Source organism: Nocardia sp. FDAARGOS_372 (genome assembly GCF_002554515.1).
Taxonomy (GTDB): Bacteria; Actinomycetota; Actinomycetes; order Mycobacteriales; family Mycobacteriaceae; genus Nocardia; species Nocardia farcinica.
Window position 1 is genome coordinate 1,559,577 of sequence record NZ_PDDW01000001.1, and the last position, 54,759, is coordinate 1,614,335.

60 protein-coding genes and 1 pseudogene (1 of these 61 cut by a window edge) are annotated in these 54,759 nt (G+C 72.0%); 24 read left to right on the forward strand and 37 right to left on the reverse strand.

Annotated elements, in window-relative coordinates:
* Positions 1-277: 277 nt before the first annotated feature.
* The 7 genes from CRM89_RS32200 to CRM89_RS07825 form a co-directional block, all read right to left on the reverse strand.
* A complete protein-coding gene (locus tag CRM89_RS32200; protein ID WP_076573431.1) occupies positions 278-739 on the reverse strand; it encodes a DUF4158 domain-containing protein in 462 nt (153 codons plus the stop codon).
* 13 nt (positions 740-752) lie between these two features.
* A complete protein-coding gene (locus CRM89_RS31965) occupies positions 753-1,325 on the reverse strand; it encodes a TetR/AcrR family transcriptional regulator (RefSeq protein WP_249355101.1) in 573 nt (190 codons plus the stop codon).
* On the reverse strand, positions 1,325-1,843 hold the full coding sequence (locus tag CRM89_RS07805) for an FBP domain-containing protein (RefSeq protein ID WP_086838761.1): 519 nt from the start codon (positions 1,841-1,843) through the stop codon (positions 1,325-1,327). The genes CRM89_RS31965 and CRM89_RS07805 overlap by 1 nt, the downstream gene beginning before the upstream one ends.
* A gap of 86 nt (positions 1,844-1,929) precedes the next feature.
* Positions 1,930-3,414: a DHA2 family efflux MFS transporter permease subunit gene (locus tag CRM89_RS07810; protein ID WP_098083613.1), complete on the reverse strand. Its 1,485-nt coding sequence runs from the start codon at positions 3,412-3,414 to the stop codon at positions 1,930-1,932.
* Positions 3,411-3,989 (reverse strand): NADPH-dependent FMN reductase, encoded by a 579-nt coding sequence (locus tag CRM89_RS07815; protein WP_098086913.1) that lies wholly within the window; start codon positions 3,987-3,989, stop codon positions 3,411-3,413. Before CRM89_RS07815 ends, CRM89_RS07810 begins: the two co-directional genes overlap by 4 nt.
* Positions 3,990-4,065: 76 nt before the next feature.
* Positions 4,066-4,971, reverse strand: a complete 906-nt coding sequence (locus CRM89_RS07820) for an alpha/beta hydrolase (protein WP_229435026.1) — start codon at positions 4,969-4,971, stop codon at positions 4,066-4,068.
* A 122-nt stretch (positions 4,972-5,093) separates the two neighbouring features.
* Positions 5,094-6,284, reverse strand: a complete 1,191-nt coding sequence (locus CRM89_RS07825; protein WP_098086914.1) for an MFS transporter — start codon at positions 6,282-6,284, stop codon at positions 5,094-5,096.
* Between the two features lie 100 nt (positions 6,285-6,384).
* On the opposite strand from CRM89_RS07825, the gene CRM89_RS07830 reads away from it, so the two are divergent.
* Positions 6,385-7,362: a LysR family transcriptional regulator gene (locus CRM89_RS07830; RefSeq protein WP_098083615.1), complete on the forward strand. Its 978-nt coding sequence runs from the start codon at positions 6,385-6,387 to the stop codon at positions 7,360-7,362.
* Positions 7,363-7,418: 56 nt separating this feature from the next.
* Here the strand turns inward: CRM89_RS07830 and CRM89_RS07835 are convergent, their stop codons facing one another.
* Positions 7,419-8,411: an oxygenase MpaB family protein gene (locus CRM89_RS07835; protein WP_228792018.1), complete on the reverse strand. Its 993-nt coding sequence runs from the start codon at positions 8,409-8,411 to the stop codon at positions 7,419-7,421.
* Between the two features lie 348 nt (positions 8,412-8,759).
* Between CRM89_RS07835 and CRM89_RS07840 the strand changes: the two genes are divergently transcribed.
* Positions 8,760-9,353: a TetR/AcrR family transcriptional regulator gene (locus tag CRM89_RS07840; RefSeq protein WP_041561030.1), complete on the forward strand. Its 594-nt coding sequence runs from the start codon at positions 8,760-8,762 to the stop codon at positions 9,351-9,353.
* A 1-nt stretch (position 9,354) separates the two neighbouring features.
* Here CRM89_RS07840 and CRM89_RS07845 read toward each other — a convergent pair whose 3' ends face one another.
* From CRM89_RS07845 to CRM89_RS07890, 10 genes are read right to left on the reverse strand one after another with little or no spacing between them, the layout of a single operon-like run.
* Positions 9,355-10,350: an oxygenase MpaB family protein gene (locus tag CRM89_RS07845; RefSeq protein ID WP_170986749.1), complete on the reverse strand. Its 996-nt coding sequence runs from the start codon at positions 10,348-10,350 to the stop codon at positions 9,355-9,357.
* A 22-nt stretch (positions 10,351-10,372) separates the two neighbouring features.
* Positions 10,373-11,407, reverse strand: coding sequence for a hypothetical protein (locus CRM89_RS07850; RefSeq protein WP_098083617.1), 1,035 nt, complete (start codon positions 11,405-11,407; stop codon positions 10,373-10,375).
* Complete coding sequence (locus CRM89_RS07855; RefSeq protein WP_098083618.1) at positions 11,404-12,414, reverse strand: MlaD family protein; 1,011 nt, start codon at positions 12,412-12,414, stop codon at positions 11,404-11,406. Before CRM89_RS07855 ends, CRM89_RS07850 begins: the two co-directional genes overlap by 4 nt.
* Positions 12,411-13,451: an MlaD family protein gene (locus CRM89_RS07860; RefSeq protein ID WP_098083619.1), complete on the reverse strand. Its 1,041-nt coding sequence runs from the start codon at positions 13,449-13,451 to the stop codon at positions 12,411-12,413. The genes CRM89_RS07855 and CRM89_RS07860 overlap by 4 nt, the downstream gene beginning before the upstream one ends.
* Complete coding sequence (locus tag CRM89_RS07865) at positions 13,448-14,503, reverse strand: MlaD family protein (RefSeq protein WP_127516100.1); 1,056 nt, start codon at positions 14,501-14,503, stop codon at positions 13,448-13,450. The genes CRM89_RS07860 and CRM89_RS07865 overlap by 4 nt, the downstream gene beginning before the upstream one ends.
* Entirely contained in the window at positions 14,503-15,519 is a 1,017-nt protein-coding gene (locus CRM89_RS07870) for an MlaD family protein (RefSeq protein ID WP_228786459.1), read from the reverse strand. Before CRM89_RS07870 ends, CRM89_RS07865 begins: the two co-directional genes overlap by 1 nt.
* Complete coding sequence (locus tag CRM89_RS07875) at positions 15,519-16,535, reverse strand: MlaD family protein (RefSeq protein ID WP_098083622.1); 1,017 nt, start codon at positions 16,533-16,535, stop codon at positions 15,519-15,521. Before CRM89_RS07875 ends, CRM89_RS07870 begins: the two co-directional genes overlap by 1 nt.
* Positions 16,532-17,557 (reverse strand): Mce family protein, encoded by a 1,026-nt coding sequence (locus CRM89_RS07880; RefSeq protein ID WP_098083623.1) that lies wholly within the window; start codon positions 17,555-17,557, stop codon positions 16,532-16,534. Before CRM89_RS07880 ends, CRM89_RS07875 begins: the two co-directional genes overlap by 4 nt.
* A 7-nt stretch (positions 17,558-17,564) precedes the next feature.
* Positions 17,565-18,452 (reverse strand): ABC transporter permease, encoded by an 888-nt coding sequence (locus CRM89_RS07885; RefSeq protein WP_098083624.1) that lies wholly within the window; start codon positions 18,450-18,452, stop codon positions 17,565-17,567.
* Positions 18,449-19,222, reverse strand: coding sequence for an ABC transporter permease (locus CRM89_RS07890; RefSeq protein ID WP_098086916.1), 774 nt, complete (start codon positions 19,220-19,222; stop codon positions 18,449-18,451). Before CRM89_RS07890 ends, CRM89_RS07885 begins: the two co-directional genes overlap by 4 nt.
* A gap of 558 nt (positions 19,223-19,780) precedes the next feature.
* Here CRM89_RS07890 and CRM89_RS07895 point away from each other — a divergent pair.
* Genes CRM89_RS07895 through CRM89_RS07910 form a run of 4 tightly spaced genes read left to right on the forward strand, consistent with a single transcriptional unit; the run spans position 19,781 to position 23,494 of the window.
* On the forward strand, positions 19,781-21,556 hold the full coding sequence (locus tag CRM89_RS07895) for a hypothetical protein (protein WP_228786525.1): 1,776 nt from the start codon (positions 19,781-19,783) through the stop codon (positions 21,554-21,556).
* Positions 21,553-21,765, forward strand: coding sequence for a hypothetical protein (locus CRM89_RS07900; RefSeq protein WP_011209512.1), 213 nt, complete (start codon positions 21,553-21,555; stop codon positions 21,763-21,765). The genes CRM89_RS07895 and CRM89_RS07900 overlap by 4 nt, the downstream gene beginning before the upstream one ends.
* A complete protein-coding gene (locus CRM89_RS07905; protein ID WP_060590941.1) occupies positions 21,762-22,169 on the forward strand; it encodes a hypothetical protein in 408 nt (135 codons plus the stop codon). Before CRM89_RS07900 ends, CRM89_RS07905 begins: the two co-directional genes overlap by 4 nt.
* Positions 22,166-23,494: a hypothetical protein gene (locus CRM89_RS07910; protein ID WP_086838795.1), complete on the forward strand. Its 1,329-nt coding sequence runs from the start codon at positions 22,166-22,168 to the stop codon at positions 23,492-23,494. The genes CRM89_RS07905 and CRM89_RS07910 overlap by 4 nt, the downstream gene beginning before the upstream one ends.
* Positions 23,495-23,500: 6 nt before the next feature.
* Here CRM89_RS07910 and CRM89_RS07915 read toward each other — a convergent pair whose 3' ends face one another.
* The 4 genes from CRM89_RS07915 to CRM89_RS07930 all read right to left on the reverse strand — a co-directional run bounded on the left by CRM89_RS07915 (position 23,501) and on the right by CRM89_RS07930 (position 27,328).
* Entirely contained in the window at positions 23,501-24,169 is a 669-nt protein-coding gene (locus tag CRM89_RS07915) for a hypothetical protein (protein WP_127516102.1), read from the reverse strand.
* Positions 24,170-24,275: 106 nt separating this feature from the next.
* A complete protein-coding gene (locus tag CRM89_RS07920; RefSeq protein ID WP_011209516.1) occupies positions 24,276-25,904 on the reverse strand; it encodes an MDR family MFS transporter in 1,629 nt (542 codons plus the stop codon).
* Positions 25,897-26,394 carry a MarR family winged helix-turn-helix transcriptional regulator gene (locus CRM89_RS07925; RefSeq protein ID WP_011209517.1) on the reverse strand — a complete coding sequence of 166 codons (498 nt, stop codon included), beginning with the start codon at positions 26,392-26,394 and terminating at the stop codon, positions 25,897-25,899. Before CRM89_RS07925 ends, CRM89_RS07920 begins: the two co-directional genes overlap by 8 nt.
* A gap of 133 nt (positions 26,395-26,527) precedes the next feature.
* On the reverse strand, positions 26,528-27,328 hold the full coding sequence (locus CRM89_RS07930; RefSeq protein ID WP_060590935.1) for a crotonase/enoyl-CoA hydratase family protein: 801 nt from the start codon (positions 27,326-27,328) through the stop codon (positions 26,528-26,530).
* Between the two features lie 271 nt (positions 27,329-27,599).
* Between CRM89_RS07930 and CRM89_RS07940 the strand changes: the two genes are divergently transcribed.
* The gene (locus CRM89_RS07940; protein WP_060590933.1) at positions 27,600-28,778 is read left to right on the forward strand and encodes an MFS transporter; all 1,179 of its coding nucleotides are present in this window, start codon (positions 27,600-27,602) and stop codon (positions 28,776-28,778) included.
* A gap of 377 nt (positions 28,779-29,155) precedes the next feature.
* Here CRM89_RS07940 and CRM89_RS07945 read toward each other — a convergent pair whose 3' ends face one another.
* Entirely contained in the window at positions 29,156-29,965 is an 810-nt protein-coding gene (locus tag CRM89_RS07945; RefSeq protein WP_098083625.1) for an NAD(P)H-binding protein, read from the reverse strand.
* A 74-nt stretch (positions 29,966-30,039) separates the two neighbouring features.
* On the opposite strand from CRM89_RS07945, the gene CRM89_RS07950 reads away from it, so the two are divergent.
* From CRM89_RS07950 to CRM89_RS32205, 4 genes are all read left to right on the forward strand, one after another.
* Entirely contained in the window at positions 30,040-31,026 is a 987-nt protein-coding gene (locus CRM89_RS07950; RefSeq protein WP_086838803.1) for an AraC family transcriptional regulator, read from the forward strand.
* Between the two features lie 181 nt (positions 31,027-31,207).
* Complete coding sequence (locus tag CRM89_RS07955) at positions 31,208-31,510, forward strand: hypothetical protein (protein ID WP_098083626.1); 303 nt, start codon at positions 31,208-31,210, stop codon at positions 31,508-31,510.
* Between the two features lie 304 nt (positions 31,511-31,814).
* Positions 31,815-32,030 carry a hypothetical protein gene (locus CRM89_RS07960; RefSeq protein ID WP_060590925.1) on the forward strand — a complete coding sequence of 72 codons (216 nt, stop codon included), beginning with the start codon at positions 31,815-31,817 and terminating at the stop codon, positions 32,028-32,030.
* Positions 32,031-32,050: 20 nt separating this feature from the next.
* Positions 32,051-32,419, forward strand: coding sequence for a cold-shock protein (locus CRM89_RS32205; RefSeq protein ID WP_098083627.1), 369 nt, complete (start codon positions 32,051-32,053; stop codon positions 32,417-32,419).
* Here the strand turns inward: CRM89_RS32205 and CRM89_RS07970 are convergent.
* The gene (locus CRM89_RS07970; protein WP_060590922.1) at positions 32,398-32,871 is read right to left on the reverse strand and encodes a MarR family winged helix-turn-helix transcriptional regulator; all 474 of its coding nucleotides are present in this window, start codon (positions 32,869-32,871) and stop codon (positions 32,398-32,400) included. The two genes, CRM89_RS32205 and CRM89_RS07970, sit on opposite strands and share 22 nt — an antisense overlap.
* Before the next feature lie 129 nt (positions 32,872-33,000).
* Between CRM89_RS07970 and CRM89_RS07975 the strand changes: the two genes are divergently transcribed.
* The 3 genes from CRM89_RS07975 (at position 33,001) to CRM89_RS07985 (ending at position 36,474) form a co-directional block, all read left to right on the forward strand.
* Positions 33,001-34,440, forward strand: coding sequence for an MFS transporter (locus CRM89_RS07975; RefSeq protein WP_086838805.1), 1,440 nt, complete (start codon positions 33,001-33,003; stop codon positions 34,438-34,440).
* A 112-nt stretch (positions 34,441-34,552) separates the two neighbouring features.
* Positions 34,553-36,070: an aldehyde dehydrogenase gene (gene adh, locus CRM89_RS07980; RefSeq protein ID WP_011209527.1), complete on the forward strand. Its 1,518-nt coding sequence runs from the start codon at positions 34,553-34,555 to the stop codon at positions 36,068-36,070.
* The gene (locus tag CRM89_RS07985; RefSeq protein WP_011209528.1) at positions 36,070-36,474 is read left to right on the forward strand and encodes a DUF779 domain-containing protein; all 405 of its coding nucleotides are present in this window, start codon (positions 36,070-36,072) and stop codon (positions 36,472-36,474) included. The genes adh and CRM89_RS07985 overlap by 1 nt, the downstream gene beginning before the upstream one ends.
* A gap of 77 nt (positions 36,475-36,551) precedes the next feature.
* Here CRM89_RS07985 and CRM89_RS07990 read toward each other — a convergent pair whose 3' ends face one another.
* The gene (locus CRM89_RS07990; RefSeq protein ID WP_098083628.1) at positions 36,552-37,442 is read right to left on the reverse strand and encodes a universal stress protein; all 891 of its coding nucleotides are present in this window, start codon (positions 37,440-37,442) and stop codon (positions 36,552-36,554) included.
* 177 nt (positions 37,443-37,619) lie between these two features.
* Here CRM89_RS07990 and CRM89_RS07995 point away from each other — a divergent pair, with 177 nt between their 5' ends.
* The gene (locus tag CRM89_RS07995) at positions 37,620-38,048 is read left to right on the forward strand and encodes a low affinity iron permease family protein (protein WP_098083629.1); all 429 of its coding nucleotides are present in this window, start codon (positions 37,620-37,622) and stop codon (positions 38,046-38,048) included.
* Between the two features lie 24 nt (positions 38,049-38,072).
* Here the strand turns inward: CRM89_RS07995 and CRM89_RS08000 are convergent, their stop codons facing one another.
* Both CRM89_RS08000 and CRM89_RS08005 read right to left on the reverse strand, forming a co-directional pair.
* Positions 38,073-38,912, reverse strand: a complete 840-nt coding sequence (locus CRM89_RS08000) for a glucose 1-dehydrogenase (RefSeq protein ID WP_011209531.1) — start codon at positions 38,910-38,912, stop codon at positions 38,073-38,075.
* An 87-nt stretch (positions 38,913-38,999) separates the two neighbouring features.
* Complete coding sequence (locus CRM89_RS08005) at positions 39,000-39,509, reverse strand: DUF664 domain-containing protein (RefSeq protein ID WP_098083630.1); 510 nt, start codon at positions 39,507-39,509, stop codon at positions 39,000-39,002.
* Positions 39,510-39,633: 124 nt separating this feature from the next.
* On the opposite strand from CRM89_RS08005, the gene CRM89_RS08010 reads away from it, so the two are divergent.
* Entirely contained in the window at positions 39,634-40,056 is a 423-nt protein-coding gene (locus tag CRM89_RS08010; protein WP_011209533.1) for a hypothetical protein, read from the forward strand.
* 32 nt (positions 40,057-40,088) lie between these two features.
* Here the strand turns inward: CRM89_RS08010 and CRM89_RS30845 are convergent, their stop codons facing one another.
* A complete protein-coding gene (locus CRM89_RS30845; protein WP_170986750.1) occupies positions 40,089-40,250 on the reverse strand; it encodes a hypothetical protein in 162 nt (53 codons plus the stop codon).
* A 228-nt stretch (positions 40,251-40,478) separates the two neighbouring features.
* Between CRM89_RS30845 and CRM89_RS08015 the strand changes: the two genes are divergently transcribed.
* Positions 40,479-41,288, forward strand: coding sequence for a DUF72 domain-containing protein (locus CRM89_RS08015; protein ID WP_098083631.1), 810 nt, complete (start codon positions 40,479-40,481; stop codon positions 41,286-41,288).
* Between the two features lie 115 nt (positions 41,289-41,403).
* Positions 41,404-41,574 (forward strand): annotated as a pseudogene (locus CRM89_RS31600) (dethiobiotin synthetase); the annotation flags it as partial.
* Here the strand turns inward: CRM89_RS31600 and CRM89_RS31605 are convergent.
* Positions 41,506-41,649, reverse strand: coding sequence for a hypothetical protein (locus CRM89_RS31605; RefSeq protein ID WP_253805083.1), 144 nt, complete (start codon positions 41,647-41,649; stop codon positions 41,506-41,508). The pseudogene CRM89_RS31600 and the gene CRM89_RS31605 overlap by 69 nt on opposite strands.
* A gap of 7 nt (positions 41,650-41,656) precedes the next feature.
* Here CRM89_RS31605 and CRM89_RS31610 point away from each other — a divergent pair, with 7 nt between their 5' ends.
* Both CRM89_RS31610 and CRM89_RS08025 read left to right on the forward strand, forming a co-directional pair.
* Positions 41,657-41,950, forward strand: coding sequence for a hypothetical protein (locus tag CRM89_RS31610; protein ID WP_253805084.1), 294 nt, complete (start codon positions 41,657-41,659; stop codon positions 41,948-41,950).
* Positions 41,951-42,167: 217 nt separating this feature from the next.
* Positions 42,168-42,776, forward strand: coding sequence for a nucleoside deaminase (locus CRM89_RS08025; protein WP_216641963.1), 609 nt, complete (start codon positions 42,168-42,170; stop codon positions 42,774-42,776).
* A gap of 36 nt (positions 42,777-42,812) precedes the next feature.
* Here the strand turns inward: CRM89_RS08025 and CRM89_RS08030 are convergent, their stop codons facing one another.
* A complete protein-coding gene (locus CRM89_RS08030; RefSeq protein ID WP_228792081.1) occupies positions 42,813-44,735 on the reverse strand; it encodes an acetolactate synthase large subunit in 1,923 nt (640 codons plus the stop codon).
* Positions 44,736-45,020: 285 nt separating this feature from the next.
* Here CRM89_RS08030 and CRM89_RS08035 point away from each other — a divergent pair, with 285 nt between their 5' ends.
* Entirely contained in the window at positions 45,021-45,803 is a 783-nt protein-coding gene (locus tag CRM89_RS08035) for an SGNH/GDSL hydrolase family protein (RefSeq protein WP_060590913.1), read from the forward strand.
* Positions 45,804-45,812: 9 nt separating this feature from the next.
* On the opposite strand, the gene CRM89_RS08040 is transcribed toward CRM89_RS08035, so the two are convergent.
* The 5 genes from CRM89_RS08040 to CRM89_RS08060 all read right to left on the reverse strand — a co-directional run bounded on the left by CRM89_RS08040 (position 45,813) and on the right by CRM89_RS08060 (position 50,993).
* Positions 45,813-46,166 carry a hypothetical protein gene (locus CRM89_RS08040; protein WP_041560169.1) on the reverse strand — a complete coding sequence of 118 codons (354 nt, stop codon included), beginning with the start codon at positions 46,164-46,166 and terminating at the stop codon, positions 45,813-45,815.
* A gap of 73 nt (positions 46,167-46,239) precedes the next feature.
* Positions 46,240-47,334 carry a PDR/VanB family oxidoreductase gene (locus tag CRM89_RS08045; RefSeq protein WP_098083633.1) on the reverse strand — a complete coding sequence of 365 codons (1,095 nt, stop codon included), beginning with the start codon at positions 47,332-47,334 and terminating at the stop codon, positions 46,240-46,242.
* Positions 47,331-48,233 carry a metal-dependent hydrolase gene (locus CRM89_RS08050; RefSeq protein ID WP_098083634.1) on the reverse strand — a complete coding sequence of 301 codons (903 nt, stop codon included), beginning with the start codon at positions 48,231-48,233 and terminating at the stop codon, positions 47,331-47,333. Before CRM89_RS08050 ends, CRM89_RS08045 begins: the two co-directional genes overlap by 4 nt.
* 102 nt (positions 48,234-48,335) lie before the next feature.
* Positions 48,336-49,376, reverse strand: coding sequence for an LLM class flavin-dependent oxidoreductase (locus tag CRM89_RS08055; RefSeq protein WP_098083635.1), 1,041 nt, complete (start codon positions 49,374-49,376; stop codon positions 48,336-48,338).
* A gap of 99 nt (positions 49,377-49,475) precedes the next feature.
* Entirely contained in the window at positions 49,476-50,993 is a 1,518-nt protein-coding gene (locus CRM89_RS08060; RefSeq protein WP_098083636.1) for an acyl-CoA synthetase, read from the reverse strand.
* A 279-nt stretch (positions 50,994-51,272) separates the two neighbouring features.
* Between CRM89_RS08060 and CRM89_RS08065 the strand changes: the two genes are divergently transcribed.
* Positions 51,273-51,650 carry an RNHCP domain-containing protein gene (locus CRM89_RS08065; RefSeq protein ID WP_041560170.1) on the forward strand — a complete coding sequence of 126 codons (378 nt, stop codon included), beginning with the start codon at positions 51,273-51,275 and terminating at the stop codon, positions 51,648-51,650.
* Positions 51,651-51,659: 9 nt separating this feature from the next.
* Positions 51,660-52,073, forward strand: a complete 414-nt coding sequence (locus tag CRM89_RS08070; protein ID WP_086846518.1) for an RNHCP domain-containing protein — start codon at positions 51,660-51,662, stop codon at positions 52,071-52,073.
* Between the two features lie 84 nt (positions 52,074-52,157).
* On the opposite strand, the gene CRM89_RS08075 is transcribed toward CRM89_RS08070, so the two are convergent.
* Both CRM89_RS08075 and CRM89_RS08080 read right to left on the reverse strand, forming a co-directional pair.
* Positions 52,158-52,865 (reverse strand): hypothetical protein, encoded by a 708-nt coding sequence (locus tag CRM89_RS08075; RefSeq protein ID WP_098083637.1) that lies wholly within the window; start codon positions 52,863-52,865, stop codon positions 52,158-52,160.
* A gap of 71 nt (positions 52,866-52,936) precedes the next feature.
* The gene (locus CRM89_RS08080; RefSeq protein WP_098083638.1) at positions 52,937-53,869 is read right to left on the reverse strand and encodes a PDR/VanB family oxidoreductase; all 933 of its coding nucleotides are present in this window, start codon (positions 53,867-53,869) and stop codon (positions 52,937-52,939) included.
* A gap of 143 nt (positions 53,870-54,012) precedes the next feature.
* On the opposite strand from CRM89_RS08080, the gene CRM89_RS08085 reads away from it, so the two are divergent.
* Positions 54,013-54,759, forward strand: the 5' portion of a protein-coding gene (locus tag CRM89_RS08085) for an acyl-CoA dehydrogenase family protein (RefSeq protein WP_098086918.1). It continues 423 nt past the right edge of the window; the window shows 747 of its 1,170 coding nt (coding positions 1-747); its start codon is at positions 54,013-54,015; its stop codon lies off the right edge, out of view.

The window sequence follows — 54,759 nt, forward strand, 5'->3', positions numbered from 1 at the left end:
GCAACGCTGCCAGCAGCGTCAACTGCACTCGCCGCGGATGATCACGCGGATGCGACGGTGACTCCACCGCCGCGCGTCCGCGCCAGCCGGTCACGACCTTCGGCGCGATATCGGCGAACACCGCCGCCGGGACCCCGACCTCACGGACCGCTTCCAGCTTCGCGATCTCGGTCAGCATCGTATTCAAGCTGACGTTTCCCGGGTCCGACCGATCGACGCCAGCACCGCGCTACGCCCTCCAACTCGCCATCCTCTGAATCAACCGGGGCAACCAGTGTCACCAGCTTCGCGACCACCTCGGTCGGCAACCGCGACGACACCCGGTCGAACAGCAGCTCCTCACCCCGGCTCGACCCGGACCGCACGATCCGGCCCGCCGTAGGGGCTTCAGCTTCCATCGTCGGCACTCGGCCAGGAGATGCTCACGCACTCGTTCCGGACTCCGCTCGGCCTGGGTGACGTGATCGACCAGCCACCATGTCAACGCGTCTGCGTCGGCGACGCTGCACTCCCGAAAACCCAGCGCCCGCCGGATCCGGGCACGGTGGTACTCGATCGTACGGCCCGACCAGTCGGAGAACGCGATGTCGGTCCGCTCCACTCCCACCTGACGCGCCATGTACGCGACCGCGTTGTCCGAGATCTCGGCCCGCCCCCCGGGGGGGGAACGGCCATGCTCAGTGTAGAACCTCAGCAAGATCGCGAACCCCAACCGCGTCGCACCCCGCTTACCGCCCACCAGGTCGAGCTCATCACCGGGTAGTGGTTTCGGCCTGGATGGCCGTGCGCATGACGGTGGCGGCCGGCACGGGTGGCCGGTCGGTGAGGCGGGTGAGTCCGGCCAGGCCGACGCCGAGCATCAGCAGTCGTCCGGCGGCGGCGCGGGCGTGGCCGGGGTCGGGGTGGGTGGCGGCCAGGACGGTGGCGAGGACGTCGGTGAGGCGGGCGAGGGTGTCGAGGTAGGCGGCGGCGACGGCGGGGCGCAGCTGGGCGTGGGCACCTGCTTCGGCCCAGCGGGCCAGGGCGCGGCCGTCGCCGTCGGTGTCCTCGACGAGGTCGGCGAAGAACAGGGTGAGTGCGGCGTGGGTGTCGAGTCCCGCGGCGGCCTGTTCGTAGGACTCGATTTCGGTGGTGGCGTAGTGCCGCCAGCCTTCGGCGGCGAGTTCGTCGGTGGAGGCGAAGTGGTGGTGGATCTGGCCCGGGGAGCCGCCGAGTTCTTCGGCGACGGCGCGGGCGGTGACCGCGCCGAGGCCCGCGCGGGCCACCACCGCGGCCGCGGCGTCCACGATGGAGCGGCGGCGTTGCGCGCGTGTCAGGTATGCCATCACCGTCTCCGGGTCGTGGGTCGGCGGGTGTCGGTGATCGAGCATAGGAAGGCGGCGGTGCGGGCGCGCAGGCCCTCCCGGCGGGCGGCGATGACGTCGGCGGCGGGTGGGTCGTGTGGGCCGGTGGGTGGCGGGGTGGTGACGGTGGTGTGGCAGTCGAGGTCGGTGCACAGGTGCAGGCCGCGGGTGCTGAGTCGGTGGCGTTTGTCCTTGGCGGGGCGGCGCGCGGTGAACAGGGAGACCTCGTTGAAGCGGCGGGTGGCGCGGCACAGGTCGCACATGAGGGCGCGGGAGGCCAGGGCGGGTTGGCTGGGGCATTGGCGCAGCAGTGCGCCGAGTGCGGTGCCGTCGATGTCGGTGACGAGGTAGGCGCGGACGGGGGCGCGGGGGTCGCGCCAGGCCAGGTAGTCGATGCGGTCCCAGGTGACCTCGTCGAACCAGGTGGGCAGGCGCACCCGTTCGCCGGGGTCGGTGTTGGCGATGGCGGCGCGGACCTCGTCTCTGGTCAGGGGGCGCATGGTGGCTCCGATCCGAAGTTGTACATGGATACAATTTGTACCACGGTACAACTTCGGATCGGCCCCACCCCGTGCGCCTTCCGTCCTCAGGCCGGCTCGACGGACGCGAGTGCCTGCCGCTCGCCAGGCACACGGTCGGCATCGATTCGGCGGCGCGGCAACAGCAGGGCGGGCACCAGCGCGAGACCCATCAGCACCGGGGCGAGCAGGTAGGCGTCGTGGAAGGTCTCGGCCAGGGCCGGGGCGAGGGCGGCCCGCGCGGCCGGGTCGAGCCGGTGCAGCGCCTGCAGGCCGCCGTCGATCGGCAGCAGCGCCGACAGCACCACCGACGCCAGCGCCGTGCCGATCGCCATCGCGGTGGTGCTGACCATGTTCACCGTGGTGGTGCCCGAGGACTGCTGCTCGGGCGCGAGGGCACGGGTGGCGGTGGTGAGCGCGGGCATGATCGTGCCTCCCCCACCCGCGCCCATCAACAGCATGGCCGCGCACAGCCCCCAGTAGGAGGCGTCGGCGTCGAGTTGGGCACGGAAGAGCAGGAATCCGGCCACACCCACCCCGATGGAGACCGGCAGGTAGCGGCCCGGCGGTATCCGGTCGATGAGCCTGCCCGCCACCTGCATGGTCAGCCCCGAGGCCAGCGCGAACGGGATACCGAGCGCGCCCGCCATCGTCGCGGTCTCCCCGCGCGCGAGCTGGAAGTACAACGGCTGCAACAGCATCGAGCCGAAGTACCCGGCGGCGAACAACCCGACCAGCGCCGCCGCGGCACCGATGACGGGGTTGCGCAGCACCCGCAGGTCCAGCAGCGGCTCGGGCGCGGTCAGGCCGCGGTGCACGAACGCCGCGACCAGGCCCGCGCCCGCCAGCAGCGGCGTGAGCACCGCGGGCGAGGCGAAGCCACCCCGTTCGGTGGCGGCGGTGACGGCGTAGATCACCAGCGCCAGTCCCGGGGACATCAGCAGCAGCCCGACCACGTCGAGGCGGCGGCGCGGCTCGGGCAGGTCGGCCGGGAACACCCGGCTCGCCAGCACCAGCACCAGCGCGGCCACCGGCACGTTCACCAGGAACATCCACCGCCACGACACCTCGTCGATCAGGTAGCCGCCCAACACCGGCCCGGCGAGCGGGCCGACCAGGATCGCCAGACCCAGCGTGCTCATCAGCCGGCCGAGCCGCTCGGGGGTGGCCGCACGCACGAGGATGGTCATGCCGACGGGCATCAGCAATCCCCCGCCCACCCCCTGCGCGACCCGGAAGGCGATGAGCGAGCCGATGTTCCACGCCAGTCCGGCCAGCAGGGAGCCCAGCGCGAAGGCCACCACCGCGGTCAGGTAGAGGCGTTTGGCGCCGAAGCGGCCCATCGCCCACGCCGAGGCGGGCACCACCGCGCCGAGCGCGAGGGCGTAGCCGGTGGTGACCCACTGCACGGTGGCCAGTGGGACGTCGAAGTCGGCGGAGAGCCGGTTGACGGCGACGTTGACGATGGTCTGGTCCAGGGTGGCCATGATCGAGCCGACCATCAGGACCAGCGCGACCGTCATCGGCGCCCGGGGACGCACCGGCGCGCTCATGCGACGTAGGGGCGGGTCGCGCGGGCGGCGCGCAGCGCTTCGGCCCACCAGACGAGTTGGTCGAGCAGGGTTTTCGCGGCGAGTTCGGCGCCCTCGCCCGCCTGCAGCGCGCCGGTGTCGTCGCGGGCCGTCCACGGGTCGTGGAAGCTCACGGTGTCGCGCACGGTGACGGTGTGCAGTTCGGCGAAGACCGCGCGCAGATGTTCGACGGCCCGCAGCCCGCCGGAGCGTCCGCCGTAGCTGACGAAGGCGACCGGCTTGGCCCGCCAGTGGGCGCTGTGCAGGTCGATGAGGTTCTTCAGCCCACCCGGGTAGCTGTGGTTGTACTCGGGGGTGACGACGACGAAGGCGTCGGCGGCGGCCAGGGTGGCGCCGATGTCGGCCAGCGCCGGTGCGGGGGCGCCGAAGGTGTGCGGCAGGTCGGCGGCGGCGACGTCGACGACGACGGGCGACAGTTCCGGGCGGGTGCGGACGTGGTCGAGGAACCAGTCGGCGACGGTGGGGCCGAAGCGGCCCGCCCTGGTGCTGGCGACGATGACGGCGAGCGTCAACGGGGTGGGATGCGGTGTGGGCACGGTGTCCTCCGGATGTCTCGGCGATCGCCGGCGATCGGCGTCGGAGTCCACCGTGCTTCCTCAACCAATGTTGAGGTCAAGTGGTGGCGGCGACCACCGCTTCGATCGTCTCGCGCAGCACATGCACGCCGGGTTCCTCGAGCGGGAAGTGTCCGCAGTTCGCCAACAGCACCGCACGATGCTCGGCGGCGATCCGGTCGAGGAAGCGCAGGCTGAGTTCGGGCGGGGTCCAGCGGTCGGCGGCCGGATGCACCAGCGTCACCGGGGCGGCGGTGTAGTGCTGCGGGCGGGTGTGTTCGAACGTGAAGTAGTCGGCGAGGAATCCCAGCGGGACGCGGATTCCGCCGCCGCGCGGATCGGTGGCGCAGGCCCGGGAGACGGCGGGATCGGCGCTCATGTTCGCCAGGTCGGCCAGCCAGCGGATCGGCACCCGCAGCCGGGCGGCCGGGCCGAGCGCGCCGAGCAGGGTGGGGGCGGCGGCCCCGGTCCACGACCAGCGGGCCGCGGCGCGGCGGGCGGCCGGGTCGGCGGGGTCGAGGAGGCAGGTCGCCAGCACGTGCGCGACACGGCCGCTGCGCGCGGCCGCCTCGTAGGCGAGCAGGCCGCCGATGCTGGCGCCGAACAGGATCAACGGCCGCGGATCGGCGTCGGTCTCGGCGCGGACCAGGTCGGTGAGCAGGTCGACCCAGTCGCGGTAGCGCACCCCGCGCGGGTCGGGTTCGCGGGTGTCGCCGTAGAGCGGCAGATCGACCGCGGCCGCGTCGATCCCGGCGCGGGCGGCCAGCGCGGCGAATGGCCAGACGAGTCCGGCGTGCCCGCCCGCCCCGTGCACGGCCAGGATCCGGGCGCGTGCCTCGGGGCGGGTGGCGCGGGCGATGTGTACCTGCCTGCCGCGCCAGGGCCACCAGGTGGGTTCGGGAGCGGCGAGTGGTTCCCCGCGCAGGGACGGGGGGAGGAAGGCGGCGTAGGTCGAAAAGTCCACGCCCCGAGCGTGCGGCCGGAATCGGGGCCGCACAACTCGCGTTCCAGGGCGTCCGCTCCCCCGTCCTCACCGGCCGCCACCTGCGCGAACGGTCCCGGGGCCGGGACAGTGCGCCAGGCTGCTCAGAGTTGCGCGGTGCGCGCACGGCCGGTGGCGCTCACCAGTGCCGCCGCGGCCGCCGCCGCGCCACCGATCAGCAGCGACGCGGTGGCCCCGAGCCGGTCGGCGAGGACACCGCCGAGGAAGGCGCCCGCGGCGATGGCACCGTTGAACACCCCGACGAACAGGGCCGAGGACGCCTCCCGGTGGTCGGGAGCGGCGGCGAAGACCCAGTTCTGGGCGGTCACCGACACACCGCCGTAGGCCAGACCCCACACCGCGATCAGGGCGGCGGCCGTCGGCACGGCCGTGCCGAGCAGCGGGGTCAGTGTCGCGGCGGCGGCCAGGATGGCGGCCAGGACCCGCAGGGTCGTGCGCGGGGCCCGCGCCGCCCTGGCGCCGGCGGTGAAATTGCCCGCCACGCCCGCGATGCCGAACAGCAGCAGCACGGTACCGACGGTGGCGGGGCCGGCGCCGGTGAGCTGCTCGAGCGCGGGACGGATGTAGGTGTAGGCGGCGAAATGACCGGTCACCAGCAGCGCCACCGCGATCAGTCCGGTGCGCAGTGCCGGAAGGCGCAGCAGCCCCAGCGACTCGACGAATCCGGTGACGCGGACCGGCGGCAGCGGTGGCAGCAGGATCGCGGCCGCGACCAGGAGCAGCACGCCCACCGCCACGGCCGCCAGGAACGCCGCCCGCCACCCCATCAGCGCGCCCGCGTAGGTGCCCGCGGGGATGCCGAGCACCGAGGCGACCGCGACACCGCTGAACACCAGCGTCGTCGCGCGCGCGGCCTGGGACTCGGGCACCAGCCGCACGGCCGTGCCCGCCGCGATCGACCACACCCCGCCCATCCCGATGCCGACCAGCACCCGCGCGGCCACCATGACCGCGAAGCCGGGCGCCAGCGCCGCGGCGAGATTGCCGACGGTCAGCACCGTCAACAGCACCGCCCACACGGTCTTCCGGTCGACGCGCCCCAGGGCCGGGGTCAGCAGCGGCGCCGCGACCGCGGCCACCAGCCCGGTGATGGTGAGGGTGAGCCCGCCGACGCCCTCGCTGACCCGCAGGTCGGCACTCATCGGCGTCAGCAGGCCGACCGGCAGCATCTCGGAGGTCACGACGGTGAAGGTGGCGCCGGTGACGGCGGCGACGCCGAGCCAGCCGCGGACCGGACGGCCGGTGTCCTGGGGTGTCTGTCGAAGGTCTGTCATGGTGTCCAGCCAAGGCAGCCGCGGGCGCGGGAACAACGACGAAGCTCTCACGGTTCGATGAGCTGAACTCATCGTCGGAGGTCAGGAAGGGGAACGCCCGGTGAGCGGTGTCGAACCACGGGAACTGGAGGCGTTTCTCGCCCTCGCCGACGAACTGCACTTCGGTCGCGCCGCCGCCCGCCTCTACCTGTCCCAGAGCCGGGTGAGCCAGCTGCTGCGCGCGCTCGAGCAGCGTATCGGCGGGCGGCTGGTGGAACGCACCAGCCGCACCGTGCGGCTCACGCCGTTGGGCGCGGAATTCGCCGCGCAGCTGCGGCCCGCCTATGCCGCGCTGCGGTCGGTGCTCGAGGCCGCGCGGGCCGCCGCGGGCGGCGTGGACGGGGTGCTGCGGCTGGGCTTCCAGGGCGCCTCCGACGAGCACCTGATGCGGGCGGTGGAACGGTTCGCGACCCGATACCCGGGCTGCCGGCTGGAATTGACCGAGATCCCGCTCGCGGACCCGTTCGGCGCACTGCGGCGCGGCGAGATCGATCTGGCGGTGGTGCTGCTGCCGATGGGCGAACGCGACCTGGTGCTGGGCCCGGTGTTCGACGGGCAGCAGCAGATGCTGGCGTTGCCGTCCGGGCATCGGCTGGCCGGGCGCGAGGCCGTGACCGCGGAGGAACTCGCCGGCTGCCCGCTGGTCGGACTCCGCGGTCCCGCACCGGACTACTGGCGGCTCGCCCAAGCCCCCGATCGCACCCCCAGCGGGCGCACGATACCGGCCGGCCCGGCGGTGGCGACCCTCGAGGAAGGACTGGCCACGGTCGCCGCCGGTGCGGCGGCGATGCTGCTGTGCCATCCGACGGCGGAATCGCATCGCCGTCGGGCGGTCAGCTTCGTCCCGGTCCGCGGCCTGCCGGTGTCGCGGCTGGGCCTGGTGTGGCGGCGCGAGCACGAAACGGCGCGGGTGCGCGCGTTTTCCGACACGCTGGCCCTGGTCCTCGGCCACCAGCCGCCCGACGCCACCGACTTGCCTGCGGGATCGCGCGCCGCGGCGCCCCGCGTCCGCGGCATCGGGGCGCCGGTGCGGGCCTGACCCCCGATGTGATAGATGCCAGTCAGACAGCTATCACGCGGGCGCCCGGCGGTGACTCAGATCGGGCAGCCCGATTCGTTCGACGGCACGGCGAAGGTGTCGAGCGCGTATTTGCGGTGCGCGCGCACCAGCTTCTCGTACTGGAGCCGGTTGTAGGCCAGCGGAGCCAGCAGCAACCGATCGGGCAGGAACCGCCACGCCGTCTGCAACACCCGCACGTACACCGCGAATTCGATGTCGTGCCTGCGCTTCAGGTCGAAACCGACCAGCCGCCGCACCCCGGGATGCATCGCCTGGGCCGAGCACACCTGGATGACGTGGCCCACCAGCGGCCGGATCAGCAACCACAACGGCAGCACCACCGCGCGCACCACCGGCGAGATCCCCAGCGTCGGCAGCGGCAACCGGGTCAGCTTGGCGAACTCCTGCACCAGGAAGGGATTGGTGGCCAGTTCGTGTTCGACCATGTCGTCGTAGTACCGCCGTGCCGCCGCCAGGTCCGCGGGCAGCTTGCCCGACTTCGAGGCCAGCTCCAGCTCGGCGAAGGTTTCGCGCATCATCTGATAGGCCGCCTCCTGCTCCGCGGGCCGCAGCTCGATGCCGGTGCAGTAGGTGAAGGTGTTCAGCGGCACGAACATGCCGCTCACCCCGATCCACACCCAGGTCTTGGGGTTCAGCGCGCTGTAGCGCACGTCGCGATAGGCGCCCTTGCCGTGTCCGTGCACGTCGCGGTGACGTTCCTTGAGCCATTCCGCTTCGGCCTTGCGATCGACCGGGTCGCCCCACAGCGCGAGGATGCCCGAGGCGCCGCTGCGCACACCGCGGTCGGCGAAGTTGGCGGCGAAGCGGCCGCTGCGATCCACCGCCGCCGCGACCGGGACCAGCGCGACCTGATCGAAGGCCGACGCGGCGAACACGCCGGTGAGCACGCTGGCGGTGTGCTTGCGGAATTCGGCGAGCACTTCGGGACGGACCCGATCCGCGGTCGCGGATCCGCCTGGGGCGGTGTCGGTTTCGGAAACAACGGGCAACGCTGCGTTCGTTGTCATGACGCACCTCTGCAGGGCCGTCGTCCAGTCTGCCGGGGACAGCACTGGACGGTCAGTGATAGATTAATACCGTTCAGACTATCATTCCGGTAGGCCGCACGCGAGACCCGCGACCCGCCGGAGATGGGACGGTGCGCGGTGTCGACACAGGTGGCCGGCAGGTCCGGCGGTAGGCTCAGGCCGGTGAGCGCCCATCCCGAGGACCCGAGCAGCGCCTACCCCGCCGCCGTCGGCGAGAGCGCCCGCCCCGTCTCGGCACGCACCCGCACCGGCGAGCACCACAGCGACGGCGAGAACCACAGCACCGCCACCGAATTCCTCGCCGCCGCCGGGACGACCTGGGCCGACCTGGCCGCACTCGATGCCCGCTCACGCCGCATCGTCGACGCCGCCCGCGACTGCTTCGCCGAAGTCGGCTTCGAGGAGACCACCATGGTCCGCATCGCCGAACTCGCCGGCGTCGGCGTGGCCACGGTCTATCGGCGGTTCGGCACCAAATCGGCGCTCGTGCGCTACGCGCTGATGGCCGAATCCCAACGCGTCGGGCTGATCATGGCCGAAGCGGTGCGCCGTTCGGCCGGACCGGTCAGCGCCCTGGCGGAGATGTTCGCCGCCTTCGTCAGCGAGGCCCGCGCACCCCGGCTGCTCACCCGCAGCCTGCGGGTCTCCTCCGCGGCGGGCGAACTGACCAGCTTCCTCACCGGCGACGAGTTCATCGAACAGGGCCGCGCCCTGGTCGCCCGGTTCCTCTCGCACTGGCAACGGCGCGGTGAACTCGGCGATTTCGACACCGACGTGGTCGCCGAACTGTTCGTCCGGCTGACCATGTCGTTCATCTCCAACCCGCGCGGGGTGCTGCCGCTGGACGACGCCGCGGCGGCCCGGCAGTTCGCCCGCCGCTTCCTGGCACCGCTGCTGTTCCCACACCCCGGCGGCCGGTGACCTACACCTGCTTGGGCCGCACCTTGTAGGCGGCCGACTTCAGCTCCCGCTCCTTCATCTTCAGGATGCTCCGATGGTGTTGGCGGGCGTGGTAGGCGATCGGGAAGTAGGTCAGCCGTTCGGGCAACACCCGGTAGGCCAGCCGGATCCAGGCATAGATCTGTTCGAGGGTGCGCTGTTCCTGCGGCGACCAGTCCACCCCGATCATCGCCCGCAACCGGGGATCGAGCAGGCCCACGATCGACAGGTAGGTGAAACGCAGCACCGGCCTGGCCATTGTGCGCGCGATCTGCCTGCGCGGGAACGGCATCGCCCGCAACTGCTCGCTGTCCCCGGCGCGCATCAGCGCGAACTCGGTGCGCATCGCCTCGTCGGCGCGCAGCACCTCGTTCACCATGCGCTCGTAGTAGGCGTCGAACTCCGCGCGGGTCTGCGGATAGCCCTTCATCGGCACCTGCAGGATCTTGGCGATGCGGATGTTGTCGGCCAGCAGCTCGTCGAGTTCGGTGGCGGTGAACTCACGCCCGATCAACAGCGGGCCTGCCTTGGCGGTGGTGACGTAGGCGGTGGCGATCACCCACTGGTAGGCGTCGGCGTTCAACGCACCGATGCGCTTGCCGTCGCTGCCGCGCATCGTCAGCGGTTCGTGCAGCGAGCGCAACCGCCTGCCTTCCTGCACCGCCTCCAGACCGCCGTAGGTCCAGCGCAGCACCGAGTCCACCGAGCGGATCGCGCGCCCGCCCGGATCGGTACGCGCCACCGAATAGCGGTCGGTCACTTCGCGGATCACCGGGTGCATGCCCTGCATGGCGAACGCGGCGCCTTCCAGGATGAGATAGGTCCAGTGGCCCACCATCTCCGCGGTGAGCGAATCCGGCGCGACCAGTTCGATGGGCTCGGCGTCCTCGCCCACCCACACCCGCGGCGCGGGCGCGGGGGTCCGGGCGGTGCTCGCGCGGGGGATGCGCGGCACGGACTTGTCGGCGGCAGTGGTCATGGCGTGCTCCTTCGAGAGGGGGTCAGCGCGGCGCGGGAGTCGCGTCCGCGGAAGGGACCGGAAGGTCGGGCGCGACGCCGCCGACGTCGGTGATGGTCCAGCCGGCGGCGCGGTTGAGGGTGACGGTGTAGGCGGCGGTGGCGACCACGCCCTCGGGCGTCTGGCTGCTGCGCGAGGTCATGTCGACGAACACCTGCACCACGTACAGGTCGCCGTCGCGGCGCTGCACGGTCGCGGCCAGCGGCTCGGCGGTGGCCGAATAGTCCACCTGCCGCAGCCACGGGCCCACCACGTCCACGGCGGCGGACAGTTTGGCCGCCAACTGTTCGGTGACACCGCGCCGCAACGCCGAGCGCCACGCCTCGAGGTCGCCGGACTGCACCTGCGAGACCCCCAGCGCGTAGTCGGCGGCGACCCGCTGCGCGGCGGCGTCGGTGTCGAGCTGGGCGCGCAGGGCGGCGAGTTCGCCGGCCGCGTCGTCGGTCCGCCAGGCCAGCACCGCCGCGGCGGCGACGAGCAGCGCGACGGCGACGACGACGGCCGACCGGGTCGGACGGCGCACCGCGCGCAGGACGGACAGCGCGCGATCGGCCCAGCACTCCGTGCCGGGTTCGGCTGTGGCAGCGGTCTTTTCGTCGGCGGACGCGGCGCCCGGCGCATCGCCCGGGCCGCTGCGCACCGGGTCGTGCTCAGCCTCTTCCACCGCCCCGATAGCGGCGGCGCCCGTGACCGCGGTGTCCTGGGCGGTGGGCTGGGCCGGTTCCGCCGCGCCACCTGCCTCGGCGTCGACCGCAGCGGTGTCCAGCGCCGCCGGCTGGGCACGTTCGGACGCACCGCCTCCCTCGCTGCCACCCGCAGTGGTGCCCTGCGCAGTCGGCCGGTCCGGTCCCGCCACCCCGCCTGCACCCGCCTGGACCGCACTGTCCTGGGCGGTGGACCGGGCCGATTCGGCCGCTGCGCGTGCGGGCGCCACCGCGTCGGGGGCCGGGGCGGCGGTGGCGTTCTCCGCGATGTCGTTCTCCGCGGTGTCGCGGTGGCGGATCTCGGTGGGGCTCATGGTGGTCCTTGGTCGACGGGGGGTTGGAGGGTGATGCGCAGGTGGTCGCCGGGTAGTGCGGTCATGGCCTGATCGAGCAGGGTGGCCAGGTCGAGTGCGCCCAGGGCGGGGCCGGTGGCGGTGGTGACCGGTCGCAGGGCGACGCCGAGCGCGCCGAGTTCGGGGGCGAGGCGGGCCAGGAAGTCGACGAAGCGTTGCTGTTCCTCGCGCCAGGAGCCGAGGACTTCGCGGCCGCGCAACAGCGCCGAACCCTCGAACAGGAACTCGTAGGAGACGCCGAGGGTGTCACCGAAGGCGTCCAGTTGCGGTGGGGCGGCGGTGAGCACCGGCTTCATCCAGTCCACGTCGGGCAGCAGCGCCATCAGGTTGCGCAGCACCGCCTCGAGCGAGGGCTGGTGCACCGCCAGCGTGCGGGCGAGCACGTCGGCGGCGCGGGCCAGCGCGGGCGCGGTGGTGTCCGCGTGTTCGACGGCGGCGGTGAAAGTCTCCACCAGCCGGACCACGGTGTCGGTGTCGGTCTGGCTCAGCAACGTCGAGGACGTGGCCAGCAGTTCGGGCACCGAGGTGGGTGCGGTGACGGTGCCCCTGAGCTCGTCACCGTCGGCGAGAACGGCACCGCCGTCGGCGAATACCGTACCGCCGTCGGCGGATTCGTCCGCGGAGTCGGTGTCGGCGGGCAGGAAGGCGAACACCGGCTCGCCGAGCGCCGAGAGGTTCTCCACGGCCATGGCCGCGTCGGCCGAAATGCGGTGGGCGCGATCGTAGGAGAGCCGGATCTCGACGCCGCCGGGCACGCTGTCGACCGCTTCGACCGTGCCGATGTCCACACCCCGGTACACCACGCTCGCTCCCGGCGTCAGCCCGGCCGCATGGTCCATCCGGACGCTGACGTGGTTGTGCCGCACCGTCGGATCGATGCGCAGCACACCGAGGGCGAGATAGCCGACGCCGAGCACGGTCACCAGGATCAGGACCAGGGCGGAGTACCGGGCGGGGATGCGGGTCACGGCAGCACTCCGATCAGCCGCAGCAGGATCAGCGCGTCCACCTCACCGCTCGGGCTGCCGGTGACCCCGATGCGGCGCACGTTCAGGGCGGGCGCCCCCAGGAACGGCACCACCTTGCCGGTCATCAGCTCCGACAGCCGCGCACCGTTGCCCGCCCAGGTGCTGGCGTCGGGGCTCGGTTCGCGCAGCAGCGTGGCCGCCTTCTCCAGCGCCTCGTTGATGTGCGGCAGGCGCGGGATCAGCCAGTCCAGCCCGGTGGTGAGGGTGTTGACGTCGATGACGACGTTGAGCACGGCGGTCATGAACTGCGGCACTCGGTCCAGGCGGCGGCGCGCGGTCTCGGAGAACAGGAACCCCACCTCCTCGCGCATCCGGTGCAGCCGCGCGCTCACCGCGTCGGTGGCGGCGATCATGCGGTCCAGGTCGGGCAGGTGCTCGACGGTGGCCGCCAGGTCGGTGCCCAGTTGCGCGGCCAGGGCGCTGGTCTCGGCGGGGTCCGCCGGCATCATCGCGACCAGCTGTTCGAGCGCGTCCTGGGTGCGGGTGGCGCTGCCGCCGTTGACGAAGGCCGCCATGCGCTCGAGGATCTGTTCGATCTGGGGCCCGGTCTCGGTGTCGCGCAGCGGGATCCGGTCGCCGTCGCGCAGCAGGTCGGTGCCGGGGTGGGACGGGGGCAGCAGGGCGATGTAGATGTCGCCGAGGACGGTGGTCTGCCGCAGTTCGGCGCGGGTGCCGACAGGCAGCCCGACCTCGGCGCGGATGTCGAGGTCGGCCAGGGCGGCGTGGCCGTCCAACCGGATCTGCTCGACCGCGCCGACCTCGGCGCCGTTGCTGCGCACCGTCGCCCCCGCGGGCAGGCTCAGCAGCGACTCGAATTCGACGACGAGCCGGTAGTGCGCGCCGCGTACCCCGGTGCCGGGCAGGGTGTGATCGCTGGGGTCGAACCCGCACCCGGCCACCACCAGCGCCAGTGCCAGCACCCCGATCCGCCACCGGCGGGCACCGTGCCCGGGTTCGGATGGCGCGAACACGCTCATCGCGCACCTCCCACACCCGCCAGCACGGCCAGCGGCACGGGCACCCGGGCGGCCTGCGCGCCGACCGCGTCGCACAGCGCGGGGTCGGGCGCCGGGCACAGCGCGGGCGGGCGGTACTCGACGGCGAGTCCCCCGCCGCCGTCGATCATGCGCTGCAGCATGGTGATCACCCCCGGAATGGTGGCCAGCAGGTCCTGGGCGGATTCGGCTTCGGTGCGCGCCAGCGTGACCAGCGGCACCGACTGTTCGAGCGCGTCCATCAGGTACGGGAAGTGGTGGTTGAAGGCGCGGTCGAGGGGCCCGAGCGCGGCGGCGAGCTTGCCGACGAGGATCTTGACGATCACCAGCGTGCGTTCGAGCAGTTCCAGACCGGGGCCGAAGGTGATCATCGAGGTTTTGATGTCGGCCCACTCGGCGGTGACGAACCGGCTCAGTTCGGCCGAATTGTCCAGCAGTGCGCCGAGTTCGGCGCCGAAGACCTCCGGCGCGGCCAGCAGGTGCGACAGCGAGCGCAGCTGCTGGTCCAGTTCGGGGCCGAGGCCGCTCAGTTCCCGATCGGCTCCGGCGAGCAGCGCGCTCAGCGGGGTGGTGCCGTCGGCGGCGGGGCGGGTGAGGTCCTCGGCGATGCGGGAGAACGAGCCCAGCGCCTCGGCGACGCCGACCGGGGTGCGGGTGCGGTCGGTGGGCAGGCAGCCCTCGGCGGGCAATTCGGCGCCGGGGCCGTCGCTGTCGACGAGTTCGACGCGGCGGTCGGTGAGCAGCGAGGCGTTCACCACCGTGGCGACGGTGTGCTCGGACAGGCGCCGCCGTTCGACGGTCATCTCCACCCGCACGTGCCCGCCCTCGGGCACGATCGCGTGCACCCGGCCGACGGTGACGCCGCGGACGGTGACCGGGGCGTCGGCGTAGAGGCCGAAGGTGGTGTCGAACAGTGCGCACAGCGCGCGGGTGGGGGTGCGTTCGAGGCGCACCGCGGCCACCGCGGTGACCAGCGCCGCCACCGCGGCGAGCACGAGCAGGGCGGGCAGCGCCCGGGTCCGGTGGGCGCGCATCAGCACCCCGCTCCCGGCACCGGCAGGCACACGTCCGGCCGGTGCACCGTCAGGCCGCTCTGATCGATGAGCGCCCGGCCCTGCGGCCCGGCCAGCGCGGCGAGCTGTTCGAGGGTGCCGCGCAGTTCGGCGAGCACACCGTCGATGGTGGCGAGCAGTTCGCGGCCCAGATCGGCGCTCTGCTCGAGCGGGAAGAACAGCGGTTCCAGGCTCTCGGCGTAGGGGCCGGCGAGGAAGTCGAACAGCAGGCCGACGACCGCGGTCATCTTGTCGGCGAAGATCTGCACCTCGGTGCGGGCGGCCACGATCTGCGGGCCGAGCACCGCGTAGGCGCGGATCACCTCGGCGGCGAGTACCTCGTTGGCGCGGGCGGTGGCCAGGTATTCGTTGGACAGCTCGAGCAGGCCCTGCACCTGGTCGCGTTGTTCGGCCAGTGCGCCGACCACCTGCCCGAGCGCCGAGACGGCCTCGCGGACCGCACCGGGGGCACCGGTCACCGCGCGCGCGGCGGCGTCGAGGGTGGTGCGCAGCGCCTGGGTGTCGACCTCGTCGGCGACCGCGGCGCCCTGCTCCACCAGGTCCCCGACGACGAACGGCAGCCGGGATCGTGCGGCCGGGATCGGTTCGCGCAGCGGCGCGTCCCCGGCGGGCAGCAGTGCCACATACAGTCCGCCGACCGGGGTGAGCATCCGGATGTCGGCCGCGGTGCGGTCGCCGAGATGCCGGTCGGCGTCGACGGTGAAGCTCACCTCGACCTGCCCCTCCCCCAGTCGCACCGCCGTCACGCGCCCGACCGGCACGCCGGCGATCCGGACGCCGTCGCCGACGCCGAGCCCGCCGGTCTCGGGCAGCAGCATGCGGTGGGTGTGGCTGCCGGGCGGATGGGTGTAGAGCGCCGCGACCGCGCCGAAGGCCAGCGCGAGCACCACCACGCTCACCAGCGCCCACACCGTCTGCGCGCGGGGTGCGACCTCCTCGCCGCCCAGCGTGGGCAGCCTGCGTGCTCGATCGCCCATCATCGGCTCCCCTCGCACACGGTCAGGTGCCTGCCCTGGACCAGGACGGCGGCGGCCACCGGCGGGGTGAGTGTGCCGTCGGCGCAGCGGTTCCGTGGCTCCGATCGCGGGATGAGCGCGTTCAGCGAGGCCAGCAGGCCCGGCAGCGCGGTCAGCGAGCGCACGGCCGCGGTGGTGTCGGGAATGGCTTGGCGGATGCGTTCGGTCATGGCGTCGGAGCTGTCGCGGGCGCCGAGCAGCAGCCGGCCCAGGGCGTCGGCCGAGCGCACGATCTCGCTCATCTCCACCGAGCCCTTCTCCATCAGGCTCAGGAACTCCTCCATCCGGCTGGCCACCGGCATGAAGATCGAGTGGAACACCCGCAGGATGTTCTCCAGGTTCGCCGAGCGGCCGCGCAGTTTCTGCGCCAGGCCGTCGAGATTGGTGACGATGGTGGCGATGACGGCGGTGCGGTCCTCGGCGTAGGAGGCCAGCGCGCCCAGATCGCGCAGCAGCGGGGTGAGGTCGCTGCCGGTGCCCTCGATCATCGCGACCAGGTTTCGGGCGAACCGGTTGTACACCTGCGGGTCGGCCTCGCGCAGCAGCGGACGCAGGCCGTTGAACACGGTGGTGATGTCGAAGGAGTCGATGGTGTCGCGCACCGGTGCGGCCGGGTCCAGCGGTGCGCCGGGGGTCTCGGCGGGCAGCACCGCGAGATAGCGCTGGCCGGTGAGGTTCTGGAAGCGGATGGCCAGCCGGTCGCCCGCGCGCAGCCGGTGCTCGGTGCGCAGGGTGAACCGGACCAGGGCGCGGTGCTCGTCGGTGAGCGAGATGCCGGTGATCTTGCCGACCTGCACTCCGCGCACCCGCACGTCGGCGTCGTCCTGCAACCCGAACACGTCACCGAATTCGGCGTGGTAGGCCAGGGTTTCGCCGCCGACCGGGCGGGTGATGGCGGCGACGACGAGCAGCAGGATCGCGATCACGACGGCCAGCAGGCCCAGCAGGCGGACGGCGGCGGCGCGCGGTGTTCTCATCGGTGCGCCCCCGCGGTGGCCGCCAGCGGCAGCGCGAACGCCGGCATCGCCGCGATCAGTACCTCCACGTCGAGCACGACGCCGTCGCCGTGGCCGTGCAGGGCGCCGTCGAGGCGGTCGGTGAGGGCGCCGACCTGCGCCGGGGTCACCCCGCGCATGGCCTGGTTCAGCGGGATCAGCGTGTCCAGCAGCATGTCGACGGCGTCGGAGGTGGGGCCGAGCGCGCCGACGAGTTGCCCGGCGAAGGCGAACACCAGGTTGGAGACCTCGGAGATGGTGTCGGAGGCCTGGCCGATGTGGACGTCGTCGTCGAGTTCCTCGACCGAGGCCAGGGCGGTGAGGATGCCCAGCGCCGAGGGAGTGAACGCGGCCGCGCCCTCGGTGGCGTCGGCGACCGCAGGCAGCGCCTGCGCGAGCGGGACGCGTTCGACGCGCTGCCAGGTGCGCGCGACCAGCAGCGCCGCGCCGAGCAGCGGCGCACCGGCTTCGGTGAGGTCGGCCGCGTCCTCCAGTGCCGCGGCCAGCCGCGGGGTGAGCACTTCGGTGACCGCGCGGCCGGATTCGCGCAGGATGCCGGTGACGGTGAAGTTGTCCACCCGGTCGCCGACGTCGAGGACCATGCCTTCGCTCAGCGGCTGCCCGCCGGGCATCGGCACCAGCTCCAGGGCGGTGGAGCCGAACAGGTTGGCCGAGACGAAGCGGGTCTGCATCGCGGTGCTCAGCTCGGCCAGCCGCGGCGCTTCGATGCCGATGGAGACCCGCCGCCGGTCCACGCCCAGCGGCGCGACCGCCACGACCGCGCCGACGGTGCGTCCGCGCAGCCGGACCGGGGTGTCCACCCCGACTCCGTCGCCGAGAGTGGCCGCGACCAGGTCGAACCCGGCCTGCCCGGCCCGATCGGGTGGCACGCTGCGCCACACCGCGCCGGTGAGCAGGATCAGCGCGGCCAGCAGCACCAGTCCGCGCAGCCGCAGCCCGGTCCGGCCCGGTCCGCGCTCGGAGAACATCGACGCCCGGCTCATCGTCGCCTCACCCCCCGAATCCGATCTCGGTGTCGAAGCCCCACATCGCGATGGTCAGCACCATGTCGGCGGTGGCGATCAGCACCAGGCTCGCGCGGATCGCGCGCCCGGACGCCACCCCCACGCCCTCGGGCCCGCCGGTGGCGTAGAAGCCCTGATAGGCGTGCACGCCGGTGACGATCACCACGAAGATCACCACCTTGACCAGGGAGTAGACCAGGTCGCGCGGTTCGACGAACATGTGGAAGTAGTGCTCGAAGGAGCCCGCCGCTTCCCCGTGCACGGCGGTCACGGTCAGCTTCGTGGTGAGGAAGCCGAGTGCCAGGGCGATCAGGTAGGTGGGCACCACGGTGAGGACCGCGGCCAGCAGCCGGGTCGACACCACGTACGGGATCGGGTCGATGGCCTGGGCTTCGAGCGCGTCGATCTCCTCGGCGATGCGCATGGCGCCGATCTCGGCGGTCATCCGGCATCCGGCCTGGGCGGCGAAGCCGACCGCGGCGATGAGGGGGGCGAGTTCGCGGGGGTTGGCCAGCGCCGACATCGCCCCCGCCAGCGGACCCATGCCGAGGGTGTCCAGGGCGGTGATGCCGACCAACCCGATCATCGCCCCGGCGACCACGCCCATCACCACCAGCACCGGAGCGACGCCCCCGCCGACGATCACCGCGCGGCCGTTGCCCCACGCCAGATCGGTGAACACCGCGACGACCTGCGCGCGGTAGCGGCGCAGCGCCCAGCCCGCCCCGGCCACCGCGGCGATGCCGAAACGCAGCTGGAAACCCAGTTCCTCCAACGGGTCCCAGGCCCGTTGGGTGCGCAGTGTCCAGCGCAGGCCGGGTGGACGGTAGGGCGAGGGGCGGGTGGTCCACTGTCCCCCGGGCGCGGCGCTCACAACAACCCCATCGGGACGAACAGCAGCACGATCTGGGTGATGATCAGATTCACCACCAGGCAGGCGAGCAGGCCCAGCACCACCGCGGCGTTCACGCAGTCGGCCACGCCTTTCGGGCCGCCCTGCGCCTGCAACCCCCGCTGGCTGGCGATCACCGCCACCAGGTAGCCGAACACCGCCGACTTGCCCAGGCAGATCACCAGGTCGGTGACACTGGCGAAGCTGCCGAAGGACAGCCAGTACGAGCCGGGTGCCACGCCCTGGCCGACCGAGGCCACCAGGAAGCTGGCCAGGATGCTCATCAGGATCACCAGCACCGCCAGCATCGGCGCCACCACGGTCATCGCCACCACGCGCGGGGCGACCAGGCGGCGATGCGGGTCGATGCCCATCGTGCGCAGTGCGTCGATCTCCTCGCGGATGGTGCGCGCGCCCAGATCGGAGGCGATCGCCGAGGCGCCCGCGCCGCCGACCAGCAGTGCCGCCGCCAACGGCGCGATCTGCTGCATGACGCCCACGCCGCCCACCGCGCCGGCCATCGAGCCCGCGCCGACGTTCTCGGTGAGACTGCCGACCTGCACGGCTATCACCACACCCATCGGCAGCGAGATCAGGATCGCCGGCAGCAGGGACACCGAGGCGAAGAACCACGCCTGCACCACCGCTTCCCGCAGCGGGAACCGGCCCGCCGCCAGGTCGGTGGCCGCGAGGACGGTGGCACGCACCCCGAGGCGCACCGTGCGGCCGAAAGTGCAGACCGCGGACAGGATTCGCCCGCGCAGGACCAGCACCGCACTCGCGCGCTGCTCGTCCGTGCTGTCCGGCGGCCACACTGCCGCCGGCGCGTACTCACCCGACACGTCCACTCCTGCCGCTGCGTCCGCCCCACCGCGCGCGTCACCGCACACCGGGGAGCCGATCGGGGGAAGGTTCGAACTTTGATAGTTCGATGTGGGGCAGACTATCAATCCAGAGACCGCCTCGGAGGCGATTCGGCACGAATGATCGCCGTCGACCGGTCAAGGACTCACGACACGCCCCGACACACGGGCGCCGATCACCGATCCGGGCGGCGCGGCCGGTTTCCGCGCCGCCACAGCGGGCATTCCCGAGGAGCCGATCGGTGGCGCCGAATTCCATATCGCCGGACGCGCCGCCCGCATCGTCAGGCGGAAGCTTCCCCGACGAGCCCGTGTTCGCGCTACCCTAAGTAACACTTATTGGCTCTGAATGGAGGTCCCGTGCCCAGCACCACGCACGCGGCGATCGAGCAACTCACCGCCCAGGGCACCGAAGGCGGTGGGGCGGCGCTGGATCAGGTGGCGATCATGACCGGATCGGCCGGCGTCATCGCGCTGGTGCTGCTCTGGGTCGGCTACCTGCACCGCACCCGTCGCATCAGCTGGCTACAGACCCTCGCCGACCGGCTCGGCGGCTGGTTCAACCGGCCCGGCTGGGTGGCCCTGCCCATCGCGATGTTCCTGGCCACCATCCTCACCGCGCTGCTCGGCTTCATCTGGGATGTCAGCCTGCACGTCGGCAACGGCAGAGACGAAGGGCCGCTGGCCAACCCGGCCCACTACTTCATCCTGGCCGGGCTGTTCTTCCTGTTCACCGCGGGCATGCTGGCCATGGTCCTGCCGCGCGACGAGAAGCCCGGCGCCGCGGCCGTGCGGATCACCCGCACCTGGTACGCGCCCGTGGGCGGCATCCTCATCGCGGGCGCGGGCCTGTACGCGCTGATCGGCTTCCCCCTCGACGACATCTGGCACCGTATCTTCGGCCAGGACGTCACCCTCTGGGGCCCGACCCACTTGATGCTCATCGGCGGGGCCGGGCTGTCGCTGGTCGGTGTGCTGCTGCTGGAATTCGAGGGCAGCCGCAACAAGCCCGACCCCGACCGGCCCGACGGCAGGCTGCTGTGGTTCATGCGGGCGTTCGCCTTCGGCGGCCTCATCATCGGCCTGTCGGTGTTCCAGGTCGAATACGACTTCGGCGTCGAACAGTTCCGCCTGGTGCTGCAGCCCATGCTCATCGTCGCCGCCGCCACCATCACCCTGGTCGCCGCGCGCATCACCCTGGGCACCGGCAGCACCCTGGTGGTCGTGGCGTTCGCGACCCTGGTGCGCGGCGTGGTCGCCTTTCTCGTCGCCGGTCCGCTGATCGAGGCACCGCGCAACGTCTTCCCGCTCTACCTCGGTTCCGCCGTCGTGGTCGAGGTGCTGGCGCTGCTGCCGTGGCAGCGGTGGCGGCTGTGGTGGGGCGCGCTGGCCGGACTCGTGGTGGCCACCTTCGGCTTGTGGCTCGAATCCCGCTGGGTGGACGCGGTCTTCGCCGACCCGTGGCCGGGCCGGATGTGGCCGGAACTGCTGGCGATGGCGGTGCCCGTCGGCATCGCCGGCGGCGTGGTCGGCGTGCTGCTGGGCACCGTCCTGCGCGGCGAACGGCTCCCGCGCCCACCGGTGCGGCGCGGCCTGATCGTGGCCGCGGTGCTCGTGGTCGCCGCGGCCACCGCCAACGGACTGATGATCCGCGTCCCCGAGAACGCGAGCGCCACCGTCGCGCTGCGCGACGCCGAGCCCGTCGACGGCGGGCGCATGGTCGTCGCCGACGTCCGGCTGCACCCCGCCGACCTGGTCGGCGCGGACCCCGAATGGGTGCAGATCCTGTCCTGGCAGGGCGGCGTCGGCGCCGACAGCCCCGGCCGCGGCCTGGTCATCGACCACCTGACCCGTGTCGGTGAGGGCCACTACCGCTCCACCGAACCCGTGCCCGCGCACGGCAGTTGGAAGACGGTGCTGCGGGTGCACGACGGGCGCACCTTCACCGCGCTGCCGATCTTCATGCCCGAGGACCCGGGCATCGGCGCCACGGAGGTGCCCGCCGAGGCCGAATTCGAGCGGCCGTTCGTCGCCGAGATCACGGTGCTGCAACGGGAGCGGTCCTTCGACCACCCGGCCTGGCTGTTCGGCGCGGCCTCGCTGGTGGTGCTGGCGTGCAGCCTGGCGCTGATCGCCGCACTGTCCTGGGGCGCGGCGCGCATCAACGACCGGTACCAGACCGGCAGCCGCGCCGACACGACCGAACCGGTGCCCACCCGATGACCTCCGGGCAACCCGGCCTCGACCTGCTCGCCGACCACTCGGTGCTGCTGGCGATCCCCGCCTTCCTGCCCGCGCTGGCCGTGGTGGCCTTCATCGTGACCATCGCGGTGCGCGACCGGCGCGCCGAGGAACGCGAGAAGGCCGCCGCCGGAACCGATACCGCCGACTCCGAGACAGCCCGTCCCGACCCGCCCGAGGAGAACCGATGACCCGACCGCTCGGCTACGCCGCGCTCGTCGCGCTCACCGCCGCCGCGCTCACCGCCTGCGGTTCCGACGAGCCCACCGCACCCCGCGCCGAGGACTTCGCCTCCGCCTCCACCGCGGCGAGCAACCCGGCCGAGGACGCGGTCGTCATCGACGTGCGGATCGCGGGCGGCACCGTCACTCCGACCAACGCCCAGGCCGAGGCGAAGGTCGGCCGGCCCATCACCCTCGTCGTCGACAGCGACGCCGAGGACGAACTGCACGTCCACGCCAGCCCCGAGCACACCTTCCCGGTGCGCGTGGGCGCCGGTCAACGGTTCACCTTCACCGTCGACGTCCCGGGCCGGGTCGAGGTCGAACTGCACGACGCGGGCCGCACGGTGACGACCCTGCTCGTGCGCCCGTGACGCTGCTCGCCCACGGGATCGGCGGCGCCGCGGACCTGCCGATCCCGTCGACCTACGCCCTGATCGGTGGTGCCTGGGCGCTGACCTTCTCCTTCGCCGTCATCGCCGTCGCCTGGCGCGAGCCACGGCTGGACCCGGACTCACCCGGCCGCGCACTGCCCGCGCCGCTGCGCGCTCTGTGCGACTCGCGTGCGCTGCGGACGGTGCTGGGCGTGCTCGCGGTGGCCGCGGTACTGCTGACCCTGGCGATCGGGTTCTTCGGTGACCGCGACCCGGCGCGCAACGCCGCACCGGGCATCGTCTACATCTACCTGTGGGTCGGGGTGCCGGTGGTGTCGCTGGTCCTCGGGCCGGTGTGGAAGATCGTCTCTCCGGTGCGGGCGCTGCACCGGCTGTGGTGCCGGATCAGCGGCCGCGACCCCGACCACGGACTGCTGCGCTACCGCGAGTCGTGGGGATTCCGGCCCGCGGCGCTCGGGCTGTTCTCGTTCGTGTGGCTCGAATTGGCTTCTCCCGACCCGGGTTCGGTGCCGGCGGTCACCGGGTGGCTGCTGGCGTATCTGGTGATCGGCACGGTGGGGCTGGTGCTGTTCGGCACCGTCTGGGCCGAGCGCGCCGACCCGTTCGAGGTTTACAGCAGCCTGCTGGGGCGGCTCAGCCCGCTGGCCCGCCGCACCGACGGCACCCCGATCCTGCGCAGTCCGCTCGACTCGCTCGCGGGCACCCCCGCGCTGGCCGGTTCGGTCGCGGTCGCGGCGACCCTGCTCGGCTCGACCGCCTTCGACAGCTTCACCACCTTCCCGGTGTGGCGCAATCTCGTCGACGACCTGGGCGGCGGGTCGGCCGCGACCGCGACCCTGGTGCGCACCGCCGGGTTGCTCGCCTTCGTCGTGATCGTCGGCGCCCTGTTCACCGCCGCGGCCCAGGCCACCGGCGGCCTCACCCGCGCCGAGCGGTCCCGGCTGCCGATCCGGCTGGCGCACAGCCTCACTCCGGTGATCGCCGGGTACGTGGTGGCCCACTACCTCACCTTCCTGGTGGAGAAGGGCCAGGCGACACTGCTGCTGCTGGCCGACCCGTTCGGCCGCGGCTGGGCGCTGCTCGGGGACGCCCAGGTGGCCTACGTGCTGTCCACCCACCCGGCGGTGCTGGGCTCGATCAAGGTGCTCGCCGTGCTGACCGGGCACATCCTCGGCGTCACCGCCGCCCACGACATGTGCCTGCGGCTGCTGCCCCGCGCGCACCGGCTCACCGGGCAGCTCGCCCTCATGCTGGTGATGGTCGGCTTCACCTTCCTCGGCCTGTACCTGCTCTTCGAGAGCTGACGCCACTCAGCACAAGCGGTAGCGGCTGGTGGGCACGACGTCGAGGTCGCGATCGGCGCCGAAGGTGGCCACGCTGGCCATCATCGCCTCGATCCGCCTGCCCAGTTCGGCCGGGTCGCCGCCGCTGCCGTAGAAGGCGTGCGGGTCGTGCAGCGCCTCGATCGGGAACAGTTCCTCCACCACGGCGGCGACCTCGGGAGCGTCGGCGGTCACCGGCTCGAGCACCCGGTGCTGCACGTACCCGAACGTGGCCTGGGTGGCGATGGCGACCTCGGTGTGCGCGCCGCGCCAGCGCGCCAGCCATTCGTCGTAGGCCAGCTCGGCGGGCCTGCGCAGGAACGCGACGTTGGTCAGGCCCGGCGCGCGGACGCCGACCGGGGTGGTCGGCGGCGGCAACGGCGCGGTCGTCTCCACCCGCCACCCCGCCACCCGCTCGGCCCGGCCCGCCAGCACGGCCGACACCGCCGCGGCGGTCGCGGGCTCGGCCACCAGCGACAGCACCGCCTCGACCGGCGTCTCGAAGGTGGTGAGCCGCAACATCGCCGCGGCCACGTCGTCGTCGGCGACGTCGAGGATCACCTCGCGCGCGCCCGCGCCGGTCAGCTCGTCGACCCATGCCGGATCGCGCGGGTCGGGCACGCCCCACAGGGCGAAGATCAGGCTGTCGGCAGCCACCACACACCACCTTGGAACAGGTTTCAGTTCTGCCGAGTGTAAGGGCCCGCGCGGCGAACGACGAAGGGCCCCGGACGAATCCGGGGCCCTTCGCGTCAGGGGGTGATCAGCTGGTGCGCGCCTTCTCCAGCTCGACGCCGTCGCGTTCCTCCGGCGCGGCGGGCACGCCGGTGCGCATCGGATCCTGCGCGGGGTCGATGTCGATCGTGCGGCGCAGCGGCCGGTTGGGCAGCACCGCCGCCGCGAGCAGCGCCACGAAGGTCGCCACCGCCGCGATCAGGAAGATCCGCCCCGTCGCGTCACCGTAGGACGCGCGGATGACATCGAGCACCGGCGCGGGCAGCCCGCTCAGATCCAGGTTGCTGCCGCCTTCGCCGCTGGGCCGGATGCCCAGGCGGGCGAAGCCCTCCGCCGACAGCTCGCTCACCCGCGTCGCCAGCACCGATCCCAGCACCGACACACCGATCGCGCCGCCGAAGGTCCGGAAGAAGGCGACGCTGCTCGAGGCCGCGCCGATGTTCTGCACGCTCACCGTGTTCTGCACGGCCAGCACCAGGTTCTGCATCATCATGCCCATGCCGAGGCCGATCACGGTGATGTAGATCCCGACCAGCCACAGGTTGGTGGCGTGGTCGATGGTCGCCAGCAGCGAGAAGCCGACCACCATCAACGCCGCGCCGCTCACCACGAAGCTCTTCCACTTGCCGAAGCGGGTGATCATCTGGCCGGAGACGACCGAGGCGACCAGCATGCCGGCGACCATCGGAATGGTCAGCACACCGGCGATGGTCGGCGAGTAGGCCCGCGAGGTCTGGAAGTACTGCCCGAGGAAGGTGGTGGCGCCGAACATGCCGACACCGACCGCGATGGAGGCGATGATCGCCAGCCCGGTGGTGCGTTCGGTGACGATCTTCAGCGGGATGATCGGCGCCTTGGCCCGCGCCTCGACCCACACCGTCGCCGCCAGCAGCAGCACACCGCCGCCGACGTAGAGCACCGACTCGCGCGAGACCCAGTCGTAGTAGCCGGCCTTGCCCGCGAACGACACCCAGATCAGCAGCACCGACACGCCCGCGGTCAGCAGGACCGCGCCCAGCCAGTCGATCGAGACGTCGTCCTTGCGCTCGGTGGGCAGCCGCAGCGTGCGCTGCAGCAGGAACAACGCGATCACCGCCAGCGGCACGCACACGAAGAAGCACCAGCGCCAGCCCAGCGGACTGTCGACGATCACGCCGCCCAGGATCGGGCCGCCCGACATCGAGACCGCCATCACCGCGCCCATCAGACCGGAATAGCGGCCGCGTTCGCGCGGGGCGACGATCGAGCCGATGATCGCGACCACCAGCGCGGTGAGCCCGCCCATGCCGATGCCCTGCACGACCCGCGCGGCGAGGAGCACGTCGACGCTGTGGGCGACGCCGGCCAGGATCGAGCCCGCCACGAAGATGACGATCGACAGCTGCACCAGCAGCTTCTTGTTGAACAGGTCCGCGAGCTTGCCCCAGATCGGCGTCGAGGCGGCGTTCGCCAGCAACGCCGTGGTGATGACCCACGCGTAGGCGGTCTGCGAGCCCTGCAGGTCACCGATGATGGTCGGCAGGGCGGTGGCGACGATCGTGGTGCTGAGCAGCGCGGTGAACAGCGCGGCCAGCAGACCCGTCATCGCCTCCAGGACCTCGCGGTGGGTCATGGCATCGGGATCGGGTCGCGTGCCCGTCTCGACTGAACTAGACATCCGTTCCCTGACTTTCGTTCGACACCGGCTTCCGCTCGCCCGCGACGCTGCGATGCGCGTTGTCGGCCAGTGAGTTCCTGAGCTTGCGCACTGCCGTGCACGCCCGTTCCGCTTCTTCCTCGCTCCAATCCGAGAGCACCGACTGCAGGCCCTCGGCCCGCGAGACCCGGATGCGCTCGAGCAGCGCCCGTCCCGCGTCGGTGACTTCGATGAGGGTCGCGCGCCCATCGCTGGGGTCGGCCGTGCGGCTGACGTAGCCGGCCGCGACCAGGTCGGTCACATGCCTGCTCAGCGCGGAGGGGCTGATGCAGATGGAGACCGCCAGATCGCCCTGCCGGCACGACCCCTTGGTCTCGAGCGTGCTGAGCACGCCGATCGCCCCGGGCAGCAGCGCTCCCTCGTCCGGGTGCGCGAGGGCACCGCGGATGGCCCGCCCGATCAGGTAGAGCTCCTTGATCAGGTTCTGCGCCGTTTCGGTGGACACCGGCATCGAGAGACTCCCGTGGATTGATTGGTTGCAGTAAGCAACTATATTTTAGTTGCTTGCGCTAATCAAATAGTTCATTTCGGACAAACACGACCGCCCCGCCGCTCGGCGAGCGACGGGGCGGTGAACGACCAGGTCAGCGACCGGTGAAGCGGGGCGGGCGCTTGTCGAGCATGGCGGCGACCGCCTCGTGATGGTCCTCGGTCGTGTGGGCGATGGCCTGCATCGCCGCGGACAACTCCAGCAGCGACTCCAGCCGCTGATGCTGCCCCTCCCGAATCAGGCGCTTGGTCATCCGCAGCACGTGCGGCGGATTCGCCGCCACCCGGTCGGCCAGCGCGTGCGCGGCCGGGAGCAGTTCCGCGTCGGGCACCACCCGCGAGACCAAGCCCCACTCCAGCGCGGTGGCCGCATCGATCGCATCACCGGTGAACGCCATCTCGCTGGCACGGGCCATGCCCACCGCGCGCGGCAACAGCCAGGCGCCGCCGTCGCCGGGAATCAACCCGACCTTGACGAAGCTCTCCGCGAACACCGCGCTCTGCGCCGCGATCCGCATGTCACACATCAGCGCCAGATCGCAGCCCGCGCCGATGGCCGGACCGTTCACCGCGGCGATGGTGGGAATCTCGCAGTCGTAGAGCGCTTTCGGGATGCGCTGGATGCCGTGCCGGTAGCCCGGGCGCAGGTCGGCGGGACCGCCGGCGAACATGCCCGCCTTGTCGCGCATGTGCTTGATGTTGCCGCCGGAGGAGAACGCCGCACCCGCACCGGTCAGGATCGCCACGCGCACGTCCGGATCGGCCTCGGCCGCCGCGACCGCCGACTCCAGCGCCTCGATGGTCTCCGGTTCGGAGATCGGGTTGCGCGCCCGCGGACTGTTCAACGTCCACACGACCGTGGCGCCGTGGCGTTCGACGAGGACGGGTTCGCTCATGGGGCCTCCGCATTCGATCCGGTGAACGGGCACGACCCCGTCCGACAGCCGCGCCAGGATAACGCGCCCCCTCCCCCACCCCACATGATCCGGGGACCACCGCGTCCCCATCACCCCCGTGGAGTCGGGGAGCTGGAACATGGCCGGGGAGCCGGTCGGCGAGCAGTGGTATCCGACGCGGCACGCCCGGCACTGAGCCGCGTGGAAAAGCGTTTGCGGCCCGTCCCCTTCCGCGGATAACGTCCGGCGCGACGACGGAAAGGACGCTCGCATGCCGGTGTGGCTCGCCGTGCTGGCCGTGGCCGCGCTCGTCTTCTACACCGACGACTACGTCATCGCCGGGGTGCTGCCGGAGATCGCCGCCGACCTGGATGTCACCGTCGGTACCGCGGGCCGGTTGGTCACCGTCTTCTCCCTCACCCTGGCCGTGGCGGCGCCGCTGGCAGCGCTGGTGACGGCACGCTGCGCGCCGCGCGCGCTGTTGGCGGGGGCGGCGGTCGTGTTCGTCGCGGCCAACGCGCTGGCCGCGGTGACGCCCGCGTTCGAGGCCCTGCTCGCCGCCCGGGTGCTCGCCGCCCTGGCCGCCGCGGCCGCGACGCCGACGCTGTTCGGTCTCACCGCCCGCCTGGCGCCGCCACAACGGCTCGGCCGATACCTTGCGGTGGTGGGGCTGGGCGTCACCGGCGCGATCGCGGTCGGCGTTCCCCTGGGCACCTGGATCGGGGCGGCGTGGGGCTGGCGGGCCACCTTAGGTGCCATGGCCCTGGCCGGCCTGTGCGTGGCGGTCGGGGTGGCGGCCGCGGTCCCACCGGTGGCCGCGACGACCGCGCGGCCGCGCGAGCAGCTGCGCGCGCTGGCCACCGCGCCGGTGTGGCTGGGCCTGGCGGGCAATGTCGTGCTGATGTCCGGGTCGATGATGCTGCTGACCTACCTGGCGCCGTTCGTCGCCGGACTCGCCACCGCCGACACCGCCGCCCGCGCCACCCTGTTCGCCGTCTCGGGATTCGCGGGCATGGCGGGCCTGTGGCTCGGCGGGCACGGCACCGACCGCTGGGGCGCGGACCGTGCGCTGCTGATCGGGGTGGGGGTGTTCGTCGCGGCGATGCTCGCCTTCACCGGTCTCTGGCCGCTGCGCCCCGTACCGGTGGCGCTGCTGTATCCGCTGGCGCTGCTGTGGGCCGGGGCGGCGTTCTGGAATTCCCCCGCCGTCCAGGCCCGGCTACACCGGCTGGCCGGACCGGCCGCCACCCCGGCGCTGGCGGCCAACACCTCCGGGACCTACCTGGGTGTGGCGGTCGGCGCGACTCTCGGCGGCGCGGTCGTCGACGCGGCCGGGCCGGGAGCGCTGCCGCCGATCGCGGCCGCCGCCGGACTCCTCGCGCTCACGGTGTTCGGTCTGGCCGCCCGCGCGGCACGGGAACCAGTGCGTGCCTGCGCTGTGCGGGACTGAACCCGGCCTACGACCGCGGGGTTGGGTCGGGCGACCACCACGGCTGCCGATCTCCCCACCGTCCGCTCGGCCGTCCCGCCAGGCCGGGCGCCGCGCGCTCAGCGACGCCCTCGGCCGGCGGGACAGCACCGATCACCGAGCCTGCTCGTCCTGCTCGGCGGCGTTCTCGGCGGCGGCCAGTTCCTTGCGCAGCCGATCGGCCGTCTCGGTGTCCCCCGCGTCCTCGGCGGTGGTGATGTCCTGGTGCAACTGGGCGATCGTGTCCGGGAAACCATCGGTCCTCCCTCTCGTCGCGAGGCGGCCGTGGCCCGTCACCGAGCGCGCGGCCCTTGCGGGGAAAGGGTGTCCGGTTTGCCGACGGGGAAACACCGCGGCGGTCAGGCGGCGGCCGAGGCGCCCTGTTCGCCGATCCAGACGGCGGGATCACGCGGCGCGCGGCCCAGCACCCGTGCCACGTCGGGCATGATCGGCGCGCCACCGCTGCGGCGGATCTCACGGAACAGGCTCAGCACCAAGGCGACCTCGTCGTCGCCGAAGCCCGCCGCGGCCGCCTGGCGCGCGTACTGCTCCTCCGCGATGTCCTCGAAGCGCAACTCCTTGCCGGTCGCCGCCGCGTACTCGGCCACCAGCTCACCGAAGCTCATCGCCCGGGGACCGGTCAGCTCGTAGGTCTGCCCGGCGTGTCCGTCATCGAGCAACGCCGTGGCGGCGACCTCGGCGATGTCGCGGGCATCGATGAACGCCTCCCGCCCGTCCCCGCAGGGCAGGGCGAGCACGCCGGTCGTGGCCAGCGGTTCGGCGATGAACGACAACCCGGTGAGATTCTGGACGAACCACGCCGGACGCAGCACCGTCCACGCCACCCCGGACTCGGCCACGGCCCGCTCGCTCTCCCGCTTCATCGCGGTGTTCACCGGATCGCGGCTCAGCGCCGACAGCAGCACCACCCGCCGCACCCCCCGTGCCGCCGCGCGGCTGCTGAAATCGGCCACCGGGTCGCCGCCCTGGTCGGTCTCGACGAGATAGACGGCGTCGACGCCGGTGAGCGCGGCATCCCAGGTGGCGGGGGTGTTCCAGTCGAAGCCGGTGGCGCGGGTGGCCGGGCGCACGTCGACGCCGCGGGCGGACAGGGTGGACACCAGAGGGCGGCCGGTCTTGCCGGTCGCGCCGAGAACCAGAATCGTCATGTCTCCATTCCAGCCGCCGATCGCGAGACGGACGATGGTTCTCAGTCCATGGTCGATGTGAGATCGTCTCAGGCGTGGATGTGCTGGAGTCGTTGCTGCACGAGACGCGGGCCCGCGGGGCGGTGCTGTGCCAGTCGATGATGGACCCGCCCTGGGGTGTGCGGTTCAGCGACGGCGCGGCGCTGACGCTGGTCGCGATGGCGCAGGGGGGATGCTGGGTGCGCGCGGACGGCCACCCGCCGGTGCGGCTCGATCCCGGGGACGCGGCCATCGTGCGCGGCCCGCACCCCTACACACTGTCCGATTCCCCGACGACGAGCCCGCGGCTGTTCGTCGAGGCGGCCGATCGGTGCACCGACCTCGACGGCCGGGAGGTGCCCGAATCCGCCTACATCGGCCCGCGCGTGTGGGGTGATCGCCCCGACGCCGCCACCGTCGTGCTCACCGGCGCCTACCCCGCCCGAGCCGACGTCGCCGAACGCCTGCTCGCGGCCCTGCCGCGGGTGGTGCGGGTGCCCGCCGAGCCCGATCCGGCACCGGAGATGGCGCTGTTGTTGCGCGAGATCTCCGCCGACCGCCCGGGCCAACAGGTGATGCTGGACCGGTTGCTCGACCTGTTGCTGGTCTCCACCCTGCGCTGCTGGCTCGACGATCTCGGCGCGGACGGGCCGCCCTGGTATCGCGCACTCGGCGACCCGGTCGCCGGTCCGGCGTTGCGGGCGATCCACGACGACCCGGCGGCGGCCTGGACCGTCGCCGAGCTGGCCCGTCGCGCGGGGGTTTCCCGGGCGGCCTTCGCGCGCCGGTTCACCGAGCTCGTCGGCGAGCCACCGATGACGTACCTGACCGGCTGGCGGGTCGCGCTGGCCGCCGACCGGCTGCGCCGCACCGACGACACCCTCGGCGCCATCGCCCGCGCGGTCGGCTACAGCGACGGGTACGCGCTCAGCGCGGCGTTCACCCGGGTGAAAGGTCTTCGCCCCGGCGAGTTCCGCCGCGCCTGCCGCGGCGGCACGGATTCCGCCCACGATCGGGTGCTCGAACCACTTGCACTCGGCTGACGTGAGTGCTAAAAGAAATCTATACCGACAAAAACAGATTTTCTGAAAGACGCTGGTAGTACATCGCGAAATGGAGGTGGCCGCCATGCCCACGCACGCCGTCCCGTTCCGTGATTCCGCCACCCGGGGCGACCGCAGCCATCCCGCGGGAGGTGTTTGAGCACCGGGCGAGCCCGCGACGGTGGTGACCGCGCAGGCGGCCGCTGTCGAGAGCGAACCGCTCGACCTGGTGGCGGACCGGCTCCTGCTGCTCGACCCCGACCTCGAGGACCTCTTCGAGTCGGTGGACGAGATCCTGGCCACCGCACTGGCCAGGCGCCGGACCACCACCGCGGCGCCGGTGCCGATCCCCCCGGCACCGGACCCCTCCGGTCGATCCGGCCCGTGGGTGGCACCCGTCGCCCACGGCCGGGCGCCGGAACCACCGCGGCCCAGCCAGCGCGGCCCGCCCGCACCCGGCAGCAGCCGTCGTCCGAACCGGTGAAAGCGAGGTGATGCGAGGTCAGTCGAGAAGATCAGTCAGCCAACGACCCGAACGGCGGCCGGGCTGCCCACCCCCTCGGCGCCGGTGCTGACCACACGGCGCACCGCCACCCGACGTGGCAGCAGGTGGCGCAGCCGCCGACCCGACGGGACACGGTCGAATGTCACGTCCCTTCCTCTCGATTCGGGGGCCGGAACCGCTCCGGCCCCTCTTCGTGTCCGATCGCCGGTGTTCGAACCCCGGCATCCGAACCGAACAGCGCCAGACCAGAGCGTCCGATCCACGAGTTCGAAACGGAGGCACCATGAGCACGATCCCCACGGCCGACTACGCCGACCGCGCGGACCAGTTCACGCCGATCCTCGCCGACGACCAGGGCGCGGACATGGACCTCGTCGCGTCGAACCCGCTGGCCGAGCGCATCCGCCGGGCCTTCGACGACGCCGACCTCGCCGACCGGATCGACCAATCCATCAGCACCCCCCTGCCCGACGAGGACGACTACCCGCTCGCCTACTGACCTCCGCCGGAGCCGCATCCATGTCACCGATCTCCCCGGCCGCGCCGACCCGGCGCGCGGACGTTCCCCAGCGCCCCGCCCGCCCGGCCCGCGTCGCGGACACACCGCACCGGGCGGGTCCGCGGGCGACAGCGCCGGAACAGCAAGGGGGCCACCGCGATTCCGGTCCGTGGCGCCACGGCACCGTCGCCTGGTTCGACGCGGAGAAGGGCTTCGGCTTCATCACCCCCGACGACCGATCGCCCGCGGTGTTCGTCGAGTTCCACGCCATCGAGGCCGTCGGCTACCGCACCCTCGTGGCCGGCGGCCCGGTGGTGTATCGGGCCGAGGAGACCAAGGCCGGGCCGGAGGCCGTCGCCGTGCGCCCCTACCGGCGCGGTTCCTGCTGAGCCGCGGGCGGGCGCGGCCACGGCCGTTCGTCGAGGCGTTCGATATCGGTGTTGAACCGGCGCAGATACGCGGCGAAAGCGGCGACATCGGCGGCGGGCCAGCCCGCCAGCACCCGCTCGAGCCCGCGCACGTTGCGCTCGCGCACCTGGTCCATCCGGCGGGCGCCTTCGGCCGTGATCCGGAATTTGCGGGCCATGCCACCGTCGGGATCGGGGATGCGTTCGATCAGATCCGCGCCGAGCATCGCGGTGGTCTGCCGGTGCACGGTGGAGGTGTCCAGCCCGAAGGCGTCGCTGAGTTCGCCCACCGACATCGGACCCTGCGCGCGCAGCCGGCGCAGCACGATGTAGTGACTGCGATCGAGCAGCCCGCCGCGCCGGGACAGACCGGCCAGGCTGTGGCGGCCGAGCAGCATCGTCTCGAACTCCACAGCGTCGGTCGGTTTGTCCATTTTGTCCGTCACCCTCCTCCGGGATCCCCGCCAGGCCGCTCAGCTGGGATTTTGCATCATACAATTCGTGTGTATCCTGCATCAGTCGCGTTCTCGCGCACCATCGAGCTTGTCACGAGGAGTTCCGGTTTGTCCCCATCGCGCAGCGCCCGGGCCGAGTTGATCGTCGCCGCACTGGCCGCGGGCGGTATCGCCGCCGCGCTCATGCAGACCCTCGTGGTACCGCTCATCGGCGAGTTGCCCCGCATGCTGGACACCACCGCGTCCAACGCCTCCTGGGTGATCACCGTGACGCTGCTCGTCGGCGCCGTCGCCACCCCCATCACCGGCCGCCTCGGCGACCTCTACGGCAAGCGGCGCATGCTGCTGATCTGCACGGTGCCGCTGCTGGCCGGCTCGCTGGTGTGCGCGGCCGCCTCGTCGGTGCTGCCGATGATCGTCGGACGCGGCCTGCAGGGCATCGGCGCGGGCATCATCCCGCTGGGCATCAGCGCCATGCGCGACGCGTTGCCGCCCGAACGGCTCGGCAGCGCCATCGCCGTGATGAGCGCTTCGCTCGGCATCGGCGGCGCACTCGGCCTGCCGATCTCGGCGGCGGTGGTGCAGAACACCAGCTGGCGGGTGCTGTTCCTCGGCTCGGCGGTGCTCGTCGCGGTGGTGGCCGCACTGATCTGGTTCGTCGTGCCCGCCACGCCGCCCCAGGGCACCGGCGGTTTCGACCCACTCGGCGCGCTCGGCCTCGGCACCGCGCTGGTGAGCCTGCTGCTGGCCGTGTCCAAGGGCGGCGACTGGGGCTGGACCAGCGGCCTGACGCTGGGCCTGTTCGCGCTCGCCGCGGTGGCGCTGGCCGCGTGGACGTGGTGGGAGCTGCGCATCGACGATCCGCTGGTCGACCTGCGGGTCACCGCGCGCCGTCCGGTGCTGCTGACCAACCTCGCTTCCGTCGTGGTCGGCTTCGGCATGTACGCGCAGTCGCTGATCATCCCGCAGCTCATGCAGCTGCCCACCGCCACCGGCTACGGCCTCGGCCAATCCATGCTCGCGATGGGACTGTGGATGTTCCCCGGCGGCCTGGTGATGATGGCGGTCTCCCCGGTCGGCGCCCGCATCTCGGCCCGGTACGGCCCCAAGATCACCCTCATCGCGGGCAGCATCGTGATCGCCCTCGGCTACGGCTCGTCGATGGTGTTGATGAGCTCGGCGTGGGGACTGATGGTGGTGACCTGCGTCAGCAGCGCCGGCGTCGGCCTGGCCTACGGCGCCATGCCCGCCCTCATCATGTCCTCGGTGCCGCTGTCGGAGACCGCCTCGGCCAACAGCTTCAACACCCTCATGCGCTCGATCGGCACCACGTCCTCGGCGGCGGTGATCGGTGTCGTGCTCGCGCAGATGAGCACCCAGCTGGGCGGGCACACCATCCCCACCGAGGCCGGCTTCCGTACCGGCCTGCTGCTCGGGTGCGGCGTCGCGGTGGTCGCGGCCCTGGTGGCCCTGGCGATTCCGGCCCGGCCCGCCATCACCGCGACCGGCCGGGCGCACCCCGCGGAGATGGCGCCCGCCCGGTCCTGACACGCGCGCCGACGAACGGTTCAACGTTTCATCAACCCTGGCGGAGCATAGTGAGCCGCATCACGGTCGGCAGACCGTGGACGCATCCGGACTCAGCGAGGAGTTACCCGCAATGATCTATGCAAAGCCGGGAACCGAAGGCAGCATCGTCGACTACGCCGCCCGCTACGACAACTTCATCGGCGGCGAGTGGAAGGCCCCCGTGGAGGGCCGCTACTTCGAGAATCCCTCCCCCGTCGACGGCGAGGTGTTCTGCGAGGTAGCCCGTTCCTCGGCCGCCGACGTCGAGCTGGCCCTCGATGCCGCCCACGCCGCCGCCGACGCCTGGGGCAAGACCTCGGCGAGCGAGCGCGCCAACATTCTCAACAAGATCGCCGACCGCATCGAGCAGAACCTCGAGGCCCTCGCGGTCGCCGAGACCTGGGAGAACGGCAAGCCGGTCCGCGAGACCCTGGCCGCGGACCTGCCGCTGGCCGTCGATCACTTCCGCTACTTCGCCGGCGCGGTGCGCGCCCAGGAGGGCGGCATCAGCGAGATCGACAACGACACCATCGCCTACCACTTCCACGAGCCGCTCGGCGTGGTCGGCCAGATCATCCCGTGGAACTTCCCGATCCTGATGGCCACCTGGAAGCTGGCGCCCGCGCTGGCCGCGGGCAACGCGGTGGTGCTCAAGCCCGCCGAGCAGACCCCGGCCTCGATCCTGAAGGTCGTCGAACTCATCGCCGACCTGCTGCCCCCGGGCGTGCTCAACGTGGTCAACGGCTTCGGCGTGGAGGCGGGCAAGCCGCTGGCGTCGAGCTCGCGCGTGGCCAAGGTCGCCTTCACCGGTGAGACCACCACCGGCCGGCTGATCATGCAGTACGCCAGCGAGAACATCATCCCGGTCACCCTGGAGCTGGGCGGCAAGAGCCCCAACATCTTCCTGCCCGACGTGATGGCCGCCGACGACGCGTTCCTGGACAAGGCCGTCGAGGGCTTCGTGATGTTCGCGCTCAACCAGGGCGAGGTCTGCACCTGCCCCTCGCGCGCACTGATCCACTCCTCCATCTACGACGAGTTCATGGCCCGCGCCGTCGAGCGCACCAAGGCCATCGTCAGCGGCAACCCGCTCGACGACGCCACCATGATCGGCGCGCAGGCCAGCAACGACCAGTACGAGAAGATCCTGTCCTACATCGACATCGGCCGTAAGGAAGGCGCCGAGGTGCTCACCGGTGGCGGGCCCCGCAAGGTCGACGTGTTCCCCAACGGCTACTACGTCGAGCCGACGATCTTCAAGGGCCGCAACGACATGCGGATCTTCCAGGAGGAGATCTTCGGTCCGGTCGTCTCGGTGACCACCTTCGACTCGGTCGACGAGGCGATCTCCATCGCCAACGACACCCTCTACGGTCTGGGTGCGGGCGTGTGGACCCGCGACATGAACACCGCCTACCGGCTGGGTCGCGAGATCAAGGCGGGCCGGGTGTGGACCAACTGCTACCACGCCTACCCCGCGCACGCCGCCTTCGGTGGCTACAAGAAGTCCGGCATCGGCCGTGAGAACCACAAGATGATGCTCGACCACTACCAGCAGACCAAGAACCTGCTGGTCAGCTACTCGCCGGACAAGCTCGGATTCTTCTGATGCCCGAGGGGATCGAGCGCGTCGCGCTGACCGATGCCGCGGCCGAGCTGCTGACCCGGCTCACCGCGCAGCACGGCGCGCTCATGTTCCACCAGTCCGGCGGATGTTGTGACGGCAGCGCCCCGATGTGCTACCCGCGCGGCGAATTCCGCGTCGGCGCCTCGGACGTGCTGCTCGGCGAGGTGGGCGACGGCATCCCCTTCTGGATGAGCGCCGACCAGTACGAGTACTGGAAACACACCCACATCACCGTGGACGTGGTGTCCGGCCGCGGGAGCGGATTCTCCCTCGAAGCGCCCGAAGGCGTGCGCTTCCTCATCCGCTCCCGGCTGCTCACCGACGACGAGGTCGAGGAGCTGGACCGGCAGGCGCCACCGCGCACCGGGGCGGACGCGCCCCGCTGAGCGACCGGGCTGCTCACCGAACGCGTCGGTGAGCAGCCCGTCGCACGCGCGACCACCGACCGCGGGCGCCGACACCCTCAGCGCTTGCGAATCACCACGATCGGGCACTCCACCGTGTGGATCAGCGCGTTGCTGGTCGACCCCAGCAGCATGCCGGTGAACCCACCGCGCCCGTGACTGCCGACCACCACCAGCTGCGCGTCCTCCGACTCGCTCAACAGCGCGCGGACCGGCCGGTCCGCCACCACGATTCGGCGCACCGGCACGTCCGGATACCGCTCGGCGTACCCCGCCAGCCGTTCGGCCAGCAGGGATTCCTCGTCGGTGGCGATCGTGTCCCACTCGGCCACTGCGATTTCCAGCCCGGTGGCATCGGTCCAGGAATGCAGTGCGACGACCCCGACACCGCGCCGGGACGCCTCCTCGAAGGCGTAGTCGACGGCGGGCACACTGTTGTCGGTTCCGTCCACGCCCACCAACACCGGTTTGCCCGCCGACTGCTCGTCCAGCGCCGCTGTCTCATGGATCACCGCCACCGGGCAGTGCGCGTGCCGGGTCACCGACGTGCTCACCGAGCCGAGCAGGCCGCGCTGCAACGCCCCGAGACCACGGCTGCCGACCACCACCATCCGCACCCGCTCGGAACGCTCCAGCAGCGCCGGGATCACGAACTCGAAGGTCACCTCCGTGGTGACGGTCAGCTCCGCCGAAACCTGTTCGCGCACCACGTCACGCACCGCAGCGACGATCCGCTCCCCCTCCGAGCGCAACCACTCCAGCTCCACGCCCGGCAACGTCCGGCCGGTGCTGTAGCCGGTGCTCACCGCCACGGAGGTCAGCAGGTGCAGCGTGCAATCGTGCAGCACCGCTTCCTTCGCCGCCCAGGCCGCCGCCTGCTGCGCGCTCGCCGAACCGTCCACCGCCGCGACGATCACCGGTTCGGTGGGCTTTACCTGTGTTTCGGCCACCTCGAGTCCCTTCGGTTCCGCGTCACACCGGGACGCATGCCAGCAGTCCTACCCCTAGCAGCATGCCCCACCGACCCCGGCCACGCGGGCAGGGCCCACACCGCGTCACCGTTTGCAGGATGCTTGCCGCGGTATCCGACCGGTACCCACCGTGCTCGAGAAACGAGGTACCAGCTCATGAGTGTGCGTTACGGTCACGACTCCGGGGCCCGGTCGGCGCAGATGCCGTCCGACATCAGCGATCACCTGTCGATCTTCGATCGATTCGCCACCGCCACCAGCAATGTGGCCTCGCGCGCGGGCTTCTTCGTCTTCTGCGTCCTGCTCGTCATCGTGTGGGCGCCCAGCTTCCTGGTGCTGCCCAGCATCGACACCTGGCAGCTGGTCATCAACACCGCCACCACCATCATCACGTTCCTGCTGGTGGCCCTGCTCCAGAACACCGAGCGCCGCGCCGACGCGGCCGTCCAGCAGAAGCTCAACGCCATCGCCGATGCGCTGGCCGGGCTGCTGTCGGAGATGAGCAACGAGTACCCCGAACTCGACCGCCGCCGCGCGGAACTGCGCGACGCGGTCGGCCTCGAGCAGCGCGAGAGCGCGAACTGAGGCCGACCTGGTGACGGGGTCGACCTACAGGATCGGCCTGCCGCCGGTCACGGCGAGCCGCGCGCCGGAGATGTAGCTGCCGTCGTCGGAGGCGAGCAACACATAGGCCGCGGCCAGCTCGGCGGGCTGGCCTGCCCGGCCCAGCGGGGTGTCGTCGCCGAACTTCGACACCTTCTCCGTCGGCATGGTCGACGGAATCAGCGGCGTCCAGATCGGGCCGGGCGCAACGCTGTTCACCCGGATGCCGCGGTCACCGAGCAGCTGGGCGAGACTGGCGGAGAAGTTCGCGATCGCGGCCTTGGTCGCGGCGTAGGGCGCCAGCGTCGGCGAGGGCATGTCGGAGTTCACCGAAGAACTGCCGATGATCGACGAACCCGGCGGCATATGCGGCAGCGCGGCCTTCACCAGGTAGAAGTAGGCACCGACGTTCAGCTTGAAGGTGTAGTCGAACTCCTCGTCGGAAATCTCCTCCAGCGTCTCGTGCGTCATCTGATAGGCGGCATTGCTGACCAGCACGTCGATCTTGCCGAACTCCGTCGCCGCCCGCTCCACCACCGTGCGGCAGTGCGTCGGATCGGCGAGATCCCCGGCCACCAGGATCGCCTTGCGGCCCGCGTCCTCCACCAACTGCGCCACCTGCTTGGCGTCGTCGTGCTCGTTCAGGTACGAGATGAGCACGTCGGCGCCCTCGCGGGCGAACGCGATCGCCACCGCCCGCCCGATGCCGCTGTCGGCGCCGGTGATCACGGCCGACTTGCCGGTCAGCTTGCCGGATCCGCGGTAGCTGTCCTCCCCGCAGTCCGGCACCGGGTTCATCGCCGCCTGCACACCGGGAACGTCCTGCTGCTGTTCGGGAAAGCCCATTGCGTCCTACCTCCTCCGCCACACGCGGTCGTCGCCGAAACGCTGTCTGCACCGACGACTACCGCGAAACGCCGGGGGCAAACCGGCTCACCCCGCGCGCTCGACCACACCCCGCAGATAGGCGGCCTGCCCGGCGTGCTGCAGGTCGTCGCCGAGCACGCTCACCAACCGCACACCGAGGGTCACCGGCGGATCCCAGCTGGTGTCGACCACCCGATCCAGCTCCTCGTCGGCCAGGCCGCGCACGAACGCCAGCGACCGTTCCTGCACCGCGTCGTAATAGCCGGCCAGCAACTCGGCGCTCACCCGCACCTGCCCGACCTCCTCCGGTGACTGCCCGTACCCGGTCTCCCGCGGGTCGAACGGCAAGGCGAACCGCTCGTGCCAGCCCTGCTCGATCCAGACCTGGTCACGCCCGGCCACCTCCGACACGTGATCGTCCTGCACCCGGGTCAGATGCCACACCAGCCATGCGATCGTGTTCGCGCGCCCGTCGACCCGGAAGCTCAGCGCGGGCTCGTCGAGCCCGTCGACCGCCTCGTGCACCACCTCCCCGATCCGCGTGAACGCATCGGCCAGCACCTCGCTACTGCGCATCGCAGTCACTCCTTCGTCGTCGGGTATGCGGCTGTGCTGCGAACCTACCCGCGGACCGCGCGGCGACACCGCACCGCAACAGGCGCGCCATCGATCGGCAACCGCGCTCTGGTGAGGTCGCGGGATGTTCGAATCGTGTTGCACCCCATACGACGTCGCCCACCTGCTGCGGGCACGCTACGGACTGCCCGTCCGCCTCGACGCCCATCGGCCGACCGTGGTCTGCGACGCCCGCATCACCGCGCTGGACGTGCCCGCGCCGCTGGCCGCCCGCGTCCTCGACGCCCTCCCCGACCGGCCGGCGCCGGTGATCACGAATCCGCGCGGAACGGTCTGGACGTTCCTCGTCCACCGGACCGGGCCGGTGGACCACGAGCGGCGCCGACGCCTGCGCCGACGCGGCGTCGCGCTGCGCGCGCCGGGCCGACGGGTGCTCCTGCCCGTCGGCGACGGCGGCTTCGGCTGGGCCTGCGAACCCGAACCCGGCCCGCTGCGCCTACCGGGCCGCGCGACGGTCCTGGACACGCTCGACCGCATCGACCCGTGAGAACGCTGCGCTACCGCCTCCGGGCGCACCACTCAGGCGCCGTGCTTGCGGCGCCGGACTTCCTCGGCGATGAGGCGCAGGCACGTGTCGTGCTCGGTCTCGCCGGGGTGGCGCTCGCGCCGCAGCCGCAACATGGCCTGCGGCAAATCGATGCCCAGCTCACTCGACAGCCGCACGGCATCGACCTTCGGCATTGTGATCCTCCACGAACTTCTGTGATTCCGAACAGCAACCGTCCTCTTCGTACCCGACCCGAACCATCGTCAACCCTTCAACTACATCTCGATCGCATGACGGTGATTCCGCACCCGGGCGGCAGGAGCGAGGTGAGTCTACGACCCACCGTCCCCGCGCCCGCACCGGACCGGTGGCGAACCGCCCGCGTCCCACCGAGGACCGGCCGCGACTGCGACCATGGAGGCATGGGCGAGATCCGGATCGGGACATCGGGCTGGCGGTATCCACCGTGGCGGGGCGTGTTCTACCCGCCGGGCCTGCCGCACCGGCGGGAGTTGGCGTACCTCGCCGAGCAGCTGACCAGCGTGGAGATCAACGGGTCGTTCTACTCGCTACAGCGACCGTCGAGCTATCTGAACTGGGCGGCGCAGACACCGCCCGGCTTCGTCTTCGCCGTCAAGGGCAGCAGATTCATCACGCACATGAAGCGGCTGCGCGACGGCGACGAGTCCCTGGCCAACTTCCTCGCCTCCGGCGTCCTCGCCCTCGGCCCCAAACTCGGGCCCATCCTCTGGCAGCTGCCGCCCACGTTCCGCTACGACCCCGACGTGCTGGCCGCGTTCTTCGACCGGCTGCCGCGCACCACCGCGCGGGCCGCCGAGATCGCCGCGGGGCACGACCACCGCGTCCGGGAGCCGCACATCACCGTCGACGCCGACCGGCCGATCCGGCACGCGCTCGAGATCCGGCACCCGAGCTTCCTGACACCGGAGTTCACCGACCTGCTGCGCGCCAACGACATCGCCCTGGTGATCGCCGACGCGGCCGGCAAGTACCCGCTGATCGAGGAGGTCACCACCGATTTCGTCTACATCCGCCTGCACGGGCACGACGAGCTCTACGTCAGCGGGTACACCGACGAGGGACTGGACATGTGGGCGAGCAAGATTCGGCAGTGGGCGCGCACCGGCGACGTGTACGTGTACTTCGACAACGACGCCAAGGTGATGGCGCCCCGGGACGCCCTCGCGCTGCGGGAAAGGGTCGACCGATGAGCTCGCGCGTGCTCATCACGCATCCTTGCACTCGATGCAACGGTGCCGCGACTGCCGTTCCGGCGCGGCCGGATTCGCTTCACCGCACCCGGCCGACACCGACGCGGCGGTCGCGATGATCGAGCGCCCATCGACCCGGCGGCCCGTCCAGGTCGCCGTCTGCGGACCACGGGACTGCTCCGCCACCGAGGCCGCCGACGCCCGCGAGATCGGCCGCCTACTCGCCCGCGCGGGCGCCGTGGTGCTGTGCGGCGGCGGCACCGGCGTGATGGCCGCGGTCGCCGACGGGGCCGCCGCCGCGGGCGGACTCGTCATCGGCGTGCGCCCCGACGCCGACCGCACCGCCGCCTGCCCCGGCCACGCGGTCGATGGTTGCTACGGGCTGCGGCATCGACGACCGCGGCCTGTCCGCGGTGCTGTACACCGACATGGGCGAGGCCCGCAACGCCATCCTGGTCCGCTCGGCCGACGCGGTCGTCGTGGTCGGCGGCTCCTGGGGCACGCTCTCCGAACTGGCCCTCGCCCACCACCGCGGCGACATCCCCGTCGTCTCCCTGCACGGCTGGCGACTCCTCGATGCCGACGGCCACCCACTCGACACGGGCCACATCGCCCACTCCCCCGCCGAGGCAGTCGAGCTGGCCCTCGCGAACCTCGGCTGAGCCGGGCCCCGGCCGTCCCTGCTGCTTTTCCGAGTCGGCTCCGAAGGTGACATTGCGTCGAGACGGAAGGGAAATACATGTTCAGATCGCAATATCTCCATAGCGGCACCACATACCACGACATGCCGGAGACGTGCGCCAGTAACCGCTCTGCAACCGAATTCGCCTAGGTTTCCGGTCAGGGCCACCGGCCCGCCGACGAGAAGGGATCACCGCCGTGGACGTGACGCGCATGCCGCGCTCCTACGGAGCCACCCTCCCCCAATGGGTGTTCGACGAGCTGGCCGACTCCCCCGCCGTCCTGCCCACGGACGCCGAGCGCATGGCCCTGGTGCACCGGCTGGCCGCGCGCAACCCGCGCGAGGGGGCGGGCGGGCCGTTCGCGGCGCTGGTCGTGGATTCCCGCAGCGGCGAGGTGGTGTCGGCGGGGGTGAATCTGGTGCTGTCGAGCGGACTCTCGGTCGCGCACGCCGAGGTCACCGCGCTGTCGCTGGCCCAGACCCGGGTCCGCGCCTGGGATCTCGGCGCCGCGGACGCACCCCAGCGCGAACTCGTGGTGAACTGGCGGCCGTGCGCGCAGTGCTACGGCGCGGTGCTGTGGTCCGGGGTGAAGCGGCTCGTGGTGGCCGGCGAGGGCCCGGAAGTGGAGCAGCTCACCGGCTTCGACGAGGGCCCGATGCGCGAGGACTGGGCCGCACAGCTGCGCCGCCGCGGCATCGAGGTGGTGGTGGGGGTGCTGCGCGAGCAGGCGCTCGACGTGTTCGCCGAATTCGGCCGGCTGGCGGTCGAGCGCGGCCTCACCGTCTACAACGCGCGCGGCGGCTGAGCCTCTCCCCCGGAGCTGCCTCCTCGAGGGCCCGCCTCACCCGCGCGCGGGCGCCTGCGGTGGGCCGGGATCCTCGCTGTCGTCGAACAGCGGGCGCAGGTCACGGGCCGCCATGATCAGGTCGTTGCCCGCGCCGGCCTCGATCATCGGCCACACCTGCGCGTCCGCGCCGACGACGAAATCGATGACGACCGGCCGGTCCCGCACGGCACGGGCCGCCGCGATCACCGCGTCCACGTCGGCCTCGCGCTCGCACCGCAGGCCCACGCACCCCAATGCCTCGGCCAGCAGCGCGAAGTCGGGCACCCGCCGGGAGTGGGTGGCCAGCTCGCTCTGGGAGTACCGCTCGTCGTAGAACAGGTGCTGCCACTGCCGGATCATGCCGAGATGACCGTTGTCGATCACCGCGACCTTGATCGGGATGCCCTCGATCGCGGCGGTCGCCAGTTCCTGATTGGTCATCTGGAAGCAGCCGTCGCCGTCGATGGCCCAGACCTCCGCCTCCGGCCTGCCGAGCTTGGCGCCGAGCGCGGCGGGGACGGCGTAGCCCATCGTGCCCATGCCACCGGAATTGAGCCAGCTGCGCGGTTTCTCGAACTCCAGGAACTGGGCCGCCCACATCTGGTGCTGCCCGACGCCCGCGCAGTAGACCGCCTCCGGCCCGGCCGCGCGGCCCAGCGCACGGATGACGTGCTGCGGGGCCAGCGCTCCGTCGGCGGGCCGGTCGAAGCCCAGCGGGTAGGTGCGCCGCAGCCGGTCCAGTTCGGCCCACCACGCGGTCAGGTCCGGGCGCGGCACGTCGGGCAGTGCCGCCAGCAGCGCGGCGAGGACGGCGTCGCAGTCGCCGACGATGGGCACCTCCGCATGCCGGATCTTGCCGATCTCGGCCGGGTCGATGTCGGCGTGCACCACAGCGGCGTGCGGGGCGAAGGAGGCCGGGTCTCCGGTCACCCGGTCGTCGAAGCGGGCGCCGAGCGCGATGACCAGGTCGCTCTTCTGCAGCGCGCCCACCGCCGCGACGGTGCCGTGCATGCCGGGCATGCCGAGATGCTGCCGGTGGCTGTCCGGGAACGCGCCCCTGGCCATCAGCGTGGTGACGACGGGGATGCCGGTCGCCTCGGCGAAGGCGCGCAGCCGCCTGCTCGCGTTCGCTTTGATCACACCGCCGCCGACGTAGAGCACCGGTGCCTGCGCGCGGGCGATCAGGGCCAGCGCGGCGCGGATCTGGCGGGCGTTCGGTTCGGTCACCGGCCGATAGCCGGGCAGGTCGAGCCGGGGCGGCCAGGTGAAGAGGGTGGTGGCGCGCAGCACGTCCTTGGGGATGTCGACGAGCACCGCGCCGGGGCGGCCGGACGCCGCCAGGTGGAAGGCCTCGGCGAGCACCCGCGGGATGTCGGCGGCATGGGTGACGAGCGCGGTGTGCTTGGTGATCGGCGCGACGATACCGGTGATGTCGGCTTCCTGGAAGGCGTCGGTGCCCATCATCGGCAACGGCACCTGGCCGGTGATGGCCACGACCGGCACCGAGTCGGCGTGGGCGTCGGCCAGCGGCGTCACCAGGTTGGTGGCGCCGGGGCCCGAGGTGGCCAGGCAGACGCCGACGCGGCCGGTGGCCTGGGCGTAGCCGGTGGCGGCGTGGCCCGCGCCCTGTTCGTGGCGCACCAGCACGTGCCGGATCCGGCGCGAGTCCAGCAGCGGATCGTAGACCGGCAGGATCGCGCCGCCGGGGATGCCGAAGACGACCTCGACACCGAGTTCTTCGAGCGAGCGCACCACGGCCTGCGCGCCGGTCAGCCGTTCGGTGCGGGGCGGGGAAACCGGCGGCGGGCAGGGTGTTTCGGGGCGGGCGGACGGCGGGGCGGCGGGGGTCACGGGAATCTCCTTCTGATGCGCCGCGGACACGGCGGATCCTCGGGGGCGCGCGGCGGCGGCCGGTCGTCGGCAACGACCGGCGGGCAGGCCGGAACGCCGAGGGCGGACTGCCGATTCCGGGCGCACACACCGGCATGTTCCGGCGGGTCTCTCCGCCGTGGGTGTGTCGCGGGACATCGGCGTGCCGGTCCGGATTCCCGTGGTGAGGACGGACCGTCGCACGCGGCCTGATGCGGCTCGCGTCGTCGCCGATCCTAACGGGCGCCGGGCGCGTGCGTCATCCGGGTTTTCCCGCGCTGCGTCGTGTCGGCGGCACTCCTACGATGGTGATGCCTCGACGATGCCCCCGCATCGCTGACCCAGGAGTCGACCGTGGACCCGAGACCCGAACCGCGCTACACCCGTTTCGTCGCCCTCGGCGACAGTCAGACCGAAGGCATCGGCGACCCGGACGGCGCGGGCGGCCATCGCGGCTGGGCGGACCGCTTCGCCGAGTTCGTGGCCGCCGCCACCCCCGGGCTGCGCTACGCCAATCTCGCGATCCGTGGCCGCCGGGCCGGGCAGATCCGCGCCGAGCAGCTGGATGCCGCGGTGGCGCTGCGGCCGGACCTGGTGAGTGTGATGGCCGGGATGAACGACGTCATCCGGCCGCGGTTCGACCGCCGGGCCCTGCTCGCGGACCTGGCGGCGATGCTCGGGGCGCTACGGGCGACCGGCGCGCACGTGGTGACCTTCACCTACCCCGACATCGGCGCCATCGCACCGTTCGTGCGGCCGATCTCGCCGCGGGTGCGGCAGCTGAACGCGGACATGCGCGTGCTGGCGGCGCGGTTCGGCGCGACGCTGGTGGATTTCGAGCCGGTACCGGCGACCACGCATCCGGCGGTGTGGTCGGCCGACCGGCTGCATCTGAGCCCGGTCGGTCACGACCTGGTGGCGCGCGCGGTCGCGGACGTGCTCGGCGTGCCGGGCGCCGACGCGCGGTGGCGCGAGCCGCTGCCGCCGCTGCGTCGCGATCTGGCCGCCGCGCTCACCGCCGAGCTGCGCTGGACCACCCAGCACATGCTGCCGTGGGTGGCGCGGCGGGTGCGCGGGGTGTCCTCGGGCGCCGGGATCGAGGCCAAGCGTCCCGAGTTGCTGCCGCTGACCCGGTGAACTCTCCGGTCAGGAGGTCCAGAGCACCGCGACGAGCACGTTGACGATCGCGAGACCGCCCGCGGCGTGGGTCATCCACGGAACGTCCTTGCCCTTCTTGGCATCGGCACGGCCGATCTCGGCGAAGGCGGCCACCGCGAGCGCGATGATCAGCTTGACGCCGATCTTGGTCATGTTCGGGTCCTTGCCGAGCGAGTCGATCGACTCGGCCATACCGACGAGGATCACGCCGGTGACGATCTGGGCGCGCGCGCCCCACACCATCACCTCGTTCACCTTCGGCTGTCCGGCGGCGTACCCGCCGATGACCGCGGCCAGGCCGAGGAAGTGCGTGACGACGACGAGGTTGTAGACGACATCCATGGGACCCGACACTAGTTGATCACCCGCGCCTCTACTACGTTCTGTAGTGAATTCGTCGGAAACCGCGCGACGGCTACAGGTCCAGCACCAGACGTCCACCGTCGCAGCGGGATACGCAGGGCAGCAGCACGCCCGCGGCCCGCTCGTCGGGCCCGAGCACGCTGTCGCGATGATCGGCCACGCCGTCGAGCACACGGACCTTGCAGGTGCGGCAGAAGCCCTGCCTGCACGAGTAGGGGTGATCGGGGCGGGCCGCCAGCACGGCGCTCAGCGCGGTCTGGTCGGCGGCGACGCGCAGCACCTCCCCGGTGGCGGCCAGTTCGATCTCGAAGGGCCGTCCGTCCACGACCGGTGCGGGCGTGAACCGCTCGGAGTGCAGTTCGACCCCGCGCATCCCGCGGACGGCGGCGGCGACGGTGTCGGTCATCGGGACGGGGCCGCAGCAGTAGACGGCGGTGCCGATGGAGACCCCGGCGAGCAGGGCGGCCGCGTCGGGCAGGCCGTGCTCGTCGTCGGTGCGGACGGTGACCCGGTCGCCGAAGGTCTCGAGCTCGTCGAGGAAGGGGATGGTGTCGCGGCTGCGGCCGACGTAGACCATCGACCAGTCCACCCCGAGCCGATGCGCCAGGCGCGCCATCGGCAGGATCGGCGTGATGCCGATCCCGCCCGCCACGAAGTGCAGATGGATGGCCGGGGAGCCGTGGCCGGGGACGGCGAACGGGAAGGCGTTGCGCGGGCCGCGGATCATCACGGGGGTGCCGGTCGGGAGCGCGTCGTGGACCTCCACGGATCCGCCGCCGCCGTCGGGGATGCGGCGCACCGCGATCCGGTAGGCGCGGGTGTCGGCGGGGTCGCCACACAGCGAGTACTGCCGGATCCGCCCGGAGGGCAGTTCCAGATCGAGGTGGGCGCCGGCGCGCCAGGCCGGCAGGTCGCGCCCGTCGGGCGCTTCCAGGCGCAGGCTCACCACGTCCTGGTCGCGGGCTTCGACGCGGCGTTCGGTCACCACCAGCGCGAGCCGCCGATCGTCGACGGTCGAGACCGGGAGGCGGCGGTGCACCAGGCCCGCCCACCGCATCCGCAGCCCGGCGAGGGCGTCGAACACCCGCAGGGCCCGGTCCCGCTCGCGTCGCCCGTACAGGTCGGCGGGCAGGTCGACGGCGGTCACGAGGCGGCCGCGCGGGCGGCGGGCGAGGTGGCGAGGTACGCGACGGCCTGCGCGGTCGATCCGACCGATTCGGGGTGGTAGCCGGGTTGCAGCGTGGACAGAGCGCTTCGCAGCAGCGCGGGCACGCCGGGGAGCGCGCCGCGCCACATCGCGCCGAAGACACGGGGCAGCAGCCGGGGGTAGCCGAGGTCGGGCAACGTGGCGTCCTGGGCGACCAGGAACTTGGTGCCGCGCAGCACCAGCGCCAGGAAGATCGGGAAGACCAGCAGCATCAGCGTCGAGCGGCGCAGGTAGCCGACCTCGAAGTACTCGGCCACGTCGTGCGCCACGTGCCGGTGCTCGACCTCCTCGGCGCCGTGCCAGCGGAACAGATCGGCCACTCGCGGGTCGGCGTCGAACTTCTCCAGGTCGGCGTTGAGCACCCAGTCGCCCAGGAAGGCGAAGAAGTGTTCCAGGCAGGCGATCACCGCGAGCCGTTCGATCATCATCTGCCGTCCGGCGGTTCCGCCGGTTTCGGCGGGCCACAACGTCTTCCGGAACAGGTGCGCGGCCTGCCGCACGTACGGCTCCGGATCGATGCCGTGCACGGCGAGCACCTCGTGCAGCACCTTGTCGTGGGTCTCGGCGTGCATCGATTCCTGGCCGATGAAGCCGAGCATCGCCTCGCGCAGCTTCTCGTCCCGCACCAGCGGCAGCGCCTCGGTGTAGGCGGCGCAGAACATCCGCTCGCCCTCGGGCAGCAGCAGGTTGAGCGCGTTGATCAGATGCGAGGCGATCGGCTCGGCGGGCATCCAGTGCAGCGGCGTGTCCGTCCATTCGAAGCGGACGTTGCGCGCGTGCAGGGCGACCTCGCCCGGATCGGTCTCCGGCCGCCGGCGAGCTCTGCGAAGTAGCTTCATCGGTACTCCTCGAACCTGGTCCGTCCCCGCGGCGGCCCGGCACGGCCGCGACGGTGTCAGGCCGAGCATACACATATATGAGACAACCGGTAACAGGAACTTCTATCCGGCGTGGGCGGGCGTGCGTACGGTCCAGCCCAGCGCGGGTGCGACGAGCTCGACGGTGTCGTGCAGGATCTGCTCGTAATCGCGGCGGTGGAATTCGTAGGGCAGTTCCAGGCGCAGTTCGGTCGTCAGTGCGAGGACCGGGTCGGCGGCGAGCCGGTCGACGATCTCGGCGGCCGTGCCGACCAGGTCGGGCGCGAAGAGGACCCGCCGTTCGCCCTGCGGGGCGAGGGTGCGCTCGTGCCTGCTCTGCGCATAGCGGCGATACCGGTCGCGGGTGGCACGGTCGGCGCCGTCGAGCGGGACGATCACCCGGCCCACCGCGACCCGCCCCGGGCGCCCGGGTGCCAGGTGGCGGCGGTACTCGGCGATCAGATCCCGCTGCGTGGTGGTGAAGTCGTCGCTGCGCTCCCCGATGACGACATTGCCGGTGAGCAGGTTCAGCCCGGCCGCCCCCGCCCACCGCACCGAGCGCAGGCTGCCGCCGCCGTACCAGAGCCGGTCGCGCAGCCCCGGACTGTAGGGCTGGAGCCGGGGGCGCTGGATGTTGCCCGGGGAATGGATGACGGTGTCCGGGCCGCCGAGATACTCCCCGCGCAGGTTGTCCATCAGCCGCTCGATGCGGCCGTAGGACAGATCGAAGGTGCGCCAGTCACCGTCGAAGACCCGGTCGCCGAGGAGTTCGGCGTGCGGCGGCACGCCGGCGCTGAACCCCGGGTGCAGCCGCCCGCCCGCGAGCACGTCGGCCATCGACAGATCCTCGGCGAGCCGGAACGGGCTCTCGTAGCCGATCGGGATCACCGCCGCACCCAGCTCCACCCGGCTGGTGCGCTGCGCGGCCGCGGCCAGGAACACCGCCGCCGACCCGACGCCGTGCTCGAGGTGGCGCTGCCGGATCCAGGCGCCGTCGACGCCGAGCGCCTCGCCCAACTCGAACAGCCGCAGCGTGTCCGCCAGCCCGACGGCGGGATCGTCGTCGGGGTAGTTGCCCGGCGTCAAGAACGACAGGGTGTCGATGCGCGGGCCCGCGGTGGTCATGGATCGGCGCCCCTCTCCCGGCGACTGTACGTGCCCCCATCGAAGCGCGACCGGCGCCGCCGGGCCAGTATTGCGCTCGGCGCGAGCGCAATCCGCGCGCTAGCCCGCCCGCAGTTCGCGTTTGAGCAGCTTGCCGCTCTGGTTGCGGGGCAGGCTCTCGGCGAAGCGGACGATCTTGGGCACCTTGAACGGAGCGAGCCGCTGCTTGACGTGGTCGATGAGTTCCTCGGCGGAAGCCGTGGCGTTCTCCCGCAGCACCACCACGGCGGTGACGGCCTCGATCCACTTCTCGTCCGGGGTGCCGATCACCGCCACCTCGGCCACCGCCTCGTGGGTGTAGAGGGCGTCTTCCACCTCGCGGGAGGCCACCAGAATGCCACCGGTGTTGATCACGTCCTTGATGCGGTCCACCACCGTGATGTATCCCTGCGCGTCGCGAGTGACCAGGTCGCCGGAGTGGAACCAGCCGTCGCCGAACGCCTCCGCGGTCGCCTCGGGGTTGTCCCAGTAGCCCAGGCACAGCTGCGGGGACCGGTAGAGCACCTCGCCGGGCTCGCCGTCGGGCACGTCGTTGCCCTCGGCGTCGACCACCCGCAACTCCACGAACAGCACCGGCCGCCCACACGAGGAGGGCCGCTCGGCGTGTTCCTCCGGGCGCAACACCGTGGCCAGCGGGCCGATCTCGGACTGGCCGAAGCAGTTGTAGAACCCGAGGTCGGGGAAGCGTTCGCGCAGCCGGTTGAGCACCGTCACCGGCATGATCGAGGCGCCGTACTGCGCCTTGCGCAGCGAGGACAGATCGCGGGTGTCCAGATCCGGATGGTTGGCCAGCGGCACCCACACCGTCGGCGCGAGGAACAGCGAGCCGATCCGCTCCTCCTCGATGCGGCGCAGGATCTCCGGAATGTCCGGCGCGGGCAGCAGACTGATGGTCGCGCCCACCGCCAGGTAAGGCAGCATGAACACGTGCATGCCCGCCGAGTGGTAGAGCGGCATGCAGATCAGCGGCCGGTCCTCGGCGGTCAGGTCCAGGGCCACGATCGCGGAGGTGTACTCGTGCACCAGGGCGCGGTGGGTCATCATGGCGCCCTTGGGTTTCGACGTGGTGCCCGAGGTGTAGAGCAACTGCACCAGATGGTCGTCGGCCACCGCGACGTCGAGGTCGGGCACCGGCCCGGTGGTGGCCGCCTCGATCAGCGAACCGTCGGCGTCGCGCAGCGGCAGCACCCGCTCGGCGGGCACCTGATCCAGCACCGCGTCGAGGTTGCCCCGCAGGGCGGGGTCGACCAGGACCGCGCGGGCACCGGACTGGCCGAGCAGATAAGCCAGTTCGTCGCCGCGCAGCGCGTAGTTGATCGGCACGTGCACCAGTCCGGCGCGGGCGGCGGCCAGGTATCCGACCACGTAGGCGGCGGAGTTGGTGCCGTAGGCCGCGACCCGGTCTCCCGAGGCGAGACCGAGGTCGAGCAGCCGTGCCGCCGCCCGTGTGACGGCGTCGTCGAGTTCTCGATAGGTCAGTGCCTCGGCGCCGAAGCGCAGGGCGATGCGGTCGGGGACGCGGGCGGCGCTGCGGTGCAGGACGCCGTCGACGGTGGCGGCGCGCGGATCGGGACTCATGCAGGCATCGTGACCCGAATTCGGGTCGATGTCCAGCGCCGGAAATTCGGTGGCGTCGCCCGTCCGGTCGTTGTTACGGTGGCCGGCACGGCGCCCCGCGCCTCCCGACGACCCGCTGGAAAGGACTGATTCATGACCCGGCCCGCGCCGAGAGCGCCTCACCGCGTGGTCTCGGATCGTTTCCCGATCACCCCGACCACCGTCGACATCCCCTAGCGTCTGCGAGGCGCGCTCGGCCTGCTCCTGCTGTCCAACCCCTTCGGCAATGGAGTGATCCGGGTGTCCGACACCTCAATCCAACACGGTCCCAGCGCTGCGCTGCGGACCGACACCTTCACCTGCATGCGCTGCGGTCTCACCGTGGCCACGCTGGCTCCCGACCACAGCAGGCGCAATCACTGCCCCAGCTGCCTGCATTCGCGGCACACCGTCGACCACGTCGACGGTGGCGCCTCCGACTGCGGCGCCCGGATGGCGCCGCTGTCGATCGCGGTGTCGCGCACCGGCGAATGGGCCCTCGTGCACCGTTGCACACGATGCCACGAACTCGCCCTGCACCCGGTGTGCGGCGACGACAACCAGCTGATCCTCATGCGATTGGCCGTACGTCCGCTCGCCGAGCCGCCGTTCCCGCTCGAAGTGTTCGGCGATCTGTAGGGGGCCGGGATGCCACGACGAAACACCCGCCCCGCCGGTCGCGGCCAGCGGGGCAAGACGGTGCTGCACGGCCCCGGCGGGCAATCGGGCACGTCGTTCCGCTGCCTCGGCTGCCGGCTCGACGTCCCGGTCGCCGCACCGGGCACCGCGCATCGCAACCACTGCCCGCACTGCCTCACCAGCAGGCACGTCGACCGGCGCATCCCCGGTGACCGGGCCGAATCCTGCCGCGGCCGGATGCGGGCGCTGAGCCTGACCGTCCGCGAGGACGGCGAATGGTCGCTGGTGCACCAGTGCCTGGCCTGCGGCACGCTGCGGCTCAACCGCATCGCCGGTGACGACAACGCGCTCGCTCTCATGCGGATCGCGTTGCGGCCGTTGGCCGATTCGCGGCTGGGCCACCGCACGATGCTGTCGTTGTAGCAGCGCCGACGACAACGGCTCCATCCGACCGAGATCGGATGGAGCCGCCGGTCCCCCGGGCGAACGCGCCGGGCCTGGTCGCTCCTACTTGGCCGGCGGTTGCGGCGCGGGAGCGTTGATCGTGGTGAAGTACTGGATGGCAGCGGCGATCGCGACCGGCGCGGTCACCAGCAGCTGGCCCGCGACGGTGCCCAGCGCGCCGACGGCGATGATGCCGCCGAGGCAGCCGATGGCCGCGGCCGGGATGAACGGGCCGAACAGGCCGACGATGGTGGCCGAGGCGACGGTGGCGCCGGCGATGCCGCCGAGCACGCACCCGACCGCGGCGCCGCTGAGCCCGCCGACCAGGGTGCCGATGGTGGCACCCATGGAGATGGTGCTGGTGAGCCTGCTCCAGGCCGCCACCTCGCGGTCGTACTCGTTCTTGAACGGCGCCTTGTCCTCATACGGCAGGGCCACCGGCTGGTACACCGCGTGCTCGCGGTCGATCCGCGGGGTGAGAGTCGCGGTGCGGCCGGAGATCTCGGCCGCGATCGGGAACTCGAACTCGTCGATGCGGAACGCCAGCGGCATACCGGTGAGCACGGTGCCCGCGGCGTCCTTGATCTTCAGCACCGAGTCCTCGACGACGATGGCGCCTTCGTCGATACCGATGATGGTCTGCGAGTCGGTCGCGTGCGCGGTGAAGTCGACGATCCCGTCCTGGCTCGGAGCCGCGCCGGCGGTGCCGGACGCGATCCCGCATGCGGTGACCAGGCCCGCGGCCACCGCAACAATCTTCCTCATCCTGATGTGTCCTCTCGGTTCGGTGATGTCGGCGGCGAGCGCCGGGAAGCCGGGAGCCGGAGCAGCCCCCGGACGATTCAGAGGTCGAGCACCAGCAGGTCCTGCCGGGCTCGGGAGACGCAGAGCATCATGGTTCGGCTCGCGGCGCGCTCCTCGTCGTCGAGCACCGAGTCGCGGTGCTCGACGGCGCCCGCCAGCACGCCGGTCTCGCAGCTGCCGCAGGTGCCCTCGCGGCAGCTGGTGAGCACGCCGACACCGGCGGCCTCGAGCACGTCGACGATGGACTGGCCCGGCGCGACGCGGAAGGTGCGGCCGTCACCGGCCAGCCGGATCTCGAAGGCGCGGTCCTCGGCCGGTGCCACCGGTCGTGGCGCGAACCGTTCGACGTGTACCTCGGCGCCGCGGCGCGCGCCCTCGGCACGCACCGCGTCCAACAGCGGTTCGGGACCGCAGCAGTAGACGACCGCGCCGGGATGACGGTCGAACAGTTCGGTGATCGGCAGTAGCCCGGTCTCGTCCTGAGGACGCAGGCTGACCTGCGGGTACCTCGCGGCGAGGGTGTCGGCGAAGGCCATGTGGGTGCGGGTGCGGCCGCCGTAGCACAGCGTCCAGCGCGCACCGGCGGCCACGGCAGCCGCGGTCATCGGCAGGATCGGGGTGATACCGATGCCGCCGGCCAGGAACAGATACTCCGGCGCCGCGACGAGTTCGAAGTTGTTGCGGGGCCTCGAGACCGGTAGCAGCGCACCCGGAGTGGCGGTGCGGTACAGGTGGTCGGAGCCGCCGCGGCCCGCCGGCTCGTGCAGTACGGCGATGCGCCAGCGCGAACGGTCGGCGGGGTCACCGCACAGCGAGTACTGCCGCACGCCCGCCGCGCCCACGCCCACGTCGATGTGGGCGCCAGGGGTCCAGGGCGGCAGCGCCGCGCCCGAGGCGTCGACGAGTTCCAGGGAGAACACGCCGTCGGCCTCGTCACGACGCGCGGCCACCCGTGCCGTGATGTCGTTCATGTGGTCTCCTCACAGCCGGTGTCTCGCGATCACCGTCACCGGAAACCGCCGCGTGCGCAGCGCGTGCACAGCCAGTCGATTCGCGCAATCGACGTTGACTATCGCCCCGGCGCGCGCGCGTCGTGGCCGCCGACACTGGCGCCATGACTACAGTCGCGCAATTGGTGGAGCGCACCGCCGAGTTCATCCGTGAGCAGGTCGTGCCGGTGGAACGCGAGGTCGTCGTCGACGGGCGGGTCATGGACGACGCGCTGCGGCTCGAACTGCAGAAGAAGGCCAAGGAGGCCGGTGTCTTCGGGCCGCTGTCGGACCCGCGCCACGGCGGGCTGGGCCTGGACACCGTGGCGCAGGCGCAGGTGCTCGAGGCAGCGGGGGCGAGCCTGCTCGGCCCGATCGCGCTCAACGCCTGGGCGCCCGACGACGGCAACATCCACCTGCTCGCGCACGTGGCGAACGAGGAGCAGCAGCAGCGCTACCTGGCCCCGCTGGCCGCGGGCGAGGTCCGCTCGGCCATCGCGATGACCGAACCGGCACCGGGGGCCGGCTCCGATCCGGCGATGCTGCGGACCTACGCGCAGGAGACCGACAGCGGCTGGGTCATCAACGGCGCCAAGCACTTCTGCACCGGCGCGCAGGGCGCGGCGTTCGTGATCTGCGTCGCCGCCACCGACGAGGGCCCGACCATGTTCCTGGTCGACGCCGACAACCCCGGGCTGCGGGTCGGCCGCCGCATGCCGACGATGGACTACACCAGCGCACCCGGCGGGCACTGCGAGGTGACCTTCGTCGACTGCGAGGTGCCCGAGTCGGCGGTGCTCGGCGCGGTCGGGCAGGGCCTGGCGCTGGCCCAGGTGCGGTTGGCGCCCTCCCGGCTGGTGTTCTGCATGAAC

What these genes read in the sequence shown, in the direction of transcription:
- CRM89_RS08070 (WP_086846518.1), top strand. Translation starts at nt 51,660, where the DNA reads ATGCCACGACGAAACACCCGCCCCGCCGGTCGCGGCCAGCGGGGCAAG.
- CRM89_RS07870 (WP_228786459.1), bottom strand. Translation starts at nt 15,519, where the DNA reads ATGGGCGATCGAGCACGCAGGCTGCCCACGCTGGGCGGCGAGGAGGTC.
- CRM89_RS07895 (WP_228786525.1), top strand. Translation starts at nt 19,781, where the DNA reads ATGACCGGATCGGCCGGCGTCATCGCGCTGGTGCTGCTCTGGGTCGGC.
- CRM89_RS30845 (WP_170986750.1), bottom strand. Translation starts at nt 40,250, where the DNA reads ATGCCGAAGGTCGATGCCGTGCGGCTGTCGAGTGAGCTGGGCATCGAT.
- CRM89_RS07925 (WP_011209517.1), bottom strand. Translation starts at nt 26,394, where the DNA reads ATGCCGGTGTCCACCGAAACGGCGCAGAACCTGATCAAGGAGCTCTAC.
- CRM89_RS07805 (WP_086838761.1), bottom strand. Translation starts at nt 1,843, where the DNA reads ATGCGCCCCCTGACCAGAGACGAGGTCCGCGCCGCCATCGCCAACACC.
- CRM89_RS07845 (WP_170986749.1), bottom strand. Translation starts at nt 10,350, where the DNA reads ATGACCACTGCCGCCGACAAGTCCGTGCCGCGCATCCCCCGCGCGAGC.
- CRM89_RS07875 (WP_098083622.1), bottom strand. Translation starts at nt 16,535, where the DNA reads ATGAGAACACCGCGCGCCGCCGCCGTCCGCCTGCTGGGCCTGCTGGCC.
- CRM89_RS07850 (WP_098083617.1), bottom strand. Translation starts at nt 11,407, where the DNA reads ATGAGCCCCACCGAGATCCGCCACCGCGACACCGCGGAGAACGACATC.
- CRM89_RS31965 (WP_249355101.1), bottom strand. Translation starts at nt 1,325, where the DNA reads ATGGCATACCTGACACGCGCGCAACGCCGCCGCTCCATCGTGGACGCC.
- CRM89_RS07970 (WP_060590922.1), bottom strand. Translation starts at nt 32,871, where the DNA reads ATGGACAAACCGACCGACGCTGTGGAGTTCGAGACGATGCTGCTCGGC.
- CRM89_RS07905 (WP_060590941.1), top strand. Translation starts at nt 21,762, where the DNA reads ATGACCCGACCGCTCGGCTACGCCGCGCTCGTCGCGCTCACCGCCGCC.
- CRM89_RS31610 (WP_253805084.1), top strand. Translation starts at nt 41,657, where the DNA reads ATGGTTGCTACGGGCTGCGGCATCGACGACCGCGGCCTGTCCGCGGTG.
- adh (WP_011209527.1), top strand. Translation starts at nt 34,553, where the DNA reads ATGATCTATGCAAAGCCGGGAACCGAAGGCAGCATCGTCGACTACGCC.
- CRM89_RS08055 (WP_098083635.1), bottom strand. Translation starts at nt 49,376, where the DNA reads ATGACCACCGCGGGCCCGCGCATCGACACCCTGTCGTTCTTGACGCCG.
- CRM89_RS07900 (WP_011209512.1), top strand. Translation starts at nt 21,553, where the DNA reads ATGACCTCCGGGCAACCCGGCCTCGACCTGCTCGCCGACCACTCGGTG.
- CRM89_RS08040 (WP_041560169.1), bottom strand. Translation starts at nt 46,166, where the DNA reads ATGGATGTCGTCTACAACCTCGTCGTCGTCACGCACTTCCTCGGCCTG.
- CRM89_RS32205 (WP_098083627.1), top strand. Translation starts at nt 32,051, where the DNA reads ATGTCACCGATCTCCCCGGCCGCGCCGACCCGGCGCGCGGACGTTCCC.
- CRM89_RS07920 (WP_011209516.1), bottom strand. Translation starts at nt 25,904, where the DNA reads ATGTCTAGTTCAGTCGAGACGGGCACGCGACCCGATCCCGATGCCATG.
- CRM89_RS07960 (WP_060590925.1), top strand. Translation starts at nt 31,815, where the DNA reads ATGAGCACGATCCCCACGGCCGACTACGCCGACCGCGCGGACCAGTTC.
- CRM89_RS08060 (WP_098083636.1), bottom strand. Translation starts at nt 50,993, where the DNA reads ATGAGTCCCGATCCGCGCGCCGCCACCGTCGACGGCGTCCTGCACCGC.
- CRM89_RS07995 (WP_098083629.1), top strand. Translation starts at nt 37,620, where the DNA reads ATGAGTGTGCGTTACGGTCACGACTCCGGGGCCCGGTCGGCGCAGATG.
- CRM89_RS08080 (WP_098083638.1), bottom strand. Translation starts at nt 53,869, where the DNA reads ATGAACGACATCACGGCACGGGTGGCCGCGCGTCGTGACGAGGCCGAC.
- CRM89_RS07865 (WP_127516100.1), bottom strand. Translation starts at nt 14,503, where the DNA reads ATGCGCGCCCACCGGACCCGGGCGCTGCCCGCCCTGCTCGTGCTCGCC.
- CRM89_RS07930 (WP_060590935.1), bottom strand. Translation starts at nt 27,328, where the DNA reads ATGAGCGAACCCGTCCTCGTCGAACGCCACGGCGCCACGGTCGTGTGG.
- CRM89_RS07940 (WP_060590933.1), top strand. Translation starts at nt 27,600, where the DNA reads ATGCCGGTGTGGCTCGCCGTGCTGGCCGTGGCCGCGCTCGTCTTCTAC.
- CRM89_RS07810 (WP_098083613.1), bottom strand. Translation starts at nt 3,414, where the DNA reads ATGAGCGCGCCGGTGCGTCCCCGGGCGCCGATGACGGTCGCGCTGGTC.
- CRM89_RS07825 (WP_098086914.1), bottom strand. Translation starts at nt 6,284, where the DNA reads ATGACAGACCTTCGACAGACACCCCAGGACACCGGCCGTCCGGTCCGC.
- CRM89_RS08000 (WP_011209531.1), bottom strand. Translation starts at nt 38,912, where the DNA reads ATGGGCTTTCCCGAACAGCAGCAGGACGTTCCCGGTGTGCAGGCGGCG.
- CRM89_RS08050 (WP_098083634.1), bottom strand. Translation starts at nt 48,233, where the DNA reads ATGAAGCTACTTCGCAGAGCTCGCCGGCGGCCGGAGACCGATCCGGGC.
- CRM89_RS07860 (WP_098083619.1), bottom strand. Translation starts at nt 13,451, where the DNA reads ATGAGCGTGTTCGCGCCATCCGAACCCGGGCACGGTGCCCGCCGGTGG.
- CRM89_RS07880 (WP_098083623.1), bottom strand. Translation starts at nt 17,557, where the DNA reads ATGAGCCGGGCGTCGATGTTCTCCGAGCGCGGACCGGGCCGGACCGGG.
- CRM89_RS07945 (WP_098083625.1), bottom strand. Translation starts at nt 29,965, where the DNA reads ATGACGATTCTGGTTCTCGGCGCGACCGGCAAGACCGGCCGCCCTCTG.
- CRM89_RS07835 (WP_228792018.1), bottom strand. Translation starts at nt 8,411, where the DNA reads ATGACAACGAACGCAGCGTTGCCCGTTGTTTCCGAAACCGACACCGCC.
- CRM89_RS07985 (WP_011209528.1), top strand. Translation starts at nt 36,070, where the DNA reads ATGCCCGAGGGGATCGAGCGCGTCGCGCTGACCGATGCCGCGGCCGAG.
- CRM89_RS08005 (WP_098083630.1), bottom strand. Translation starts at nt 39,509, where the DNA reads ATGCGCAGTAGCGAGGTGCTGGCCGATGCGTTCACGCGGATCGGGGAG.
- CRM89_RS08015 (WP_098083631.1), top strand. Translation starts at nt 40,479, where the DNA reads ATGGGCGAGATCCGGATCGGGACATCGGGCTGGCGGTATCCACCGTGG.
- CRM89_RS08010 (WP_011209533.1), top strand. Translation starts at nt 39,634, where the DNA reads ATGTTCGAATCGTGTTGCACCCCATACGACGTCGCCCACCTGCTGCGG.